Here is a 53,087-nt window from a genome sequence, read left to right as displayed (position 1 = left end):
TTTGAACTTTTGCTTTGCCACGGAACGGTCTGCGTTGTCGGGAAGATACGTGATCTGATCCTTCAACTCAGCAAAAGTTCGATTTATTCAACAAAGCCGGTCAAAGGCTCAACGGCCAAAACCTTTGGAACGATGCGCCATTCGGCTGTACGGGTTACATGGACACGATTAGCCCCGAGATGAGGGGCATAAATCCCGACAACCCTCTCGATATCTTCCTCGTATTCGTTGACCTCATCCGTCACCTTACGGGCGACCCTGACCGCCTGAGCATCACGCGGCATGTTTGCCCCACCCTGCGCGATGATGTACCGCTCAAAGTCCCCCTCATCTGCAGCAGCTCGCGCGGCCTCGACCCTGTCGTCAAACTCGCAGGAAATACTCACCCCACGCGGTAGTTTGCGCAGTTCACGGTAGGCGCCCATCGTCGGGAGACCAATCGGTTTAAACTGAGGGATACGCCATGTTGACGCCCATGCGGTGACGGCTGCGGCCGTATCTTTCAGAGGCTTGCCGGTGTCGTGATCGAGCTGGCCGTCGAGTGCGTAACCGTCGATATTTTTTGCAATGTATTTAGCGATATAACCCGCCGCTCCGCCCTGATTAAGATGGCGTGACTCAAAGCGCTGTTTTGACGCGCCCTTTTCGTGTCCGTCCTCTTTGAGGGCATAACGACGCATAATTTCGTTAATGGCTTTACGCTGACCGGGTTTGCAAAAAAGCATCATGTGCCAGTGTGGCGTGCCGTCGTGGTGCGGTTCGACAACGCGCATCCCGTACACATCTAAATCGTTATCTTTGAAAGCTGTACGCATCAGGCTCCAGATTCGGCATAGATAGCGCTGGCCGTCTTTGGGTGTGAATGCTGTTTCGTTCCAGCCGTGATTGAGCTGCACCGTTTTGCTTTCACCTTTGCCAACCTGACGGGTCGGGTGATACTTCGATGGCGTGGTCAGCGTGATAAACATCCCCACGTCACCAACGCTGGTCGCGTAGCGTTCAATCCCGGCGATAGTATTCATCAGCTCCATACGACGTATTTCAGGGTTCGAAATACTCCCCATGACCTTGCTTATGAGGTCAATACGTTCGCCAGTGATTTTGTTTTCCAGTTCGCAGGATTTCAGGTATTCGAGATTAGCCAGGCGGCGCGCGTGAACATCGCGGATCGCTATTTTGCTTGCGTAAGGTGAACGGTCTTTGTTGACCTCACCTGCTGCGATGAGCAGCGCCTCGCGCCAGCGCATCCGCTGCGCCTTGAGCTGGTTGACCCACCACTCGTCTTTAATCAGTCGTGAAATAGCGGAAAATGCCATGCGGATCGTCATCTGACCCTTATGGTATTTTTTCCAGTACATCGGGGTGATGTTAAATGCGCGAGCAACACCGGCCACTTGCCCGTATAGGTGCGACTGAGCTTCATCGGTGAAAAGGGTCTCTTTCCCGCCGTGAGCATCCGCCCAGGCGTCGCTTAACTCCTCGTATTTGCTCCAGAGCTGAGAGGCAATTCTGGCCGCAAATTTCCTGAGCTCTTTGTCATTCATATCTGGTAAGCGCGCATACTGATCGCGCTCGGACAGAAAACCAATCGAGGCGGATTCATTCATCCCGCACAGCTCATTGACACGCTCAAGACGCGGCAGCAGCTTGCGCTCAAACGTATTTTTAAGGAAATACAGCCCACCCAAAGGGCTCTTTTTACGGCGGATGAAGTTATAACACGAGGTAAACAGCGTTTGCAGGAAAAATGGTAGGCGGTCAATTCGGTTTAAAACACCTTGCACCTGACGGAGTTCGGCACGTGTAAGGGGTCTGTCGCGGCCAATGGCCTCGCGGGATTTATTCCAAGGGTATGTGAAATCAGTCATGCTACCAAAAGCTCCAACTGTTGCGGATGCTTTGGCATTTCAGACCAGCATTAAATTGCAGGAGGCGTGACACTCTCAATAGCGCAGCGACCAATAAGAATGGCGGCTTTAAGTTCACGCTCACTCAGTTTCTGGTTGTAATCCGCCTCCTGAATGAATCGAGTTATCTCAGGGTATTTGCTTGTAAATTTTGGAATATTACAGGCGAGATTTGTGCTATCTGCAGTAGCAAGCGGATAGTTTCCAAGGACACGGCCATCCAGCATACGAAGGCCATGAATTTTAGTTTTAAAGCTATGTTTCAGATAAATTGCATCGAATGCTTCACGCATCCTGCGATGCCAGCGCTCAGTCCTGATGCTGGCATATTCACCAGATGAGCCAAAGCACACCCGAGGCCATTCGTTACAAAGCTCAACCAGTCGGTCTAATGACTCATGAAGATGCCAGACAGGCGCGGCTTTATCCCGGAAACAGCGAGGCATTGAATCGATAAGGGCATCATTGTCAGCTTCTCCACCCTCAACCACATCAGGAATAACAAAGAAAGACACCTTTGGGTGATGATAGTGGGGCAATAACCACCGATAAAACTCCTGCCAATTGATAACAAGACCACGTTTCCACGCGGAAAAAGCCCCATTATCAATAGCAACGGCGCAAGCATATTTAATCGAGGCGGCGAGCTGGTCAGGTCTGGCAAAAGAAACAAAAGCGCCAGCACCATTCACTGCAACACGATGAACGTTAAGCCCGATTTACCGGCCGGACAAGCAACACATGCGCTACGACACTCTTTCGCGACGCACTTTATGATTAACGGGGGCAACATCATCACACTGCAGAGGATCTTAGGTCATACGAAAATTGCGCAGACAATGGTCTATGCGCACTTCGCTCCTCAGTACCTGCAGGACGCAATTTCGCTTAACCCGCTGAAGGGTGCTAATGGTGATAAGAGTGTCCACAATGTGTCCACACCCTAGCCGCTTTTTATGGCTTTTGGCTGCTAGTAGTAAAACGTGAAGCCTTGTCTGGCGCGGCTTTCCAGTTACGCCAGACATTAAAAAGGCTCCCTCAGGAGCCTTTCAAACCATCAATGCAGCGACGCTAACCTCGCCGCAAACCCGACAAACAGCAGCCCTATTAGCCCGTTCCCCAGCTTTGCCAGTTTCTTTTTTGTTTTCAGATAACGTGTGACAAACGCACCGGAGAAGATCAGGAAGCTCATGTACATAAAGCTTATCAACTCCAGCGTCGTCGCAAGGATCAGGAAAGAAGTGCCGGTACTCTTCGCATTCACGTCAATGAACTGAACGAAGAACGATACGTAGAACAGAATCGCTTTGGGGTTGGTCAGGCTTAACACCAGGGAACGTTTCATGATCATACTGGCAGGTTCGGGGCCGCTCTCATGCGCGTTTTTTTGACGGTTTACCACCGACCAGAGCATTTTGCCCCCCAGCCAGAGCAGATAGAAAGCCCCGAGATAGCGCACGATATTAAACAGTACCGGCGTGGTCTGGATTAATGCCGCGACGCCCGCCCAGGCGAGAAACATCAGCACCGCATCGCCAATAAATACGCCCGTAGCGGCGAGATACCCTTTTTTAACACCGTGACCGATCCCGGTTTTTAGCACGAACAGGGTATTCGGTCCCGGCACCAGAACGATAAAAAATGCGCCAACAACATACGTCCAGAAATTCAGTACGCCAAACTCCGCAAACACTTCTCCCTCCTTTTGCTAAACACAACAGGAACAACGCTGCAAATACGCTATCCCCAAAAAATCAGACGCTATAAAATCAGCGGGCACCAGTTACGGTGCCCTCATGGTTCTCAGATATCCTGGACTGCGAACAGCAACGCATTGCGGTGCCGCGTCAATCCACATTTTCTGATGGCGTGAATACGCATATTGCGGCGGGATTGTGCTTCCAGCCAACGAGCCTTGCGACGACTCACCTGTCGCAACATGCGCCAGCGCCCTACTTCTGTTCTACTGCGCTTCATGTCTACAACTCTTAAACTAACTGAGCCGCCATTATAAACCCAACCCGGCAGCAAACCAGCGCTTTTACCTGGCGTTTTTATTTGCCAGATGAATCCTGATGCGTACACTCATAACAATACGCTTTCAAAAGGATTTTTTTACCTATGACAACCTTCTACACCGTGGTGAGTTGGCTGGTCATTCTGGGATACTGGCTGTTAATCGCGGGTGTGACGTTACGCATCCTGATGAAGCGCAGAGCCGTACCCTCTGCCATGGCCTGGCTTCTGATCATTTACATCCTCCCGCTGGTGGGAATTATTGCCTATCTCTCTTTTGGTGAGCTTCATCTGGGTAAACGCCGTGCCGAGCGCGCCCGTGCCATGTGGCCCTCCACCGCGAAGTGGCTGAACGATCTTAAGGCCTGCAAACATATCTTTGCCGAGGAGAACAGCAGCGTCGCCTCCTCACTGTTTAAGCTGTGCGAGCGCCGCCAGGGGATTGGCGGCGTTAAGGGCAATCAACTGCAGCTGCTGACCTCGTCTGATGACGTCATGCAGGCGTTAATCCGCGATATTCAGCTGGCTCGTCATAATATCGAGATGGTTTTTTATATCTGGCAGCCCGGCGGGATGGCTGACCAGGTCGCTGAGTCGCTGATGGCCGCCGCGCGGCGCGGCATTCATTGCCGCCTGATGCTTGACTCCGCGGGTAGCGTGGCATTTTTCCGCAGCCCCTGGGCAGGCATGATGCGTAATGCCGGGATCGAAGTGGTCGAAGCGTTGAAGGTAAATCTCCTTCGCGTGTTTCTGCGCCGGATGGATCTCCGCCAGCATCGCAAAATGATCATGATCGATAACTATATTGCCTACACCGGCAGCATGAACATGGTCGACCCGCGCTTTTTCAAACAGGACTCAGGAGTAGGTCAATGGGTTGATTTGATGGCGCGAATGGAGGGGCCGATTGCCACCTCGATGGGCATCGTTTATTCCTGCGACTGGGAGATTGAAACCGGCAAGCGTATCCTGCCGCCGCCGCCGGACGGCAATATTATGCCGTTTGAGGAGGCCAGCGGTCATACCATTCATACCATTGCTTCCGGGCCAGGCTTCCCGGAGGACTTGATCCATCAGGCGCTGCTGACGGCAACCTACTCGGCGCGTGAATATCTGATCATGACGACGCCCTACTTTGTCCCCAGCGATGACCTCCTGCACGCCATCTGTACAGCCGCGCAGCGCGGTGTCGATGTGAGCATCATTCTGCCGCGCAAAAATGACTCTCTCCTGGTGGGCTGGGCCAGCCGGGCATTCTTTAGCGAACTGCTGGCCGCCGGGGTGAAAATTTACCAGTTTGAAGGCGGATTGCTCCACACCAAGAGCGTGCTCGTCGACGGTGAGCTGAGCCTGGTGGGCACGGTCAACCTGGATATGCGCAGCCTGTGGCTCAACTTTGAAATCACGCTGGTCATTGATGATGCCGGCTTTGGCGGCGATCTCGCGGCGGTGCAGGATGATTATATCTCCCGCTCGCGTCTGCTGGATGCCAGACTGTGGGTAAAACGTCCGCTGTGGCAGAGAATTGCCGAACGACTGTTTTACTTCTTTAGTCCGTTGCTGTAAAACGTGCCCAACGATGTTAAACAGGTAGTCATCATGGAAATGTATCTGAACAATCGCCTGACCGAAGACGAAACGCTCGAGCAGGCCTATGACATTTTTCTCGAACTGGCGGTTGATAACCTCGATCCCGCAGACGTGATCCTTTTTAATCTGCAGTTCGAAGAGCGTGGCGGTGCCGAGCTGTTCGACCCTTCAGAAGACTGGGCTGAGCATGTGGATTTCGACCTGAACCCTGACTTTTTTGCCGAAGTGGTGATTGGGCTGGCAGATGAAGACGGTGGCGAAATTAACGATATTTTCGCCCGCGTCCTGCTGTGTCGAGAGAAAGACCATAAGCTGTGCCATATACTCTGGCGCGAATAATAAAAAAGGCTGCGATTGCAGCCTTTTTTATTTACTCCGGCAACGCACTTCCGCAGCGGTTACAAAACCGCGCGTCATGATCATGTTCACCCTGCTGGCAATGAGGACACTTGCGCTGCTGCTTGCGGCTCTGAAACGCGCTGTTCATGTGTGTGGTAATAAGTCCAGTCGGAATGGCAATCACCGAATAGCCAATCAAAATCAGCACTGACGCCACAATGCGGCCCAGCGGCGTGTGGGGAGTAATATCACCATAACCCACGGTCGTGACGGTCACAATCGCCCAGTAGACGGAGGCATTGAGCGTCGTAAAGCCATATTTGGGACCTTCTATTAAATACATCAGCGCGCCGAAAACAATCATGACGATTGCAATAAACGAGTAGAACAGAATGAGCTGATGCCGTGCGCTGACGATTGCACTCCAGAACACGCGCAATGAGGGCATAAAGCGCAGTAATTTCAGAATACGTAATACGCGAATAACGCGCATCGCTCGCCAGGCAAAGACATAGCTCAGGCTGATTTCCGGCCACAGCCACATGACGTAGAGCGGCAGAATGGTGGCTAAATCAATAAATCCCCAGAAGCTGAAAACATATCGGGCCGGGTTGGGCCAGGCTATTACCCGGAGGAGATATTCAGCGGTAAAAACCAGGGTAATCGCCAGCTCAAGCCAGACAAAGATGTGCCATTCGTCAAACGTCAGGTGATATTGCGTCCCGGCACCCGATTCAATAAAGATGACGACCACGCTGAGAAGCGCAAATAAACCGCAAAGACCTTCGAAGCGACGTCCGGATACCGTTTCAGGATCGAATAAAAAATGATAAAGCCGCCGACGGGCTGACGTTAATAAACGCGACACAGTAACCTCGCAAAAAATAAGGGCTGACATCATGTCAGCCCTTGCGATTATAACGGGTCTACTTTCAGGCAGGAAACCGCATGTCGGAAACTGCCTTCCAGAACTGGACGCGTTTTCGCACATTCCGGCCCGGCCATTGGGCAGCGCGTGCGGAAGACGCAGCCCGACGGTGGGTTAATCGGTGAGGGCAATTCACCTTCCAGCAGCTGGATGGTCTTATTCTTTTCCAGATCCGGATCGGGGATTGGCACAGCGGACATCAGCGCTTTGGTGTAAGGGTGCAGCGGATTGTGGTACACCTCGTCATAGGTACCCAGCTCCACGGCGTGACCCAAATACATCACCAGCACGCGGTCTGAAATGTGTTTCACTACGGCCAGGTCATGCGCGATGAAGATCAGCGACAGCCCCATTTCACGCTGCAGCTTCTGCAGCAGGTTAACCACCTGTGCCTGAATGGACACGTCCAGCGCGGAAACCGGCTCGTCGCAGATAATCAGCTTCGGTTCGAGGATCAGCGCACGGGCGATACCAATACGCTGGCACTGGCCGCCGGAGAATTCGTGCGGGTAGCGGTTGATGAGGTTAGGCAACAGGCCGACTTTCATCATCATCGCCTTAACGCGATCGCGCACTTCCTGACGAGACATCTTCGGATGATAGGTCCGCAGCGGCTCGGCAATAATCTCGCCGATGGTCATACGCGGGTTAAGGGATGCCAGCGGATCCTGGAAAATCATCTGGATATCGCTGCGCACCTCGCGCCACTCGTCGGGTTTCATGCCCAGCAGATCTTTACCCAGCCAGGCCACTTTGCCGTCGGTCGCTTTTACCAGACCGATAATGGCGCGCGCAAAGGTCGATTTACCGCAGCCGGACTCTCCGACCACGCCCAGGGTTTCCCCTTCGTACAGGCGCAGCGTAACGCCATCCACCGCTTTCAGGGTCTTCGACGGCTGCCAGAACCACTGTTTTCCGTCTTTAATGTCGAAATGCACCTTAAGGTCAGCAATTTCGAGCAGCACGTTGCGTTTTTCATCTAATGCGTTCATACCAGCTCCTCCTGCGGCTTAAAGCAGGCGCGCAGACGGCCTGGTGCAAACTCTTCCAGCGGCGGAGCGCTGTTGCAGATTTCCATCGCGTGCGGGCAGCGCGGCTGGAACGGACAGCCTTTCGGCAGGCGCAGCAGGTTTGGCGGGTTGCCAGGAATGGTGAGCAGGGATTCCCCTTCCGCATCAAGACGCGGCACCGCGTTCAGCAGGCCAATGGAGTACGGGTGAGCTGGCTGATAGAAGACATCGCGCGCTTTGCCATATTCCATCGTTCGCCCGGCGTACATCACCAGCACTTTGTCACATATGCCCGCCACCACGCCCAGGTCGTGGGTAATCATGATAATCGCCGTGTTGAACTCACGCTTCAGCTCGTTCAACAGGGTCATGATTTGCGCCTGAACGGTAACGTCCAGCGCGGTAGTGGGTTCATCGGCAATCAGCAGCTTAGGCCGGCAGAGCAGCGCCATCGCAATCATCACGCGCTGACGCATACCGCCAGAGAACTCGTGCGGGAACATGCGCATGCGCTTGCGTGCCTCCGGCATTTTCACCGCATCGAGCATTTTGACCGACTCTTCAAAGGCTTCGGCTTTGCCCAGACCTTTGTGCAGCATCAGGACTTCCATCAGCTGCTCACCAACGCGCATGTACGGGTTCAGAGAAGTCATCGGATCCTGGAAAATCATCGAGATCTGTTCGGCGCGCAGCTTGTTCAGCTCGTGCTCCGGCAGGTTGAGGATTTCACGACCGTTGAATTTCGCGGAGCCCCCAATCACGCCGTTAGCAGCCAGCAGGCCCATTAACGCAAAGGCGGTTTGAGATTTCCCGGAACCGGATTCACCGACGATGCCGAGTGTTTCACCCGCGCGCAGGTTGAAGTTGAGATCGTTCACGGCGGTGACATCCCCGTCAGGGGTCTTAAAGGTGACGCGAAGATCTTTTACGTCCAGCAGAAGGTCGCTCCGCTGCTGCGCCTGTGGCGCGGTTGCCGTTTCAATAATTGTCATGACGGCGCTCCTTAACGGTCTTTAGGGTCGAGGGCATCACGCAGGCCATCGCCGATAAAGTTAAAACAAAACAGGGTAACGACCAGGAAACCCGCCGGATAAAGCAGCAGCCACGGTGACACTTCCATTGAGTTTGCGCCATCGCTGAGCAGCGCGCCCCAGCTGCTCAGCGGCTCTTGTGTACCGAGACCCAGGAAGCTCAGGAAAGATTCAAACAGGATCATGCTTGGCACCAGCAGTGAGGCATAGACCACCACCACGCCCAGCACGTTAGGAACGATATGGCGAACCACGATATTCCCGGTAGAGACACCGCCTACCTGCGCCGCTTCGATAAACTCTTTGCGTTTGAGACTCAGCGTCTGGCCGCGAACAATACGCGCCATATCCAGCCATGACACCATCCCGATGGCCACGAAGATCAGCAGGATATTCTGACCAAAGAAGGTCACCAGCAGGATGACGAAGAACATAAACGGGAAGGAGTTCAGGATTTCAAGCAGACGCATCATCACCGAGTCCACTTTGCCGCCAAGGTAGCCGGACAGAGAGCCATAGAGCGTCCCCACGATCACCGCCACCAGAGCGGCAGCAATACCGACCATAAGAGAGATACGACCACCGATAGCGACACGCACCAGCAGATCGCGTCCTGAGGAGTCCGTGCCAAAATAGTGGCCAGACTCCATATCCGGCGCGCTGGACATCATGCCCCAGTCGGTGTCGAAATAGGTAAATTGCGACAGCATCGGCGCCAGGGTCACAAACAGCGCGATGATCACCAGAACCACCAGACTCGCAACCGCCGCGCGGTTGTGCATAAAGCGACGGCGCGCGTCCTGCCAGAGGCTACGACCTTCCACTTCCAGTTTTTCACTGAAGTTTTCCAGCGCCTCGCTGTTTTTCTTACTCAACATCATGGCGTGCTCCAGTTAGTAACGGATTTTCGGGTCGATGACGGCGTACAGGACATCAACGATAGCGTTAAAGAGAATGGTCAGCGCACCGACGAGAATAGTCAGGCTCAGTACCAGCGAATAGTCGCGGTTAAGCGCGCCGTTAACAAACAGCTGGCCGATGCCCGGCAGGCCGTAAATTGTTTCGATAACCATCGAGCCGGTAATGATCCCGACGAATGCCGGTCCCATGTAGGAGAGCACGGGCAACAGTGCCGGCTTAAGCGCGTGGCGGAAGATAATCCGACGCATCGGCAGCCCTTTAGCACGCGCGGTACGAATGAAGTTCGAGTGCAGCACTTCGATCATTGAACCACGGGTGATACGCGCGATACTGGCGATGTACGCCAGAGATAATGCCACCATCGGCAATATCATGAACTTCAATGCCCCGCCGTTCCAGCCGCCGCCAGGCAGCCACTTCAGCGTAATGGCAAATATCATCACCAGTAATGGCGCAACAACGAAGCTGGGTATGACTACCCCGGTCATCGCCACCCCCATTACGGCATAATCCCATTTGGTATTTTGTCTGAGCGCGGCGATAACGCCTGCGGTGACCCCGAAAACGATCGCCAGAATGAATGCCACAGCACCCAATTTCGCTGAAACCGGGAAGCTGGAGGCCACCAGGTCGTTAACGGAATAGTCTTTATATTTAAATGACGGTCCAAAATCACCGTGGGCCAGCTGCTTCAGGTAATTGAAGTACTGGGTAGAGATAGGATCGTTTAAGTGGTATTTCGCTTCGATATTCGCCATGACTTCTGGCGGCAGCGTACGCTCACCGGTAAATGGACTTCCCGGCGCGAGGCGCATCATGAAGAAGGAAATCGTGATAAGAATAAATAGCGTTGGAATCGCTTCAAGACAGCGACGTAGGATAAATTTCAACATTGCCCGTACCTTCTGGCGTGTGCCTATATAGTGTGACGTTGGTTAGACACCGTGGGGCGAGCACGCCCGCCCCACTCATTGCCATTAATGCTTGATAATATACAAGTTTTTAACGTAGATATTATCCATCGGGTCTTTACCGGTATACCCACCTACCCACGGTTTCACCAGACGGGCGTTAACGTAGTAGTAAACCGGAACGATCGCGGAATCTTTATCCAGCTGCTGCTCGGCTTTAGAGTACAGTTCAGTACGCTGCGCTTCGTCAGTGGCTTTCAGCGTGTCGCCAATCAGCTTGTCGAATGCCGGGCTCTTATAGTGCGCGGTGTTGTTTGAGCTGTCACTCAGCATGGTGTTCAGGAAGGAGGTCGGTTCGTTATAGTCCGCACACCAGCCAGCACGCGCCACGTCAAAGGTACCCTGATGACGGCTGTCGAGGAAGGTCTTCCACTCCTGGTTCTCCAGCTTCACGTTCGCGCCCAGGTTCTTTTTCCAGATCGAGGCGACGGCGATAGCCAGTTTTTTGTGCAGATCGGAGGTGTTGTACAACAGGCTGAAGGTCAGCGGCTTATCTGCGGTGTAGCCCGCTTCGGCCAGCAGTTTCTTCGCTTCTGCGTTACGCTGTTCCTGAGTCTGTTTGAACCAGTCTGGCTCGGTCAGTTTTGCGCCATCGGTGTATGGAGGGGTATAGCTGTACGCCGGCAGATCGCCCTGGTTTTTCACTTTGTTGACGATGATATCGCGATCCAGTGCCAGCTTCAGCGCGGTACGAACACGTACGTCGGTAAACGGTGCTTTCTGGTTGTTGATTTCATAGTAATAGGTGCACAGGTACGGATCGACGTGAACTTCTTTAGGGATCTCTTTCTTCAGTTTCTGGAACAGTTCAATCGGCATGTTGTTATAGGTCATGTCGATTTCTCCGCTGCGGTAGCGGTTAACGTCAGTCACTTCGGACGAAATTGGCAGGTAGGTCACCTGATTAATAACGGTTTTAGCGTTGTCCCAGTATTGCGGGTTACGCTCAAGCACCATACGCTCGTTGACCACCCAGTCTTTCAGCTTATAGGCACCGTTGGTCACGATATTGGCAGGCTGGGTCCATTTCTCACCAAATTTTTCCACGGCAGATTTTGGTACCGGGGAGACGGACGGGTGAACCAGCAGCTTATAGAAGTACGGAACAGGTTCGCTCAACGTCACTTCGAAGGTATTGGCATCGATCGCTTTAACGCCCAGATCGGTGATTGGTTTTTTGCCCGCGATGATGTCATCAATATTGGCGATGTGGCCATATTGCAGGTAGCTCGCATACGGAGAGGCGGTAGTAGGATTCGCCAGACGCTGCCAGCTATAAACGAAATCTTCAGCCGTGACCGGCGTACCGTCGGACCATTTCGCATCCTTACGCAGATGGAAGGTCCAGACTTTGAAATCTTTGTTTTCCCATTTTTCTGCGACACCCGGTGCCGGGTGGCCGTCTACGTCTGTCACCAGCAGGCCTTCGAACAGGTCGCGGTTAACGTTAGACTCAGGAACACCTTCAATTTTGTGCGGGTCAAGAGACTGAACTTCCGCACCGTTGTTACGCACCAGCGTCTGTTTCTCAGCCAGTTGAACACCTGCAGGAACGTCCGCAGCCATTGCAGCGTTGCCCGCGATTAGCGCAGTTAAAATCCCCGCCGCTACCAGATTTTTTTTTGTGATGATGGACATTGTGTTGGTACTCCACTCATTATAATGACTGGCCTTCGCCAGCTGTGTAATCCCCTGTTGGGGCCTGTACAGCGCAGGAGTTTTTTTTGCTGCTGTCAGGTTCTTCTTTTACTGCTTGCTATCACCGACTTTTTTATTACTGACCGCTCGTATGGCCGTCTTGCGTCGATTCTTTACAGGCCTCCCCTGTTTGAGGCCTGGGCTGGATATCTGAGATGAGAACCATATGAAAATAATTCTCATCTGCTTGTTTTATGCTGCAAAATATTAGGCCGGAAAGTATCAAATGGCGTAAACGTGCGCCAATACATTTTGCAAATTTGTTAAGCAATTCTCTTTTACGGTGAGTACCGTATCGTTGAGGGCAGCCTTGCCGGACATTGAACATCACAAGAAAAACATGACATTCAATAGGATAGAGAAAATTTTCTCTACAAGCGCGTCGCTGCGCTATTATCGAGTGATTTTGTACAAAAATTTAACAACTGGTTATTATTTAGCACATTCATCTAGGGGAATGTTGAAATTACTAATATCATTTCGGTTATCTCTCAGCAAGCCCCAGAGTATCATGTGAGTAAAATAACAGAGCGATCGAAGATTTTCTGTGCAGGCGGGTTTTAGGGGGATTAATAACTTGTTGAAATACAAGCAATGAACATTATTAGTAGAATTTATTATGATATGTGAGCATTTCAACTTTAGTTATAGGATTTACTGATAATGACGTAAAAAAACGGAGCTGTTGCTCCGTTCTTTCATACGAAATATCAGTGCAGCAAACCGGGGAAAATGCTTTTAATTCCCGTCACGATAAATTCAATCCCTAACGCCATCAACAGCAGGCCCATGATACGCGTTATGACGTTAATTCCCGTCTGCCCCAACAGGCGTACAAGCCAGGGCGCCATGCGGAACACTCCCCAACAACAGAGCGCAAAAATGGCAATTGCGACGGAAAAACCGATCAGGTGCATCAGGCTATGGTAACGCGTCCCCCAGACAATGGTTGAACTGATGGCACCAGGACCGGCCATGAGCGGTAAGGCCAGTGGCACCACGCCAATACTTTCGCGGATGGCAGTTTCTGACTTCTCCTGCTTGTTCTGCTTATCCTCGCCGAGCTTACCGCTGATCATGGACATAGCGATGGTTACCACCAGGATCCCACCCGCAATACGGAAAGAATCGATTGAAATCCCGAACAGTTGAAGAATCGTGTCTCCGAGAAAAAGGGAGGTCAGCAATATGATAGCTACCGACAGGTTAGCGGTAAGGTTGGTCTTGTTCCTGGCCGCCGCCGTCTGGTAACTCGTCATACTAATGAAGACAGGAATGATCCCCACCGGGTTGACCAGGGCAAACAAACCAATAAAAAATTTAAAATACGTTGGAAAATCAAAGAGCGTTTGGATCACGTTTTGCTCCGCTTATACACATGCCCGGGACTGACAATTTGTCGTGAGAAATCGCGCTGAAGATACCCTTTTTATCAGCATACTTCACTTGAAATCTGTACCAAAACGTTATCATTTCAGGATGTTAAACATATGTATAATCAATGATAGCGTTGCTTCCAATACTTACTTAATTATTTAACACTGGAAAAATCTCAAAGAAATAACCCTGCTGAAAGGTATCAGCTTGGGGGAAAATTGACACAGATCATGATTTCAGTACTCAGAAGTGAGTAATCTTGGTTACACCCCCAGGGAGGTCACATGACAAAAAGGGATGATGCTAAGGTAAGGCTCTTTTAGTAAATTAGTGTGCTGACGCAGAAAGTAACTCTTTGTTTTACTTTGTGTTACGCAAGTCGTATCGGCTCTGTCTATACTGTGTGACGTATCGAGCGCTGGTTTACTAAAAGAGTTTAAACATTATCAGGAGAGCATTATGGCTGTTACTAATATCGCTGAACTGAACGCCCTCGTCGAGCGCGTTAAAAAAGCCCAGCGTGAATATGCCAATTTCACCCAAGAACAGGTTGATAAAATCTTCCGCGCGGCCGCACTGGCTGCTGCAGATGCTCGAATCCCCCTCGCTAAAATGGCCGTTGCCGAATCCGGCATGGGTATCGTGGAAGATAAAGTGATTAAAAACCACTTCGCTTCCGAGTATATCTACAACGCCTATAAAGATGAGAAAACCTGTGGCGTGCTGTCCGAAGACGACACCTTCGGTACCATCACTATCGCTGAACCTATCGGCATTATCTGCGGTATTGTTCCGACCACTAACCCAACGTCTACAGCTATCTTCAAATCACTGATTAGCCTGAAGACCCGTAACGCAATCATCTTCTCTCCACATCCACGTGCGAAAGATGCGACTAACAAAGCTGCGGATATCGTCCTGCAGGCGGCGATCGCAGCTGGTGCACCAAAAGATCTGATTGGCTGGATCGACCAACCTTCCGTTGAGCTCTCCAATGCGCTGATGCATCACCCGGACATTAACCTGATTCTGGCGACCGGTGGTCCTGGCATGGTTAAAGCCGCATACAGCTCCGGTAAACCAGCCATCGGTGTTGGCGCTGGTAACACCCCTGTTGTTATCGACGAAACCGCTGACATCAAACGTGCCGTTGCGTCTGTACTGATGTCTAAAACCTTCGATAACGGCGTTATCTGTGCATCTGAACAGTCTGTTGTTGTCGTAGACTCTGTTTACGACGCCGTTCGTGAACGTTTCGCCAGCCACGGCGGCTACCTGCTGCAGGGCAAAGAGCTGAAAGCAGTTCAGGACATTATCCTGAAAAATGGCGCGCTGAACGCCGCTATCGTGGGTCAGCCAGCGTACAAAATCGCTGAACTCGCAGGCTTTACCGTCCCGGCTACAACCAAAATCCTGATCGGTGAAGTGAAAGTTGTCGACGAGAGCGAGCCGTTTGCACACGAAAAACTGTCTCCTACGCTTGCCATGTACCGTGCGAAAGATTTCGAAGACGCGGTAGAGAAAGCTGAGAAGCTGGTTGCCATGGGCGGTATCGGTCACACGTCTTGCCTGTACACCGACCAGGATAACCAGCCAGAACGCGTCGCTCACTTCGGTCAGATGATGAAAACTGCGCGTATCCTGATCAACACCCCTGCTTCCCAGGGTGGTATCGGTGACCTTTACAACTTCAAACTCGCACCTTCCCTGACTCTGGGTTGTGGTTCCTGGGGTGGTAACTCCATCTCTGAAAACGTTGGTCCAAAACACCTGATCAACAAGAAAACCGTTGCTAAGCGAGCTGAAAACATGTTGTGGCACAAACTTCCGAAATCTATCTACTTCCGCCGTGGCTCCCTGCCAATCGCGCTGGATGAAGTGATTACTGATGGCCACAAACGTGCGCTCATCGTGACTGACCGTTTCCTGTTCAACAACGGCTACGCTGACCAGATTACCTCTGTGCTGAAAGCGGCTGGCGTTGAAACTGAAGTGTTCTTTGAAGTTGAAGCTGACCCTACCCTGAGCGTTGTACGTAAAGGTGCTGAGCTGGCTAATTCCTTCAAACCAGATGTGATTATCGCACTGGGCGGTGGTTCCCCAATGGATGCCGCGAAAATCATGTGGGTCATGTACGAGCACCCTGAAACCCACTTCGAAGAACTGGCGCTGCGCTTTATGGATATCCGTAAACGTATCTACAAGTTCCCGAAAATGGGCGTAAAAGCCAAAATGATCGCGGTAACCACTACTTCCGGTACCGGTTCAGAAGTTACACCATTTGCGGTAGTAACAGACGATGCGACAGGTCAGAAATACCCACTGGCTGACTACGCGCTGACCCCAGACATGGCTATCGTTGATGCAAACCTGGTAATGGAAATGCCTAAGTCACTGTGTGCGTTCGGTGGTCTGGATGCGGTAACTCACGCCCTGGAAGCCTACGTTTCTGTACTGGCATCTGAGTTCTCTGACGGTCAGGCTCTGCAGGCTCTGAAACTGCTGAAAGAAAACCTGCCAGCGTCCTACAATGAAGGGTCTAAAAACCCGGTAGCACGTGAACGCGTTCACAGTGCAGCAACCATCGCAGGTATCGCGTTTGCCAACGCCTTCCTGGGTGTTTGCCACTCAATGGCGCACAAACTGGGCTCACAGTTCCACATTCCTCACGGTCTGGCGAACGCCCTGTTGATCAGCAACGTTATCCGTTATAACGCTAACGACAATCCAACTAAACAGACTGCTTTCAGCCAGTACGACCGTCCACAAGCACGTCGTCGCTATGCTGAAATCGCTGACCACCTTGGCCTGAGCGCACCGGGCGACCGTACTGCTGCGAAGATTGAGAAACTGCTGGCATGGCTGGAAAGCCTGAAAGCTGAGCTGGGTATTCCTAAATCTATCCGTGAAGCAGGCGTTCAGGAAGCTGACTTCCTCGCTCATGTAGATAAGCTGTCTGAAGATGCCTTCGATGACCAGTGTACTGGTGCTAACCCGCGCTACCCACTGATCTCCGAGCTGAAACAGATTCTGCTGGATACCTACTATGGTCGTGAGTTCAAAGAAGGTGATGTTGCCGCTGTGAAAACAGAAGTTCCTGTCATCAAAGCTGACAAGAAAGCGAAGAAAAGCGCTTAATTGACAGCAGCAGATGAAAAACCCGCCTTAATGGCGGGTTTTTTTATGTCTGAATAACAAGACTGACATTATTTTCTGTTGTCGTGCTGAATCGCCGTCAGCGAGCCTACAGACAACGCTTCTTTATAATGCTTACGGCAGACCGAAACATAGCGTTCATTACCGCCTATCACCACCTGCTCACCATCTGCATAAGGTTTACCAGCCTGGTCAAGACGAAGCACCATACTGGCTTTACGACCGCAGAAGCAGATTGTTTTCAATTCAACAAGTTTATCCGACCAGGCGAGTAAGTACTGGCTCCCGGCAAAGAGCTCACCGCGAAAATCCGTGCGCAGACCGTAACAAAGAACGGGGATATCAAGCTCATCGACCACTTCTGACAGGGCATATACCTGTTCACGCGTCAGAAACTGGCTCTCATCGACCAGGACACAGTGAATCGGCTGTGCAGCATGTTCTGCATGAATGTCTTCAAACAGATCGGTTTTCGGGTTAAAAAGCCTCGCAGGCGACGAGAGTCCTATTCTTGAACTCACCTTCCCTGCACCAAAGCGATCGTCAATTTCAGCCGTATAAACAACGGTACGCATCCCGCGCTCCTGGTAATTGTACGAGGATTGCAGCAACGCGGTGGATTTCCCGGCATTCATTGCCGAATAGTAGAAATAAAGTTGTGCCATTTGCCGTAAAACCCTAATCAATGTGTAATATTCCCGATGAGTCATTGTACCATATTTTGTCTGGTCATCAGCGATGTAGCACACAGGGGAAGCGTTTCAGCGAGGAGTTTACAACCTTCTTTTTATGAAAATAGCCCGTTAAAACATGTAGTAAACACCCTCTCCTCGGCCAATATGTTATATGTTCAGCAAAACATAACACTGCTTTTTATAGTGGAATCCCCTTCATTAAAATTCACTATTTATTAACTATTTCAGTCTTAACATCACGGAGGGGAACTAATACAAAAGGCTGATATTTCTCCGCCGCAACTATAATTCCTGCGGGAAATGTCACAAAAAAAAGACACAATCGACCGGGTTAAGCAGCTTCCGGTGATAACAACCGAGACTGCTGGGCGGTGAAATTTAAGTTAGCGTAATTAATAATAGCGCCATTATTTCGTATTTTTTGAATTCCTTACATTCCTGGCTATTGCACAACTGAATTTATGGCTCTATTATTAGGTCAACAAACCACCCCCCATTATAAGTTTGAGATTACTACAATGAGCGAAGCACTTAAAATTCTGAACAACATCCGTACTCTTCGTGCGCAGGCAAGAGAATGCACCCTCGAAACGCTTGAAGAAATGCTGGAAAAATTAGAAGTTGTAGTTAATGAACGTCGCGAAGAAGAAAGCGCTGCAGCGGCTGAAATCGAAGAGCGTACTCGTAAACTGCAGCAATATCGTGAAATGCTGATTGCTGATGGTATCGATCCAAATGAATTGCTGAACAGCATGGCTGCCGCTAAAACCGGTACTAAAGCCAAGCGTGCGGCACGTCCTGCTAAATATAGCTACGTTGACGAGAACGGCGAAACTAAAACCTGGACTGGCCAGGGTCGTACTCCTGCTGTAATCAAGAAAGCGATGGATGAGCAGGGTAAACAGCTGGACGACTTCCTGATCAAGGATTAATCGAGCCATATTCAGAAAAATCCCGCATATTGCGGGATTTTTTTTAACCTAAATTTGTCGCATACATCCTCTTACACTCTGTCATAAAGCATTATTTAGCAATTTTATCGACTGTACTTTCAGACAGGTTTTTGGGAGTGTTATGGGCATAAAAAAACCGGTGGGCAATGCCTCACCGGTTTCGAACATTTACAACCGTGGCTTATTTCTTAATACCTACGCTCTCTTTGAGCCAGGTTTTAAATTCTTCACCAAGGGTATTGTGGCGGATACCATATTCAACAAACGCCTGCATATAACCGAGCTTATTACCGCAGTCATGGCTCTTACCTTTCATATGGTAGGCCTCAACGGTCTCTTTCTCGATCAGCATATCGATGGCATCCGTCAGCTGGATCTCATCACCCGCTCCTGGAGGCGTTTTAGCCAGCAGAGGCCAGATTTCAGCACTCAGGACATAGCGACCTACAACGGCAAGGTTTGAAGGCGCTACGTCGGCTTTAGGCTTCTCTACGACACCAACCATTGGCACACTTTCGCCCGGCTCAAGGTTAACGCCTTTGCAGTCAACCACACCGTATGCCGTTACGTCTTCAACAGGCTCAACCATAATCTGGCTACTGCCGGTTTCGTCGAAACGTTTGATCATTTCAGCCAGGTTATCCTGAGAAAGATCGGATTCGTATTCGTCCAGAATTACGTCAGGCAGAATTACCGCTACAGGCTCATCACCTACAACAGGATGCGCGCACATAACAGCGTGGCCCAGACCTTTAGCCAGGCCCTGACGAACCTGCATAATGGTGACGTGTGGAGGGCAAATAGATTGAACTTCTTCTAAGAGCTGACGCTTAACACGCTTTTCCAGCATGGCTTCAAGTTCAAAGCTTGTATCGAAATGGTTTTCGATAGAGTTTTTAGATGAATGCGTAACCAGCACAATTTCAGTGATGCCGGCTGCGATACATTCATTAACGACATACTGGATTAATGGCTTATCAACCAGAGGCAGCATCTCTTTAGGAATCGCCTTAGTTGCTGGTAACATCCTGGTCCCCAATCCCGCTACCGGGATAACGGCCTTTCTGACTTTCGAATTTAGGGCAGCCATTCAAATTCTCCTGAGCTGTTCAAGTTTTGAACTTTTATGCAATAAATAACGCGTTGAGTATATCAGCCTCGCCCCGCAGTCCGGGTCTGAAAAGAACGCGTTGCCGATCAATTAGGACAAATACGCATGAATCTGGGCAGCGATAGTAGCACTCCCCGTAAAACACAGGTAAAGCAATCTTAAAATTAAGATCCAATTGCTTATTCCGTGGACAACATTAAGCGTAGCCGTCCCCCGGCGCCCCAAATTTGGCACTGCCAGGAGGAACAGCGGTGGCTAATTTGATTAAGATATGCCGTTCCCAATGTCCCAAGCGGCACGCCATTACTCACCTGAATATGATGTTCACCGGTATTCAGTGAAGCGTTGAGACCTGCTGAGACGAGGATCAGATTTTTTAAACCGCTGTGGTAATAGCCGACCAGCAGCGGGAACTGTCCAGGTAAATTGGCCTGACGAAAAAGCTGGTTTACTTGTTTGAGTAAACTGCCTAACTCCGGTAGCCGTTGTCCCTGATGCGATAACTGTTCCTGCAACAAACCATTAAATAGAGCGCGAAGAAGTAACGCGGCTAATACACCGTTATCCCCTGCCCGGGTGACATCCAGAGAATAAAACGCAAGGTCGGTATCAGATAAAGGTGCGATATCCAGCACCAGTCCGGGCTGGTCAGCCGCTACCAGCTGGCGATAATTTACGCGACAGTGTGAAATAGTTTGCTGCACGGGCGGCTGGAGCTCTTGCAATAGTTTCGCCGCAGCAGGCGGATTACTCACCAGGGCATCCCAATCCTGGAAAAGACGCTCCTCTTCCTCTACTCGGGAATTAAACATATTGGGATAAAGGCACGCCAGGACCGTTTCACGCAGCCGGTTCAGATCCTTGACCGGTTTAAGCAGAATATCCTGGACGCCAAGACGTAATGCTTTGGCAATATCCGCCATATTCTCTGTGGCAGAGATCACCAGAATCGGCGTCTGGTTACCTTCGTTACGCAGATGTTCAACCAGCTTCAGTCCATTCATGCGCGGCATCGCTATGTCGCAAATCATCAAATCGGGCGTAATGCCGATCATTTTTTCCAGGGCGTCGATGCCATCTTCAGCCAGTGACGTCAATGCGCCCAGCGAGGATAACCACGAATCCAGTAGCGATCGGAAAACGGGCTCGTCTTCAACAATCAAAATGTGTTTTCCGGCCAATGGCTGCGTCATGGTTCCTCCCCTGGCTGACAGTAACTAAATAGTGGCATGCGATCGGCACTATCGCCTGTCAGATTTTGCTGAAGTAGTCAAAAAAAGGTGCTTAACGTGCGGTCTGCACAAAAGGCAACAATTCGTCTATTTTCTTTTCGACGGCTAACGAGCCCGCTGCGATGGCGGCCTCAGCCCGATGGAAATCAAGAGTAGAGATTTGCGGACAGTACGGCTGAATAAGGATATCCGGAGGGTCGCCTGCCATACGGTTACGTTTAAGGCGATTCTCGAGTACCTGTATTGACGTGGTCATGATTTCTATCGCCGTCGGCGCGGTAACCGAGCGTCGCGCGGCCATACGCCCGATTCTGCCGCGCAGGCGCTCGTGCCAGGCCAGTTTCTCGTCCTCAGCATCTTCGCTCTGCAGATTGACCGGCATGAGGTCCTGTTGCATCAGGTGGGCATCGTGCTGCAGATCGACGGCAATCACGATATCCGCCCCCATTGCACGGGTCAGAGAAATGGGAACCGGGTTAACGACGCCACCATCGACAAGCCAGTAACCGTTGTGTGGGACAGGCGCCATGAGCCCCGGCATACTGCAGGAGGCGCGCACGGCAAGATGGATATCCCCTTCGGTTAGCCAAAGTTCGCGTCCTGTACTGAGGTTCGTCGCGACGGCGCCGAAAGGCATCTGACAATCAGTGAAGTCTTCGAGAGGCATAACCTGGCGGAACTGGTTAAAAACGCGTTCGCCGCGCAACAGTCCACCACGCTGCCAGGAGAGGTCCATCAGACGCAGCACGTCCCAGTAGCTGAAGGAACGCACCCAAGTCTCGAGTTCCGTAAGCTTTCCGCACGCGTAAGCGGATCCGACAAGCGATCCGATTGAACATCCTGCGACAATATCTACGGCAATGCCCATCTTGTTTAAGGCATTAATCACGCCGATGTGTGACCATCCCCGGGCTGCACCTGAGCCCAGCGCCAGTCCAATTTTAACCTTTCTCATTAGCCCTGTTTTACTTCCCCTGGATTCCTGACATAGCGTCAACGCAACAGCTCAGTTAACATAGTGCTACCCGAAGCGTTTTACGCCTTTATTTTTTGTTCCAGGAAGAGAATCGTGTCTCAACTCTGCCCTTGTGGTAGCGCTCTGGAGTATAGCCTATGTTGCCAGCGATATCTGTCTGGCGATCAGGTTGCACCAGACCCGTCACACCTCATGCGTTCACGTTACACTGCTTTTGTGATCAAAGACGCAGACTACCTGATTAAAACCTGGCATCCCTTCTGCCACGCTGCCGAATTCAGAAAGGACATCGAAGCCGGCTTCGCGAACACGCAGTGGCTCGGCCTCACCGTCTATGAATCCTCTCCAGGCAGTCATGTTGATGAAGGTTACGTCAGCTTTGTAGCCCGTTTTAACGAGAATAATAAACCGGGGGCCATTATCGAACGTTCCCGGTTCTTAAAGGAAAGCGGGCAGTGGTATTATATTGACGGAACGCGCCCACAGTTTGGTCGTAACGATCCCTGCCCGTGTGGTTCAGGTAAAAAATTTAAAAAGTGTTGCGGGCAGTAATGCCTGACAACCCAGACTTCGCAAATACAAACAGGATTTCCCGGCGATGCAATCATTACAACGTAAAGTTCTGCGCACCATCTGTCCCGATCAAAAAGGGCTGATCGCACGAATTACCAACATTTGCTATAAACATGAACTGAATATCGTGCAGAACAACGAGTTCGTTGACCACCGTACCGGCCGCTTCTTTATGCGTACCGAACTGGAAGGTATTTTCAACGACACCACTCTGCTGGCCGATCTGGACAGCGCGCTTCCGGAGGGTTCCGTGCGCGAACTGACCCCAGCCGGTCGACGCCGCATCGTGATCCTGGTGACCAAAGAAGCACACTGTCTTGGCGACCTGCTGATGAAAGCAAACTACGGCGGTCTGGACGTCGAAATTGCTGCCGTTATTGGCAACCACGAGACGCTGCGCACGCTGGTCGAACGCTTTGATATTCCGTTCGAGCTGGTCAGCCACGAAGGCCATACGCGTGAAGAACACGACGATTTGATGGCCCAGGCCATTGAAGCGCATAACCCGGACTACGTGGTGCTGGCGAAATACATGCGCGTGTTAACGCCATCTTTCGTGGCGCGTTTCCCGAACAAGATCATCAACATTCACCACTCGTTCCTGCCGGCCTTTATTGGTGCGCGTCCATACCACCAGGCGTACGAGCGTGGCGTTAAGATTATTGGCGCGACAGCCCACTACGTGAATGACAACCTGGACGAAGGTCCCATCATCATGCAGGACGTGATTCATGTGGATCACACTTACACCGCTGAGGACATGATGCGTGCAGGGCGTGACGTTGAGAAGAATGTGTTAAGCCGCGCGCTGTATCAGGTGCTGGCCCAGCGTGTCTTCGTTTACGGCAACAGAACCATCATTCTTTAATCTTTCGGAAAATGAATTGATTAGCTTTGCGCCTTTACGGATAAAAAGCAGGCAAACAGCTTCATTTCCCTAAAGGAATGCTTTACAGGGGCGTCTCATTTGATATGATGCGCCCCGCTTCCAGCAGGAAGCAGGCCAGTAAAAAAGCATTACCCCGTGGTGGGGTTCCCGAGCGGCCAAAGGGAGCAGACTGTAAATCTGCCGTCATCGACTTCGAAGGTTCGAATCCTTCCCCCACCACCATCTCTCAGCACGACCTCAAAATTTGAATTACCCCTGGTGGGGTTCCCGAGCGGCCAAAGGGAGCAGACTGTAAATCTGCCGTCATCGACTTCGAAGGTTCGAATCCTTCCCCCACCACCATCACTTTCAAACGACACTTAACATTCAGCTCGCACCGTGCATCATGTATTTCCGCAAGGGGAAGGATGAGAAGCTTCGACTAAGGTTCGATTCGAGCGCAGCGAGAAAGCGTTGCCGCAGGCAACGACCCGAAGGGCGAGGCGCAACGCGCCGAGTAATCCTTCCCCCACCACCATCACTTCCAGCAACATCCCAAGTCATATTAAAACCAAACACTCAACCGAATCCGCCTCTGCAGGCCGGGTAAGGCGCAGCCGCCCCCCGGCAAAAGATGGTTACATCGGCGGCAAACGACGCATGACCGGTGAACTTTTCACAATCGACGTATTACACTGGGCATGTTCCGCCAGCCCATCCAGCAGCGCATCAAGCTGTTCGATTGACCGCACCACAAGCCTGATGACAAAGCAGTCCTCCCCGGTCACCTTGTCGCTCTCAATACACTCCGGCATCGCCTGAATATACTTATCCACCTTATGCAACAACCCCGGCAAAGGCCGCACGCGCACCAGCGCCTGCAGCGTATACCCCAGCGCCGCCAGGTTCACCCGAGCACCATACCCCTGAATCACACCGCGCTCTTCCAGCCTTTTAAGACGTTCTGCCGTGCTGGGAGACGTCAGACCGATGCGGCCGCTGAGCACCTTCAACGACATGCGCGCATCCTCAACCAGGCAGGCTAAAATTTGTCGGTCTATATCATCAAGAAGGTAATCCATCGCTTTCACCTAATTTTAAAAAGCCATTACTGCATTTCACCTTATCTCATCCCTGTAAAACCCTACAGCGATTTTCGACAATAACGTCATTACTCAGGAGGTGGATGATGCGTGATTTACATAAAGGCGTCTGGCAAATGAGCCTGGCGATGTTAATTTCCGGCTCTATCGGTGCGTTTGTTTTGCTCAGCGGCCTGCCGGTGACGGAAGTGGTGTTCTGGCGCTGTCTTATCGGGGCAATGGCGCTTTTTATTTTTATCCGGGTGAGTCAAAAGCCCTTTAGCCCCCTCACCCGCACCACGCTGATGCTGGCTATTCTCGGCGGCGTAGCGCTCGTGGTGAACTGGCTGCTGCTCTTCGCGGCCTATGAACGGATCTCGATTGGTCTTTCGACCGTGGTCTATAACACCCAGCCGTTTATGCTGGTCCTGATGGGGATGTTTTTAGGCGAGCGCGTCAGCCTGGTGAAATGGGGCTGGTTGTTCCTCGCCTTTGGCGGCGTAGTGATCCTGCTCTCCAGCGAGCTGACCGGCGCGCATGGCAGTGAATGGCTCGCCGGAATCGGCCTGGCAATGGCCGCGGCCTTCTTCTACGCGCTGACGGCAATCATTGCGCGCAAGCTGAAAACAATCGCGCCGCAGCATATTGCCTTTATCCAGGTGCTGACGGGCGTAGTGATGCTTTTGCCGTTTGCCAGCATGCCGTCATTTACCGGTGATTTTCCCTGGCCTACCCTGCTGACGCTGGGCATCGTCCATACCGGCATTATGTACCAGCTGCTCTACAGCGCAATTCAGAAGCTGCCGACGCCCATTACCGGCTCCCTGTCGTTTATCTATCCGGTGGTGGCGATCGTTGTCGATAATCTGGTGTTCGGACACTCGCTGAACCTGACGCAGCTCGCGGGCGGCGCGCTGATCCTTTTTGCTGCAGCGGGCAACAACCTGGGCTGGGGCGAAAAAAAACCCCGCGAGTGCGGGGTTGGTATCAAAACGGCGAATTAGCGACGGGCGCGCACAATCTGGTATTTGCGCGTCAGGTACTCCACCGGCGCGCTCCAGATATGCACCAGACGAGAGAACGGGAACAGCACAAACAGCGTCATTCCCAGCACCAGGTGAACGCGGAAGATAAACGCCACACCGTCCAGGTGCGCGGAGGCTCCGCCGTGGAAGGTCACCACCGACTGCGCCCAGCCGACCAGCTTCATCATTTCGCTCCCGTCCATATGCTGTGCCGAGAACGGAATGGTCAACAGACCCAGCGCGCACTGCACCATCAGCAGGGAGAGGATCAGAATATCTGCGGCGGTCGTGGTCGCACGCACGCGCGGGCTGAACAGGCGACGTTTCAGCAGCAGCAGGCCACCTACTAAGGTCATCACCCCGCAGGCACCGCCGGCGATCATCGCCATCTTCTGCTTCACCTCGATCGGTAGCCACGCTTCATACATCCAGTGCGGCGTCAGCATCCCGAGGAAGTGACCGGCAAAAATGCCCAGAATACCGATGTGGAACAGGTTAGAACCCACATGCATCCCTTTACGATCCAGCATCTGGCTGGAGGCGGCACGCCAGGTGTACTGGCCGTAGTCGTAACGCAGCCAGCTTCCCACCAGGAACACGGTGCCCGCGATATACGGGTAAATGTCAAAGAAGAACATATTCAGGAAGTGCATTAGTGCCGTCCTCCGTTAGAGATATTCAAATATTGCGGGGCAACCGCGCCGGCAAAACGACGCTGATGAGCGGAGATTTCAGACTCGCCGCAGTTCTGGTCAGCAAAGAATTTCACCTGCTCTTCTTCCCAGACCGCATCCAGCGCTTGTGGCGTATCATCGCGGGCTTCATCCGCAATTTTCTCCGCCACTTTTTCACTGTCGACCGAGGCGTTGGCCAGCTTCACCAGCAGATCGAACAGCACCGCATAGCGGCTCTCGCGCTGCTGCAGGCGCGCGCCGAGCAGCGCCAGGATCGGCGCGATATCCTGCAGACCGCCCAGCGCCTCTTCTTTCGGCAGCTGCGCCAGGTACTCCAGATACAGCGGCAGATGATCCGGCAGCTCGCGGCTGTCGAGCTGCAGGCCGTGCTGTTCGTACTGGGCCATCAGGTCCACCATCGCCTGCCCGCGGTCACGGGACTCACCGTGAACGTGTTCAAACAGCAGCAGCGAGGTCGCACGCCCCCGGTCAAACAGCTGGCTGTAGTCCGACTGGGCATCCAGAAGGTCGCGCGCCAGCAGATCGCGGAGGAAAACGCCAAGCCGCTGGGCATCGTCTTTATCCAGATTTTCAGATGACGCGAGTGCATCAAAGAGTTCCTGCTGATGCTGCGCAAGCGCAGCATCCGGGTACTCGAGCAGGCGCGAAACAATGACGAGTTCAATCATTGGTGCGGCTCCGTTTTGCTGGTCACATCCATGGCATCGATGCGGCGGCTGTTGAACAGGTTGAATTTGCTGTCTGACCCGTGGCAGCCGTCGCCAAAGGTAAAGCCACAGCCATTTTTTTCCGGGAAGGCTTCGCGGGCCAGCTCACGGTGGCTGCTCGGCACCACGAAACGGTCTTCGTAGTTGGCAATCGCCAGATAGCGGTACATCTCTTGCGCCTGCGCTTCGGTCAGACCGACCTCTTCCAGCGCGCGGGTATCGATCACGCCGTCTACGGTTTCCGCACGTTTAAAGTGACGCATCGCCAGCATACGCTTCAGCGCGAGCAGGACCGGCTGGGTGTCCCCTGCGGTCAACAGGTTCGCCAGGTACTGAACCGGAATACGCAGGCTTTCAACGTCCGGCAGGATGCCGTTGCTGCCCAGTTCGCCCGCGTCAGCCGCGGACTGAATCGGCGACAGCGGCGGCACGTACCAGACCATCGGCAGGGTGCGGTATTCCGGGTGCAGCGGCAGCGCGAGCTTCCAGTCCATTGCCATTTTGTACACCGGTGACTGCTGCGCCGCGTCAATCACGCTCTGCGGCACGCCGTCCTTCAGCGCCTGCTCAATCACCTTCGGATCGTTCGGATCGAGGAACACGTCCAGCTGACGCTGATACAGATCTTTCTCGTGCTCGGTGCTCGCGGCATTTTCAATCGCGTCCGCGTCATACAGCAGCACGCCGAGGTAGCGAATACGGCCTACGCAGCTTTCTGAGCAGACGGTCGGCATTCCGGCTTCGATACGCGGGTAGCAGAAGATGCACTTCTCAGACTTGCCGCTTTTCCAGTTGAAGTAGATTTTTTTGTACGGGCAGCCGGTGATGCACATGCGCCAGCCGCGGCACTTGTCCTGGTCGATCAGCACGATGCCATCTTCTTCACGCTTGTAGATGGCGCCGCTTGGGCAGGTCGCCACGCACGCCGGGTTGAGGCAGTGCTCGCACAGACGCGGCAGATACATCATGAAGGTGTTTTCGAACTGGCCGTACATCGCCTTCTGCATATTCTCGAAGTTCTGGTCTTTGGCGCGTTTCTCGAACTCGCCGCCCAGAATCTCTTCCCAGTTTGGACCGCTGGTGATCTTGTCCATGCGCTGACCGGTGATCAGCGAGCGAGGACGGGCAATCGGCTGGTGTTTGCTTTCCGGCGCGTTGTGCAGGTTCTGGTAGTCGTAATCAAACGGCTCGTAGTAATCGTCGATGCCCGGCAGGTGCGGGTTGGCGAAGATTTTTCCCAGAAGCCAAGCGCGGTTGCCCATGCGCGGCTGCAGCTTGCCGTTGATTTTACGGATCCAGCCGCCCTTCCACTTCTCCTGGTTTTCCCAGTCGGTCGGGAAGCCGGTGCCCGGCTTGCTTTCTACGTTGTTGAACCAGGCGTACTCCATACCTTCGCGGCTGGTCCAGACGTTTTTACAGGTGACCGAGCAGGTATGGCAGCCGATGCATTTATCCAGATTCAGCACCATGCCGACTTGTGAACGAATTTTCATTTTACGCTCTCCTGTACCTGGTCATTACCTTCGCCGTCTAACCAGTTAATGTTCTTCATCTTACGTACCACCACGAACTCATCGCGGTTCGATCCTACGGTGCCGTAGTAGTTAAAGCCGTAGGCCAGCTGTGCATAACCACCGATCATGTGGGTCGGCTTAGGCGTAATGCGGGTCACGGAGTTGTGGATCCCGCCGCGCTGCTCGGTGATCTCTGAACCGGGCAGGTTAACGATACGTTCCTGCGCGTGGTACATCATGGTCATCCCGGCCGGTACGCGCTGGCTCACCACCGCACGCGCCGTCAGGGCGCCGTTGCTGTTGAACACTTCAATCCAGTCGTTATCTTCAATACCCAGGTCTTTGGCGTCCGTTTCGCTCATCCAGACAATCGGACCACCGCGCGACAGGGTCAGCATCAGCAGGTTGTCGCTGTAGGTGGAGTGGATACCCCACTTCTGGTGCGGCGTCAGGAAGTTCAGCGCCTTCTCAGGGTTACCGTTCGATTTCGCGCCCATCACCGCTTTCACGGAGCGGGTGTCGATTGGCGGACGGTAAACCAGCAGGCTTTCACCGAAGTCGCGCATCCACTGGTGATCCTGATACAGCGACTGACGGCCGGACAGGGTGCGCCACGGGATCAGCTCGTGAACGTTGGTGTAGCCCGCGTTGTAGGACACATGCTCATCTTCCAGGCCTGACCAGGTCGGGCTGGAGATAATCTTGCGCGGCTGGGCCTGAATATCGCGGAAGCGGATTTTCTCTTCCTCTTTATTCGTCGCCAGGTGCGTATGGTCGCGACCGGTGAACTCGCTCAGTGCCGCCCAGGCCTTCACGGCAACGTGGCCGTTGGTTTCCGGTGCCAGGGTCAGGATCATCTCCGCCGCATCAATTGCCGTATTGAGCATTGGCTGGCCTTTCGCCGGGCCGTCCGCTTTGGTGTAGTTGAGCTTGCGCAGCAGGTCCATTTCGCTCTGGGTGTTCCAGGCGATCCCTTTCCCGCCGTTACCGATTTTCTCCATCAGCGGACCGATAGAGGTAAAGCGCTCGTAGGTTGCCGGGTAGTCGCGTTCAACCGGAATAATGTGCGGCGCGGTCACGCCCGGGATCAGGTCGCATTCGCCTTTTTTCCAGTCCTTCACGTCCAGCGGCTGCGCCAGTTCGGCGGCAGAGTCGTGCTGGATTGGCAGCGTCACCACGTCGGTCTCTTTGCCCAGGTGCCCCACGCAGACTTCGGAGAATTTCTTCGCGATGTCTTTGTAGATATCCCAGTCGCTTTTCGATTCCCACGCCGGGTCAACGGCCGCAGACAGCGGATGAATAAACGGATGCATATCCGAGGTATTCATGTCGTCTTTTTCGTACCAGGTCGCGGTTGGCAGCACGATGTCGGAGTACAGGCAGGTGCTGGACAGACGGAAGTCGAGGGTTACCACCAGATCCAGCTTGCCGTCGAGACCGTTGTCTTTCCACTCCACCTCTTCCGGCTTCACGCCGCCCTGCTTGCCGAGATCTTTCCCCTGGATACCGTTTTCAGTACCGAGCAGGTACTTCAGCATGTACTCGTGGCCTTTACCGGACGAGCCCAGCAGGTTGGAGCGCCAGATGAACAGGTTGCGCGGGTGGTTTTTACCATTCTCCGGCTGTTCCGCCGCGAAGCGGATTGAGCCATCCTTCAGCGATTGCACGGTGTAATCCACCGGTGACATACCCGCCTGCTTCGCCGCTTCCGCAATGCGCAGCGGGTTAGTGCCCAGCTGCGGTGCCGACGGCAGCCAGCCCATGCGTTCAGCACGCACGTTGAAGTCAATAAGGTGGCCGCTGTAGCGGGATTTATCCGCCATCGGCGAGAGCAGTTCCTGCGCGGTGACCGTCTCGTAGCGCCACTGGCTGGAGTGGTTATAGAAGTAAGAGGTGCTGTTCATGTGGCGTGCAGGACGCTGCCAGTCGAGGGCAAACGCCAGCGGCTGCCAGCCGGTCTGCGGACGCAGTTTCTCCTGGCCAACGTAGTGCGCCCAGCCGCCGCCGCTCTGACCGACGCAGCCGCAGAAGATCAGCATGTTGATCAGTCCACGGTAGTTCATATCGAGGTGATACCAGTGGTTCAGACCGGCACCGACGATGATCATCGAACGGCCGTGCGTTTTGTCCGCGTTTTCTGCGAACTCGCGTGCGATACGGGTAATGTGCGCGCGAGGAACTCCGGTAATCTGTTCCGCCCAGGCCGGGGTGTAGGCCTTCACGTCGTCATAGCCGGTTGCACAGTTTTCATCGCCCAGACCGCGTTCCAGACCATAGTTCGCCATGGTCAGGTCATAAACGGTGGTGACCAGCGCGGTGGAGCCGTCGGCCAGCTGCAGGCGTTTCACCGGCAGCTTGTGCATCAGTACGTTTTTCAGTTCAACCTTGTTGAAGTGCTCGGAACCTTCGCCGCCGAAGTACGGGAACCCGACCTCGGCGATCTCATCCTGGCTGCCCAGCATGCTGAGGCGCAGCTCAGTCTCTTCGCCGGTGGCGCCGTTACGTTGCTCAAGGTTCCACTTGCCCTTCTCGCCCCAGCGGAAGCCGATAGAGCCGTTTGGCGCCACCAGCTCGCCGTTGCTGTTATAGGCAACGGTTTTCCACTCAGGATTATTTTCCTGACCCAGCGCGTCCACCAGATCGGCAGCACGCAGCGTACGTCCTGCGGCATAGTACCCGTCACGCTCTTCCAGCATGACCAGCATTGGCATGTCGGTGTAGCGGCGGACGTAGTCGGTGAAGTACTGGCTTGGCTTATCAAGATGGAATTCACGCAGCATGACGTGACCCATCGCCATCGCCATCGCGGCATCGGTACCCTGTTTCGGTGCCAGCCACAGATCGCACAGCTTGGCGATTTCCGCGTAGTCAGGGGTGACCGCCACGGTTTTGGTGCCTTTGTAACGGACTTCGGTAAAGAAGTGCGCGTCCGGCGTACGGGTCTGAGGAACGTTTGAACCCCAGGCGATAATGTAGCTGGAGTTATACCAGTCCGCGGATTCCGGCACGTCGGTCTGCTCGCCCCAGGTCTGCGGAGACGCCGGCGGCAGGTCGCAGTACCAGTCGTAGAAGCTCAGGCAGGTCCCGCCGATAAGCGACAGATAGCGAGCCCCGGAGGCGTAAGAGACCATCGACATCGCCGGGATTGGCGAGAAGCCCGCCACGCGGTCAGGACCGTAGGTTTTGACGGTGTAGACGTTGGATGCGGCAATCAGCTCGTTCACTTCTTTCCATGAGGATCGAACGAAACCACCGCGACCGCGAGCCTGCTTGAAGCTTTTTGCTTTGTCCGCGTCTTCGATGATGGATGCCCAGGCATCCACCGGATCGCTGTGCTGCACTTTCGCTTCACGCCACATCTTCATCAGGCGCTTGCGCATCAGAGGGTATTTCAGACGGTTAGCGCTGTAGAGATACCAGGAGTAGCTGGCACCACGCGGGCAGCCGCGCGGTTCATGGTTTGGCATATCCGGGCGGGTGCGCGGGTAGTCGGTCTGCTGCATTTCCCAGGTCACCAGACCATTTTTAACGAAAATCTTCCAGCTGCATGAGCCAGTACAGTTCACGCCGTGGGTCGAACGGACGACTTTGTCATGCTGCCAGCGCTGACGGTAACCGTCTTCCCAGTCCCGGTTGGTATCCAGAACCTGGCCGTGCCCATCGGCAAAAGTTTCACCCTTCTGTTTGAAGTAGCGAAACCGGTCCAAAAATTTGCTCATCGGGTATCTCCTGTATGGAGCCTGTGGCTCTCTAAATCGACATTGCTGATTTGCAGCGAAGGTAACGCCCTGAAAGAGGGGGATAATTGATAACGATCAAGACGAGGATGGACTCTCAGGCGAGGGGTTACACCGAATACCACCAAAGCGGTATCTTCAAAAAATCCATATCAATATGAAAAATAACGTTAATTTTTTTTCATCGTACAAAAAGCCAGTCGAAATTTAACATCTCAGGTATTAAGGGGTAGACCCACCTGCAAAGCGATGGCGATCGCAGTGTCACCGCAGGCGTCCGCCGTAAAAGCCGTAAGTATGTTGTAACTATTATTCAGGCTAAAAAAAACGCGGCCCGAAGGCCGCGTAAACGGATAATCACACTTACTTATTTTTCTTGGTATTTCGGCCATATACCAGCCACGTAATCACAACGCAGGCGATATAGAAGACGAGGAAAACTTTCATGGCACCGGCCGGAGAGCCGGTCAGATCCAGAGAGATACCGAACGCTTTCGGGATAAAGAAGCCGCCAATCGCGCCGATGGCTGAGATAAAGCCCAGCGCCGCAGCCGTATCCGTCGCCGCTTCGCGCATTGCCTGCTCTTCGCTCCCGCCCTGCGCTTTCACGCGATCCATCGTCAGCTTACGGAAGATCACGGAGATCATCTGGAAGGTGGACGCACTCCCCAGCCCCGCCGTCAGGAACAGCACCATAAACACGCCGAAGAAGGCGATGAAGTTACCGCCCTGTCCGTCGGCCGGCAGCGTGAGGAACAGCAGCGCGCAGAAGACCGCCATCACCACGAAGTTAACCAGCGTCACGCGGGTACCGCCCAGGCGGTCAGAGACCATGCCGCCCAGCGAACGTGCAAGGGCACCAATAAACGGCCCGAAGAAGGCAAAGTGCAGGATCTGAATCTCCGGGAACTGCGTTTTCGACAGCATTGCGAAGCCCGCCGAGAAGCCGATAAACGAACCGAAGGTGGCCAGATACAGCAGCGCCATCACCCAGAGGTGTCCACGCTTCAGCACCGGCAGCTGTTCGCTCAGCGACGCCTTCGACGCGGACAGGTCGTTCATAAAGAACCAGGCTGCGAGGGTGAAGACCACCAGGAAAGGTACCCAGATCCAGGCGGCGTTCTGCAGATAGAGGGAAGAACCATCCGCCTGCTCAACGCCACCGCCGCCAAAGGCCGCAAAAATAGAAACAGAGATCGCCAGCGGGGCAATCAGCTGCATCACGCTCACGCCCATATTGCCCAGACCGCCGTTAATACCCAGCGCGCCGCCCTGCTTCGCTTTCGGGAAGAAGAAGCTGATGTTTGCCATGCTGGAGGCGAAGTTCGCACCCGCAAAACCGCACAGCAGGGAGATAATCACGAACACGCTGAACGGCGTAGAGGTATCCTGCACCGCGAAGCCGAGCCAGACGCAGGGGACGATCATGATGCCCGTACTGAATGCCGTCCAGCGACGGCCGCCAAAGACCGGCACCATAAACGCGTAAGGCACACGCAGCAGCGCGCCTGACAGCGACGGCAGCGCGGTCAGCATAAACAGCTGATCGGTCGTAAACGTAAAACCCACTTTCGGCAGGTTTACCGCCACCGCGCTAAACAACATCCATACGCAAAACGCCAATAACAAACACGGCACGGAAATCCAAAGATTCCGGCTTGCTACACGATGGCCGCGCTGTTGCCAGAACGCCGGATCCTCTGGACGCCAGTCTGTAATAACGGCACCATTTTCCCTTTCGGGAGCGGATGAGTGACTCATAGACACCTCTGATTCTCGAATGATGCTGCAAACATTAGGGTTTTAGGGCGGCGGTAAGTTGATATAAATCAAAGGAAAAGTGGGAGGATTTGCGGCGCAAAATAAGGTCTCACCCTTAGTGAGTAGGCTAATTCGGTAAAAAAGACGTGGTTTTTCACGGCACTGACGGTTCCTGGCTACTCCCACCTCCTTCCCCCTACTCCGTTGGCAATTTAGGGGTAATCCTTTATTGGTATGGGTATACTCCAGGGTATGCACCAGAATAGCGCCATTCCTGCAAGCAGGCCACGTCAGGAGCACGCCACCTCTATGTTAAAAAGATGTTTATCTCCGCTGACGCTCGTGAATCAGCTAGCCCTGATTGTTTTGCTGTCCACCGCCATCGGCGTGACCGGCATGGCGATCTCCGGCTGGCTGGTACAGGGAGTACAGGGTAATGCGCATGCCATCAACGAGGCAGGCTCGCTACGCATGCAGAGTTATCGCCTGCTGGCGTCGGTCCCCCTGACGCAGGACGATCGGCCTCTGATTGATGAAATGGAGCGCACGGTCTTCAGCCCCGAGCTGGAAAACGCCGCCATCCGCGCCGGTCAGCAGTCCCAGCTTAACGCCCTTCAGGGTTACTGGCACACCCAGCTGCAGCCCGGGCTGAAACAGGCTCGCAGCACGGAAACCGTTGCGCAGGACGTTGCGGGGTTCGTCTCACGTATTGATGCGCTGGTCTCCGCTTTTGACCAGACGACCGAATTACGCATCGACCGGGTGGTGATGGTGCACCGCGCAATGGCGCTGTTTATGGGGCTGCTGCTGATCTTCACCATCGTCTGGCTCCGCGCGCGGCTGCTGAACCCGTGGAAACAGCTGCTGGCGATGGCCCGCGCGGTGACCGCACGCGATTTTACCCAGCGCACGCACATCAGCGGGCGCAACGAGATGGCCATGCTTGGCCAGGCGCTCAACACCATGTCGGCAGAGCTCTCCGAGAGCTACGCGGTACTGGAACAGCGCGTTCAGGAAAAAACGGCGGGACTGGAGCAGAAAAACGAGATCCTCTCCTTCCTGTGGCAAGCCAACCGCCGTCTGCACATGCAGGTGCCGCTATGCGAGCGCCTCTCTCCGGTGCTGAACGGCCTGCAAAATCTGACCCTGCTGCACGACCTTGAGCTGCGCGTCTACGACGTGGAAGACGAAGATAACCATCAGGAATTTACCTGCCAGTCGGATATGTCGTGCGATGACAAAGGCTGCCATCTTTGCCCTCGTGGCCTGCCGCCGCTGACGTCCGGCGGCACCACCCTGAAGTGGCGCCTGACCGACAGCCACACTCAGTACGGTATTCTGCTGGCAACGCTGCCAGCCGGGCGTCACCTGAGCCACGACCAGCAGCAGCTGGTCGATACGCTGGTCGAACAGCTAACGGCCACGCTGGCGCTCGACCGGCATCAGGAAAAGCAGCAGCAGCTTATCGTCATGGAGGAGCGCGCAACCATCGCCCGCGAGCTTCACGACTCTATCGCCCAGTCGCTCTCCTGTATGAAAATGCAGGTGAGCTGTCTGCAGATGCAGGATGCAGAGATGCCGGAAAGCAATAAGCAGCTGCTTAGCCAGATCCGCAACGAGCTGAACACCTCCTGGGTACAGCTTCGCGAGCTGCTGACCACCTTCCGCCTGCAGCTGACCGAGCCGGGCCTGCGCCCGGCGCTGGAGGCCAGCTGTCACGAATTTAGCGCCCGGCTGGGGTTCCCGGTGAAGCTTGACTACCAGCTGCCGCCGCGGTTTGTCCCCTCCCATCAGGCCATACATTTACTGCAGATCGCCCGTGAAGCGCTGAGCAACGTGCTCAAGCACTCCGGCGCGACGGCGGTAACGGTCACCGTCAGCCAGCACAACAACCAGGTGAAGCTTACGGTTCACGACAACGGCCGCGGCGTGCCGGAAAATGCCGAACGCACAAACCACTATGGTTTAATTATTATGCGAGACCGCGCCCAAAGCCTGCGCGGTGATTGCCAGGTTCGCCGGAGAGAGACGGGCGGCACGGAAGTTGTCGTCACCTTTATTCCCGAGAAACCGCTTACAACTGCTCAAGGAGAAACCCATGACTAATCAGGAACCGGCATCCATCCTGTTGATCGACGACCATCCGATGCTGCGTACTGGCGTAAAACAGCTGGTCAGCATGGCACCCGATATCACCGTGGTTGGCGAAGCCAGCAACGGCGAACAGGGCATTGAGCTTGCCGAATCCCTCGATCCCGATCTGATCCTGCTCGATCTGAATATGCCCGGCATGAACGGTCTGGAGACCCTCGACAAGCTGCGGGAAAAATCGCTTTCCGGGCGCATCGTCGTCTTTAGCGTGTCGAACCATGAAGAGGATGTGGTCACGGCGCTGAAGCGCGGGGCGGATGGTTATCTGCTCAAAGACATGGAGCCGGAAGACTTGCTTAAGGCGCTGCAGCAGGCTGCGGCGGGCGAGATGGTTCTCAGCGAAGCCTTAACGCCGGTGCTGGCCGCCAGCCTGCGCGCCAACCGCGCCACCTCTGACCGCGACGTCAGCCAGCTAACGCCGCGCGAGCGCGACATTCTCAAGCTCATTGCCCAGGGGCTGCCGAATAAAATGATCGCCCGTCGTCTGGACATCACGGAAAGTACGGTCAAAGTGCACGTGAAGCATATGTTGAAGAAAATGAAGCTTAAATCCCGCGTCGAAGCCGCGGTGTGGGTGCATCAGGAACGCATTTTTTAAGGGCTACTCATCCGGCAGCAGCTTCCAGCGCGGATCGTCGTCAGGCAATGCGACCAGCGGCTGCACCACAGCAAGCGCGATCTCATTGGACGAGACGCGCTGGCCTTTCTCATCTTCCACCACCGCCGACAGGTGCCAGCGGTTTGTCGCCCCTTCGCTGTCATCCCAGGCAGGCATAATCACGCTCCAGCCGTCGGTGCTGTTGCTTTTCGCCGGTGACGTCAGGCTCAATGCCTGCGTATCTCCCTGCCAGTGGATCTGACGAATGCCGTGCGTGCTGCGAACCTGGAGCTTCAGCATGACGGTCTCGCCCCCTTTCAGATCCCACGGCGGCGTTGCCAGCCACACGGACAGCGTTTTGCGCTGACGGAACTCCATCACCGGCAGGCTATTGCGCTCCGGCGAGTCGTAGCGGCTTCCGCGCAGGGATCGCGTAGCGGCGACTTCACCGGCGGAAAGCTGTTTCACCAGCGGCACGCCAAAGCGATAGTTGAGCTTCAGCCCGAGGTTATTCTGGCTCTCGCCGCTTTCGCCCTGCTTGTGCGCGGCCGTCAACGTGACCAGCGGAACGGGGGTATAGTTAAGCCCCAGATTCACCGCTACCGGATTGTGGTAGCCGGTTCCGCTGTTGAAGAGATCGACGTTATCGCCAAAGTATTGCTCGAAGCTGACGCTGGTGTTCAGGTGATGGAACCACGGCAGCCAGGCTTTAGCGGTGACGTCATAGCCGCGCGCCATGCGCTGCTCCTGGAGGTCAGAGCGATCGCGCCAGCCGGCAAAGGGCTGATAATAGTTGGCTGACAGGCGCAGATTTTCCCCCCACGCTTCCGCGCCCAGCCCGGCACGCTGCAGGTTTTCATCCAGCAGGTTATCGTAAAAAGTGTTGTAACCCAGCAGCCATTTCCCGGCGACCCAGCGCTGGCCGATTCCAGCGTTACTCACCAGGCCATCCGTCTGCTGGGTCAGGCCAAGCTGGCTCCAGCTTAGATAACGGTTGTTATCATTCCACGGGATAAACCAGCTCCCGCTGCTGCCGTTAAATTTGCCATCGTTATCCACCAGTAAGTTCACGCTGGCGTTCCCCCAGGGCGAAAGCCAGGATTCAATCTGCTGGTTCACTTCGCCGCTTACCGCGTCTCGCACCTGACCAAACGCGAACTGACGCGCCTGCTCGCCCGTTGTCAGGCCATTGTCGGTCATGCTGGCTTCACCAAAGGCTTTCGCCATTTCGGCCAGGTGTTTTTCCCCCTCCCCGGTTGGGGCGGCCATACCGAGGTCGGGCAGATTATCCCCGTCATTATCAAAGGGATTTTGTGCCTGCTGGATAAAGGAATTCGGCGCACCGTGAACGGCTCCGACCGTAAGAAGGGGGAGTAAAAACAGCAAACGAATGCGGGACGATACAGCCATCAACGTCGTCAATAAGAACCTGTGTTTATGAATAAACTCTTATTATGTTAACGCGATAAGTCCTGAAATGCAGTCCTGGCGGACATTTCAGGATTATCCTGAAACAGCCCTTTCAGCTCCGGCACGCAGGAACCACAGTTCGTACCACAGCGCAGCTTCGCCCCCAGCGCGTTGACGGAATCACACCCTCCGACGATCGCCTCCCGTATCGTATTCTCCCCGACGCTGAAACAGCTGCAGATGATGCGTCCCGGATCCGTTTCCTTCCCGACGCTCTGTCCGTTCAGCAAGGCGTGACGTTCTGAGGCCAGCACGGGTGGTGATTGAAAAGCGGCCTCAATCACCGTATGCGCCAGCGCCGGTAACGCGGTGCCCTCCCAGAAGCCCAGCATCAGCTGGCCTTCATGCCAGGCCAGCACGCTGCTGCGTTCGCCGGTTTGGGCAACCTGCAGCTGCCAGCCCCGGACGCCGGCGTATTCCATTACCCACGACAGCAAAGGTTTATCGCACGCCACCGTCAGACGTGAGGCTTTGCGCCACCAGTAAACCGAAGAAGGCATTTCCGGCCATTCTCGGGCATAGAGTTCCCCCTGCCAGGCAGGCTGCCACGGCAGAATTCTGACCGCGGTTTGTTTACTCTCCGGCTGGCCCGAAACCGGATCGCAGCGCCCTTCCACCAGCGCATTCACCTTTCCCTGGCGGGCAAACTCAGCGTTCCAGTGCATCGGGGCAAACGCCTCGCCTTCCCGTATCCCGTCATTGATTCGTACTCTGACGACCATCACGCCGCGCGGCGAACTAATTCGCGCCAGCTGGCCGTCGCACAGGGAAAACCGAACGGCGTCTGCGGGGCAAACCTCAACAAACGGTTCGGCGATATGCTGCATCAGTCTGGCTACGTATCCCGTTCGGGTCATGGTATGCCACTGATCGCGGATGCGCCCCGAGTTAAGAATCAGCGGGTACAACGCGCTGACCGTCGCACCGTGCGACAGAGGATTAACGGGAACAATGTTTCGGCGCGGGAAATCCCCCGTCGGCCACTGATAAGGCTCAAGCTGATCCCACTCCTCACGGGTTAGCGCAGCCAGGTCATGAAGATTCAATGCCCGCGCGCCGTCATTTTCAAAGGCCGTCAGCGCCGCATGTTCGCAAAAAATCTCGTGCGGATGTTGCCAGGCAAAGGCCTCGCCGTAGCCCAGCCGCTTCGCTACCTGCGCGACGATCCACCAGTCCGGCTTCGCCTCGCCCGGCGCAGGCAGAAACGCGCGCTGGCGTGAAATGCGCCGCTCGGAATTGGTCACCGTCCCGTCCTTTTCTCCCCAGCCCAAAGCCGGAAAACGGATATGGGCGAACCGGCTGGTGTCGGTATCGTTCATCACCTCTGAGACCATCACCAGCGGGCAGCCCGCCAGCGCCTGACACACCGCGTGGCTGTCCGGCAGCGACACGGCAGGGTTGGTGCCCATGATCCACACCGCCTTCACATCGCCGCGGGCAATGGCGTCAAACAACTCCACCGCCATCAGGCCCGGCGTCTGCGCCAGCCGTTCCGTTCCCCAGAAACGCGCCACCCGCGAAAGATCGTCCGGCTCAAAGTTCATGTGTGCCGCCAGCTGGTTCGCCAGTCCGCCCACCTCCCTTCCTCCCATCGCGTTTGGCTGTCCGGTCAGCGAAAACGGGCCGCAGCCCGGACGGTTGAACTTCCCGCTGGCAAGATGAACGTTAATAATAGCGTTACACTTGTCGCTGCCGCTGGCGGACTGGTTGATACCCATGGTGTAGAGCGTAATTGCGCGAGGCGCGGTGATAAACCAGCCGTAAAAGGTACCAATGTCTTCTGACGGAAGATCGCAAAACGCCGCCACGCGGGCAATCGGCCACGCCTCGGTCCCCTGAATCAGATTGAGCAATCCTACAAACAGACCGGCGTCGCTGCCGGGGGCGAGCGCCAGATGCAGGTCAGCAATATCACAGGTGGCGGTTCTGCGCGGATCGATTACCACCACCTTCATCTGCGGGTTGTTGCGCTTCGTCTGCACCAGCCGCTGATAGAGCACCGGATGCGTCCAGGCCGCGTTTGAACCCACCAGCACCACCAGCTCGCTGTTTTCGACGTCCTCGTAGCTGCACGGCACCACGTCTTCGCCGAAGGCGCGCTTGTAGCCCACCACCGCCGAAGACATGCAGAGCCGGGAGTTGGTATCGATGTTTGCCGCACCGATAAACCCTTTCATCAGCTTGTTGGCGGCGTAGTAGTCCTCGGTAAGCAATTGTCCGGAGGCGTAAAACGCCACCGCCTGCGGTCCCCATGTATCGATAATCTCCCGCAGACGCTCCCCTGCCGCGTCCAGCGCCTGCGCCCAGTCCACCTCAAGTCCGTCAACAACGGGGCGCAGCAATCGCCCCTGTAACCCCGTCGTTTCCGCCAGGGCCGATCCTTTCACGCACAGGCGCCCCAGGTTCGCAGGATGGGTTTCATCTCCCCGAACGCTGACCGCTTCACCTTCCACGCTGGCAACTACGCCGCAGCCGACCCCGCAGTAGGGGCACGTTGTCCGGGTTTCCGTCATGAAGCCTCCGCACGCATTACCAGGGCGTCGCTGCCAACCCATACCTTGCCGTTTTCAATTTTCACCGGCCAGGCGCGCACCGCGGGTTCGCCGTTCTCTACCTGACAGCCGTCGCGCAGGCGAATGCGCTGCTTATACAGCGGTGAAATCACCACCGGCTCGCCCGCCGCATCGCCAAGAATGCCGCGTGAAAGCACGTTCGCATTACCGCCCGGTTCCCGATCGTCGAGGGCGTAAACGGTTTTGCCAAAACGGAAGAGCGCAATCGGCTTACGTCCAAGCCGCGCGCCGATGCCCGCCTGCTCGGGGATATCGTCGATGCCGCAAATTTCCTGCCAGCGCTTGCTTTCATCCGGCGTGGTGTCGTTCACCGTCGTGCGGAACAGCGCCAGCCGGTTGGGATCGTTAAGCGTTGTTTGCCATTCGCACTGATAGGTTTCCACCACCCGGGCCATCTCCTGCTCCAGCTCGTGGGCGATACCCAGGCTGTCGTTGAGGATCACCTCCCGCAGGTAGTCGAGACCGCCTTCCAGGTTATCCATCCAGGTGCTGGTGCGCTGCAGGCGATCCGCCGTGCGGATGTAGAACATCAGGAAGCGGTCGACGGTGCGGATTAACGTTTCGTCATCCAGATCGCTGGCGAAGAGATCCGCATGGCGCGGCTTCATCCCGCCGTTGCCGCAGAGATAGAGGTTCCAGCCTTTATCGGTGGCAATCACCCCAACGTCTTTGCTCTGCGCCTCCGCGCACTCGCGGGTGCAGCCGGAGACCGCCATTTTGATTTTGTGCGGCGCGCGCAGGCCCTTGTAGCGGTGCTCAAGCCTGACCGCGAGGCCGGTGGAGTCCTGCACCCCGTAGCGGCACCAGGTTGAACCGACGCAGGATTTCACCGTGCGCAGGGATTTCCCGTAAGCGTGCCCGGTTTCAAACCCGGCCTCCACCAGCGCCTGCCAGATCGCCGGCAGCTGTTCCAGAGTGGCGCCGAAAAGGTCGATACGCTGTCCGCCGGTAATTTTGCTGTACAGGCTGTAGCGTTTCGCAATCTGCCCGATGGCGATCAGCCCGTCCGCGGTCACTTCCCCCGCCGGCATGCGCGGCACGATGGAGTAGGTACCGTCCTTCTGGATATTGGCGAAGTAGCGGTCATTGGTGTCCTGCAGCGGCAGGTGTGCCGGTTTCAGCAGATACTCGTTCCAGCACGAGGCAAGCACTGACCCCACCAGCGGCTTACAAATTTCGCATCCGTGTCCCTGTCCGTAGCGGCTGATAAGCTGGTCAAAGGTGCGAATATGGTTGACGCGCACGAGGTGGTAAATCTCCTGGCGCGAGTACGGGAAGTGCTCGCAGATGTCCTTTTTCACCTCCACGCCCTGCTCAGCCAGCTGGAACTCCATCACCTGCTTCACCAGCGCGCTACATCCCCCGCAGCCGGTCGCCGCTTTGGTGCACTGCTTAACGGCGCCGATATCCGTCGCGCCCGAGCTCACCGCCCGGCAGATATCGCCCTTGCTGACGTTATGACACGAACAGATTTGCGCGCTTTCCGGCAGCGCCGCCACGCCGAGCGCTTTCGGCGCGCTGCCTGACGACGCGGGTAAAATCAGCGTTTCCGGCTCTTTTGGCAGGGCTATCCCGTTAAGCATCATCTGCACCAGCGTGGCGTATTCGCTGGCGTCACCCACCAGCACGCCGCCGAGCAGCGTTTTTCCGTCGTGGCTGACCACGATTTTCTTGTAGATTTGCTGCGGACCGTGCGTCCACTGATAGCTCAGCGCCCCCGGCGTGCGCCCGTGAGCGTCGCCGAACGAGGCGACGTCCACGCCGAGCAGCTTGAGCTTAGTGCTCATATCCGCGCCGGCGAAGGTTTTATCCTCACCCGCCAGCGCGGCGGCGGCCACCCGCGCCATCTGATAGCCGGGCGCGACCAGACCGAAGATTTTCCCTTCCCACAGCGCGCATTCGCCGATGGCCAGCACGTCCGGATCGGAGGTCTGGCAACCGTCGTCAATGCAGATCCCGCCGCGTTCGCCGATAGCCAGCCCGCTGCTGCGCGCCAGCGCGTCCTGGGGACGAATGCCGGCAGAAAAGACCACCATGTCCGTTTCCAGCTGTTCGCCATCGGCAAAGCGCAGCACCAGCCCGCCGTCCGCCGTGGCGATCTCCGTTGTCGCTTTACTGGTGTGAACGCCGACGCCCAGCGCCTCAATTTTCTTGCGCAGCATCATCGCGCCGTCGTTGTCGAGCTGGACCGCCATCAGGTTAGGCGCAAATTCCACCACGTGGGTTTCCAGCCCGAGCTGCTTCAGGGCATTCGCCGCCTCCAGCCCGAGCAGGCCGCCGCCAATCACCACGCCGCGGCGCGAGCCCGCCGCATGCGCCGCAATGTTGTCCAGGTCGTCAAGGGTGCGGTAGACAAAACAGCCCGGCAAATCGTTGCCCGGCACGGGCGGCACGAACGGGTATGAGCCGGTCGCCAGCACCAGCTTGTCCCAGTGGGTTTCGTGCCCGCTGGCGGTGCGTACAACGCGCGCGTCGCGATCGATAGCGACGACCTGCTGCGACAGGCGCAGCTCAATGCCGTTGTCGGCAAAGAAATTCCCCTCCACCAGCGAGAGCGACGCCGCGCTGCGGCCGCCAAAATATTCCGACAGATGCACGCGGTCGTAGGCGGCATAGCGCTCCTCGCCAAAGACAACGATCTGATACTGCTGATGCAGATTGCGGTTAACGCAGTCTTCGAGAAAATGATGGCCGACCATACCGTGCCCAACCACCACCAGAGTAGGTTTTGTCATAGCATTGTGTCCTGCAACCTGCGGTTGCGTAGTAAAACGATCGAACAGCCAGTCCGCGTGGGCGGGCGCAGCCGTTGCCAGTAAATCGGTAAATGTTGCCGCGCTGCGGCAGTCGCCCATCAGCAGTACGCCAGCCAGCGCCCCCTGATTGATCAGTAAACGGCGATAGTGACGGGTCAGCGGATCCCATGCGCTCCAGACCACGTCGCCCTCCCGCTCTGCCGCGCGACCGAGACTGAACAGCTCCACGCCGGTCACCTTGAGGCGTACGCCGTTGTCAGTCAGGACAAACGGCGCGGTGACGTCCCCCGCCAGCCGCGCGGCAAGGATATCCGCCTGCGCCAGACAGGGGGCGACCAGGCCAAACGTCTGGCCGTCAATTTCGCAGCACTCGCCAATGGCGTAGACGTCCGGCTCGGAGGTTTGCATCTGGTGATCCACCACGATGCCGCGCGCGCAGCGTATGCCGCTGGCCTGCGCCAGCGCGACGCTGGGCTGCACGCCCGTCGCCAGCACCACGCGCGCGGCGGCGATACTGCGTCCGTTTAGCAGCGTCACGCTATTTCCGTTCACCGCTGCGATGCCAGAGACGAGCTCACAGCGCACGCCCCGCGCCGCCAGCGCCTCTTCCAGCAGCATTCCCGCCTGCCGATCCAGCTGCTGCTCCATCAGCCACGGACCGCGATGAACAAGCGTGACCTCGTCACCTGAACGCGCCAGCGCTGCCGCCGCCTCAACCCCGAGCACGCCGCCGCCCAACACCACCGCCGGACCGACGATCGCCTGAATGGCCCGGGTATCTGCCAGGGTACGGAACGTGAACACATGCGGCGCATCGCAGCCGGGGATTGGCGGAATAAAGGGCGTTGATCCGGTGGCAAACACCAGCGCATCCCAGTCCAGCGTGCGGGCGGCGGTTTGCACTTCCCGCGTGTCCACGTTTACGGCGATCGCCTTTTCGCCCCGCAGCACCGTCACGCCGCGCGCCTGGTACCAGTCGTCATCCTGAAGACAGATGTCTGCAGCCTGCTTTTCACCGCCCAGCACCGGCGAAAGCTGGATGCGGTTATAGGCATGTTCCGGCTCGTCACCGATGACGGTGATAGCGAAACGACCGGCAGCACGCCCGGTGAGCGAGGCAATCAGCCGCGTGGCCGCCATGCCATTTCCGATAATGACCAGTCGCATCAAAGCCCCCTCGCTACGCCGCTTTTGGCTGCTTTTCATAGAGGAAATGAAGGATCTGCTGGCGCATGTGGTGATAGCGGCTGTCGTCCGCCAGCTGCACCCGGTTGCGCGGGCGCGGCAGATCGACGCGCAGGATCTCCCCGACGGTCGCCGCCGGGCCGTTGGTCATCATCAGCACGCGATCGGAGAGCAGCACCGCCTCGTCCACGTCGTGGGTAATGAGCACGATGGTGGTGTTCAGCGCCTGCTGGATCTGCATTACCGAGTCCTGCAGATGAGCACGCGTCAGCGCATCGAGCGCGCCGAAGGGTTCATCCATCAGCAGCACTTTCGGCTTCATCGCCAGCGCGCGGGCAATCCCGACGCGCTGCTTCATGCCGCCGGAGATCTCCCCCGGGCGCTTGTGCAGGGCGTGCCCCATCTGCACGCGGTCGAGATTGTGTTCAATCCACTCCCTGCGCTCCGCCTTGCTCATGCTGTGGCGAAACACGTGATCTACCGCCAGGGCCACGTTGTCGAAGCAGGTGAGCCACGGCAGCAGCGAGTGGTTCTGGAACACCACCGCGCGCTCCGGCCCCGGCCCGGCGATTTCGCGGTTGTCACAAATCAGCCCGCCTTCCGTCGGCAGGGTAATACCGGCGATGAGGTTCAGCAGCGTCGATTTGCCGCAGCCAGAGTGCCCAATCAGGCTCACGGTTTCGCCCTCGTGGATATCAAAAGAGACGTTCTGCAGCGCCAGAAACTCGCCGCTGGCGGTGGAAAAACGCTGGCTCACGGCCTGGACCTGAATTAATGGTTTCATGTTCGCTCCTTATTTTTCCTGCCAGCTAAAGCGCCGGGCGATCAGCATCAGCCCCTGCTCCAGCAGCAGCCCGACCACGCCAATGATGACGATGGCGATGAGAATGTTTTCGACGTTGAGGTTGTTCCACTCGTTCCAGATCCAGAAGCCGATCCCCAGCCCTCCGGTCAGCATCTCGGCGGCGACAATCACCAGCCAGGCGATGCCGATGGAGAGGCGCACCCCGGTCAGCACCGCGGGCAGCACCGCCGGGAAGAGAATGCGGCGCAGGATGGTCCACTCGGAAAGCTGCAGCACCCGGGCAACGTTGAGGTAGTCCTGCGGAATGCGGCGCACGCCTTCGGCGGTGTTGATCACCATCGGCCAGATAGAGCAGATAAAAATGGTCCAGCTCGACGCGGGCTCCGCTTTCTGGAACAGCAGCAGGCCGATGGGCAGCCAGGCCAGCGGGCTAACCGGGCGTAACAGCGCGATCAGCGGGCCGAACATGCGCGAAAAAAAGGTGAAGCGGCCAATCAGGAAGCCGAGCGGGATCCCGGCGAACGCGGCCAGGCCAAAGCCCACCGCCACGCGCTGTAATGAGGCGAGCACGTTCCAGCCGATGCCCATATCGTTAGGCCCATCGCGATAAAACGGATCGGCAAACAGAGTAATGGCGGAATCGAGCGTGCTGAGCGGCGTCGGGAAACCTTTGCTGTTAATCGCCGCCAGCTGCCACAGCACGACCAGCAGTCCCAGACCGAGTAACGCCGGAATGATGCGTTGAATGATCGCGTTAATCCGACGCGCAAACGTCGGCGTACGGCGGCGAACCTGCACCGGAGGGAGGACAATCACCTCCCCACTCTCTGGCGTATCTGGTGATTTCGTCTTTTGCAGATGCTGCATAATCAGGCCCCTTTACGATGAATGGCGAAACGGCTGGCGTATCCTTCCGGGTCGGTACCGTTCCAGACGGTGCCGTCCATCAATGTGCTGCTGCGTAATGGTGAAGTCGGTGTGGTGATGCCCCCCACCGCCGTGGCGGCATCCTGCCAGACAGCAGTCTGGTTAATGCGCTGTGCAATACCCGCGTAGTCCGGCGCGGTTTTGAGCAAGCCCCAGCGGCGGAACTGGGTTAAGAACCACATACCGTCGGAGAGATATGGGTAGCTGACGGCCCCCTCGTTGAAGAAACGGATCGGGTGCGCGTCCTGCCAGCGCTGGCCCAGGCCGTTGTCGTACTCGCCGAGCATTCGCCCGGTGAGAAACTGTTCCTTACAGTTGAGCCACGCCCGGCGGGAGAGGATCCGCGCGGTCTCGCGCTTGTTTTCCGGGGAGGCTTCGATCCAGCGTGCGGCCTCCAGCACCGCGCTGACCAGCGCCCGCGCGGTGTGCGGGTTTTTCTCCACCCAGTCGCGACGCGTGCCGAGGATTTTTTCCGGATGGTCGGCCCAGACAGACTGTGACGTCGCGGCGGTAAAGCCGATGCGGTCGTTAATCGCCCGCGCGTTCCACGGCTCGCCGACGCAAAAGCCGACCATGTTGCCAATGCGCATGTTCATCACCATCTGCGGCGGCGGCACCACCACCGTGCGCACGTCGTCAAAGGGGTTAATGCCCGCGCTGGCCAGCCAGTAGTAGAGCCACATGGCGTGCGTCCCGGTCGGGAAGGTGTGCGCGAAGGTGTAGGTGCCGGGCGCCTGCTGACCAATTAGCTTTTTCAGCCCGTCAAGGTCTCGAACGCCCTTCTCCGCCAGATCGCTGGAAAGCGTAATCGCCTGGCCGTTCTGATTAAGCGTCATCAGGTTTGCCATCTGCTGCGGCTTGCCGGCAATGCCCAGCTCCAGGCCGTACAGCAGGCCGTAGAGAATGTGCGCGGCATCAAGCTCGCCCGCCACCAGCTTGTCGCGCACCGCCGCCCAGCTCGCCTCTTTGGTGGGCACGATGGTAATGCCGTATTTTTTATCAAAGCCTTTCAGCGCCGCGATAACCACGGGCGCGCAGTCTGTCAGCGGGATAAACCCGATGCGCACTGTTTCCTGCTCCGGTTTATCCGAGCCTGCCGCCCATGCGGCCTGCATGATACCCGGTAACAGCATTGCGCCACTCGCCAGCATGCTGGCCTGCAAAAAACGCCGTCTCGACAAATCCGCCATGACCACTCCTGAATAAAAACCAAAAAAAAGCCCCCACGATGCCGAAGCACCAGTGGACGCCTTTATCCCGAAGACGAATGCACCGCCGTTGGCGCATCGTCAAAAATGGTTAATCTGATAATGCAAAGCGAATGCCAGGTTTTAACACGCGCTTTTCGCGGTGTATCCCGCTTTACCCTCAGGTTTACGCACCTCAATCAGGCACAAAATGCCCGCTAACCGTGCAGCTACTCCTTTGGTATTACCTGCCACAAATTCTTCACCATGAGCAGCGCGCGGGCGATATCCACCATCCTTTGGTTCTTATCCATCGCCATTTTGCGCAGCGCCGTCCAGGCCTGTTCCTCACTCATATTCTGGTGGGTCATCAAAACGCTTTTCGCTTTATCTATGACTTTGCGCTCTTCAAGCGTATCGCGCAGCGACGCAAGCTGGCGCGAGAGCTGTTCTATCTCGCGCGCCTGCTGGCGCACCAGGGTGAGCAACGGTTTTTCCGGGTACTGTATCAGCGGATCGTCCTGCTCATCGGCGGGAGGCACGTACTCATCGTTACGGTAAATACGCTCGTCCACCGCCGTCATCAGATCGGCGATGAGCATCTCCTCCAGCGCGCGCAGATGCTCAAGGCGCGCGGTTTGCAGCGCAAACCAGGCCAGTGCGGTATGGCCGTTATCGGCGGCGGGCTGGCGGGTGCAGGCCACCCTTCGTAGCTGTTCCGTTTCACGATCGGGCTGGCAGTTTAAGGCAAAGGTGGCCTGTACCTCAGCGTGGCTGTGCGAGAGAAAGATTTCAAAGCAGGCCTGCTGCCCATCGATGCGGTCAACCAGCCTCTGGCGAGTCACATCATCGAAAAAACCCTGCGTGAAGCCAATCGCCCCCAGCGCCCGCTCCTGTCCCGCCAGCTCTTTCCCCTGCATCAGGCTATACAGGGCGACAAAACGCCCGGCTATTTGCGGATCGTCAATGCTGTCATTAAGCTGCGGTACGATACTGAGCAGATGGCGAAGCATGCGGGAGTAGTGTTCCATCGCCTGGGGTGCCGTTACCGTTTGCTGAATCACACCGTCGCGCAGCGCGGGAAGCATATCCAGGCTCAGGAGCGCGCCGCCGATGCGTTCACAGACGGCACTTCCCGGAATCGGCGACTGTGTTTCAAGAATGCCGTAAAGGGCTGCGAGGTTTTCATCCACCAGCGCCCGGCTGGCTTTGCATTCGGGGGCGTAAAGCTTACCCTGTGAGCAGAGCCAGACGTTGGACGCCCCACGCTCGCACTGTAACATGTGCACCAGTTGGCTAATGCCGTGCACAAGCTCGCCAAGCTGTGACAGCTTGCTGAGCTGCTCCCGGCGCATCATCTTTGCGCGCTCGAGCCATTCGGCAGCGCCTGGCGAAATGCCAGCCATTAATGTCATGCTTTCTCTCCGGAACAGCGAAACTCGGGAATGCTAAGCAATATTCGTGCCTTTATAAGAACAGGAGTCAACATGCAAAAGATTTTGATCGTCGCCAACGGTGCGGCCTACGGCAGCGAATCCCTTTTTAACAGCCTGCGCTTGGCGATTGCGCTGCGTGAAAAAGAGAGTGACCTCGCGTTACGACTCTTTTTAATGTCGGACGCGGTCACCGCGGGCCTGAAGGGACAAAAACCAGCCGAGGGCTATAACATTCAGCAGATGCTGGAGATCCTGACCGCGCAAAACGTACCGGTGAAGCTTTGCAAGACCTGCACCGATGGCCGCGGTATTACCGGTCTGCCGCTGATTGATGGCGTAGAGATTGGTACGCTGGTTGAGCTGGCCGAGTGGACGCTGTCCGCGGATAAAGTATTAACTTTTTAATAATAAACCCGTAAAAATATTATTTTCTTATGGACGCGGTTTCAGCATCAAGTTTACCTGCGGGGTTGCCGATAGGCATGGAAACAACACAGCAGGTATTTCACTTATGTTCAGATCGATTCGTGCACGCATCATCGCGACGACGGCAGGCTGTCTGGTCGTCGCACTTCTCCTTAATACCGTTATTAACTTCCAGGTCACGCGCCAGGATAACCAGCAGTCCCAGCGCGATATTCTGACCAGCACCAGCGCCAGCCATAACATGGCGATTGCCGACTGGGTAAAAAGCAAGATGGCGGTGATCGCCTCCGCGCAAACCGTTGCGTTGAGTGAAGACCCGGTTCCGGTGTTTAAACAGCTTGCGCAGGCGGGTGGCTTCACCAACGTTTATGTTGGCTACGCCAGCAAAACGGCGAAATTCTCTGAACCGGCGGGTGTCCCGGCGGACTATGACCCGACTATCCGCCCGTGGTATCAGCAGGTGGTCAGCACGGACGGTCCGGTTGTCACCGCGCCCTACGTTGACGCGGGGACCGGCAAACTGGTGGTAACCTTCGCCGTGCCGGTAAAAGAGAATGGTACGCTGAAAGCGGTGGTGGCGGGCGATGTGGCGATGGACAGCGTGGTGGCTAACGTGCGCGGGATCCATCCAACCCCAGCCAGCAGCGGGTTGCTTCTGAACAGTGACGGCAGCGTGATTGCCGCTAACGATCCGGCGCTCACGCTTAAACCATTCGCTGAGACGATCAAAGGCATTGATTTTGCTGCGCTGAAAAGCGGTAACCTCGTCGACGGAACGCTGAACGGCGCTGAAAAAACCTTCGTGGCGACAGCCGTGCCGGGCACAAACTGGCTGTTAGTCGTCGCGCTCGACAACGGTGATGCCACCTCCGGCATGCGTTCCCTGCTTAAAGCCTCGGCGATTTCGCTGGTGATCCTGGCACTGCTGAGCGCGGCCATTGTGCATTTCCTGATTGCCCGCCTGCTCAAGCGTTTGTCAGACATTCGCGACGCGATGCACAACATTGCTAACGGGACTAACGATCTGTCCCAGCGCCTGCCGGACAACGGCGAGGACGAGGTTGCGCAGATTGCGCAGGCCTTTAACGCCTTCAGCGATAAGCTGTCGGTGGTGATGGTGCAGCTCCGTGATGCCAGCGAATCGGTTAAAAACGCTGCGCAGGAGATTGCCGCCGGTAACCAGGATCTTTCCGGACGTACCGAGCAGGCCGCATCCAGCCTGCGCGAGACGGCCAGCGCCGTGGAGCAGATCACCGCCTCCGTGACCCAGTCGAACGAATCGGCGGCAGAAGCGAATGACCAGGCGAGCAAAGCCTCAGCGGCCGCTGCGCGCGGCGGCGAGGTGGTATCCCAGGCGATCAGCACTATGCAGTCCATCGAAGTCGCGTCGGCTAAAATTGGCGATATCACCAGCGTGATTGACGGCATCGCGTTCCAGACCAACATTCTGGCGCTGAACGCCTCCGTCGAGGCGGCGCGTGCGGGTGAGCAGGGACGCGGGTTTGCCGTGGTGGCAGGCGAAGTGCGTAACCTGGCGAGCCGCAGCGCCCAGGCGGCGAAAGAGATCAAATCGCTGATCGATTCCACCACCGACAGCGTGGCCACCGGCTCCCGCTACGTGCACCTGGCCGGGGAAAGCATGGACGAGATCCGCTCCAGCATCGGCAGCGTCTCCGGCATTATGCGCGAAATTTCCATCGCCACCAGCGAGCAGATGAAAGGGATTCATGAGATCAACCACGCGGTGACCCATCTCGACAGAATGGTTCAGCAGAACGCCGAGCTGGTCGTGGAATCCGCCGCCGCTGCGGGTGCCCTGCAGAGCCAGGCGGGCGACCTTGCTGAAACAGCCGGTCATTTCCGCATTTAATTTTCTCGCGGCGCGCGTTTAGCGGGTAAAACGCGCGCCAGCTGAAATTTTGAGGGATTTTGTCATTTTTGTTTAATCGTTATGCCATTTTTTGATCAAAATCAGCATCCCACCCCCTCCCCTTTGGTGTTATGCCATGAGTGAATTGTGAACAACATCACGCTCGGATATGGCTGCAGGGAGAGCGTTGTTTAAGACTACGGGGTAAAAAATGGCACTGGTAAAAACAAGTTTGAAACTGTTTGGCGGGGATACGGTGGTGGTGCGTTGCTCAGAACGCTGTCGTATTCATCTGATGAGTTCGAAAGCACAAAAACAGTCCCAGGCGGATATTCTCACCGTACAGGATGATAAGGCCTGGCTTACAGTGCCCTACACCGGCACATGGGATGTGCTGATTGACAGCCACAGTCAGTCTCTGGAGCATTCCATCAGCTACGTGGCAGCATAATATTAAACGCCCGGCAAGCCGGGCGTAATATCAGGCAAAACCCGGTCGCAGCGTGCCGTTGAGCGGGTTCCCTTCCAGCAGCGCCTTCACCTTCACCACCAGTTCATTCAGACAATCGTCCTGCATGCCGAGGCGGGTCAACTCCTGATCGAGGGAGAAGAGATACTGCGCGTTGGTACCCAGCGGTCCGCTGGCGGCGGCAATTAACGGAGCAATCACCTGCGTGCGGGTATCCGCTTCATACAGCGGATGGCGGGGGTCCATGATAAACACCAGCGCATTGACGGTGCGTCCGTCGTCCAGTTCCAGCTTGCACCAGCTTGGCATGTAGCAGCCGGTGATCATCTCGCGCTTCCAGAGCAGCGTAAGCTCCTCTTCCAGCGTGGCATCCGGCAGGCGATACGCCACGCCAGTGGTGCGCCCGCCCTCTTTCAGTGCAAGCATGCGCCCGGGCTGGCACGCGCTGCCGCGTCCGGCCGTCAGACGCAGGCAAAATGCGCGGTGCCAGCCAGGCAGCGTTCCCGTTGCCGATTCGACAAATTCGAGCGCCGGGTTCCACATCAGGGAGCCGTAGCCAAAAATCCATACCGGGCCATCATCCGGGCGGCAGGCAAGCGTGGCAGCGAGCGACGCCGCACGTTGTTCAGCTGACCAGAGAAGCGATTCCTCAATAGCACCAAATGCCGTCTTACAATCTGCCTTCATTAAGAAATCACGCGTTAACACTTTCCACCTCCGCCACTGCATGCTTCCTTGCGACATCTGTAATTCGCCTTCCCGGCCTTAGGTGCTGGTCATTTTACCAGCAGTTGAATAACGATAAGCAATTAGCGGACCAGTTGCAATACAGCGGCAATTCAACCGCCTGAAAAGTCAAAATGAAGGCAGCGAATTATTTCACGGCTATTTCTTTTTATGCCATTTATCGTCGTCTCCTTTTTCATATTCATGTTTTACGGCGGCCCAGGCGACTTTGTGGGCCGTCTCTTCACGGCTGGCATCATCCCGGCGATCTTCCTTGTCTTTGTATTGATCCCAGGCGCTGTTAAACGCCTCTTTATAGATATCCTGCGCGTGAGCGGGCAGCACGTTTTGCACGTTATCGGGTAATTCGCGTTTCGTTTTATATGGCATCACTCACCTCTCTTTTGCTTAAAGAGATAAGTGTGGACGACGATATGCCAGCGTGCCACCCGGCCTTAATTTATGGATTAACATTACATGTAATTATTTGTTATTTAATAAATATTATGTGGGTAATGACTCCAACTTATTGATAGTGTTTTATGTTCAGATAATGCCCGATGACTTTGTCATGCAGCTCCACCGATTTTGAGAACGACAGCGACTTCCGTCCCAGCCGTGCCAGGTGCTGCCTC

43 protein-coding genes, 2 tRNA genes, 1 other RNA gene and 1 pseudogene are annotated in these 53,087 nt (G+C 55.7%); 16 read left to right on the top strand and 31 right to left on the bottom strand.

What is annotated here, in order from left to right; all coding sequences use genetic code 11:
* Nucleotides 1-83: 83 nt before the first annotated feature.
* The gene (locus tag ACWYRJ_RS09925; RefSeq protein ID WP_455507806.1) at nt 84-1,868 is read right to left on the bottom strand and encodes a replication endonuclease; all 1,785 of its coding nucleotides are present in this window, start codon (nt 1,866-1,868) and stop codon (nt 84-86) included.
* A 50-nt stretch (nt 1,869-1,918) separates the two neighbouring features.
* Nucleotides 1,919-2,626, bottom strand: a complete 708-nt coding sequence (locus tag ACWYRJ_RS09920) for a hypothetical protein (RefSeq protein WP_455507807.1) — start codon at nt 2,624-2,626, stop codon at nt 1,919-1,921.
* Here ACWYRJ_RS09920 and ACWYRJ_RS09915 point away from each other — a divergent pair.
* Nucleotides 2,615-2,854 (top strand): annotated as a pseudogene (locus ACWYRJ_RS09915) (tyrosine-type recombinase/integrase); the annotation flags it as partial. The gene ACWYRJ_RS09920 and the pseudogene ACWYRJ_RS09915 sit on opposite strands and share 12 nt — an antisense overlap.
* Before the next feature lie 110 nt (nt 2,855-2,964).
* Here ACWYRJ_RS09915 and leuE read toward each other — a convergent pair.
* Nucleotides 2,965-3,600 (bottom strand): leucine efflux protein LeuE, encoded by a 636-nt coding sequence (leuE, locus tag ACWYRJ_RS09910; RefSeq protein ID WP_045404924.1) that lies wholly within the window; start codon nt 3,598-3,600, stop codon nt 2,965-2,967.
* Nucleotides 3,601-3,710: 110 nt separating this feature from the next.
* Complete coding sequence (locus tag ACWYRJ_RS09905; protein ID WP_086379783.1) at nt 3,711-3,884, bottom strand: YciY family protein; 174 nt, start codon at nt 3,882-3,884, stop codon at nt 3,711-3,713.
* Between the two features lie 144 nt (nt 3,885-4,028).
* Here ACWYRJ_RS09905 and cls point away from each other — a divergent pair, with 144 nt between their 5' ends.
* Nucleotides 4,029-5,489, top strand: coding sequence for a cardiolipin synthase (gene cls, locus ACWYRJ_RS09900; protein ID WP_008502791.1), 1,461 nt, complete (start codon nt 4,029-4,031; stop codon nt 5,487-5,489).
* A gap of 33 nt (nt 5,490-5,522) precedes the next feature.
* The gene (locus ACWYRJ_RS09895) at nt 5,523-5,852 is read left to right on the top strand and encodes an HI1450 family dsDNA-mimic protein (RefSeq protein WP_049138288.1); all 330 of its coding nucleotides are present in this window, start codon (nt 5,523-5,525) and stop codon (nt 5,850-5,852) included.
* Nucleotides 5,853-5,883: 31 nt separating this feature from the next.
* On the opposite strand, the gene ACWYRJ_RS09890 is transcribed toward ACWYRJ_RS09895, so the two are convergent.
* The 7 genes from ACWYRJ_RS09890 to ACWYRJ_RS09860 form a co-directional block, all read right to left on the bottom strand.
* Nucleotides 5,884-6,753: an ion transporter gene (locus ACWYRJ_RS09890; RefSeq protein ID WP_455507805.1), complete on the bottom strand. Its 870-nt coding sequence runs from the start codon at nt 6,751-6,753 to the stop codon at nt 5,884-5,886.
* A 14-nt stretch (nt 6,754-6,767) separates the two neighbouring features.
* Entirely contained in the window at nt 6,768-7,772 is a 1,005-nt protein-coding gene (oppF, locus tag ACWYRJ_RS09885) for a murein tripeptide/oligopeptide ABC transporter ATP-binding protein OppF (RefSeq protein WP_045404928.1), read from the bottom strand.
* On the bottom strand, nt 7,769-8,782 hold the full coding sequence (gene oppD, locus ACWYRJ_RS09880; RefSeq protein ID WP_045404931.1) for an ABC transporter ATP-binding protein: 1,014 nt from the start codon (nt 8,780-8,782) through the stop codon (nt 7,769-7,771). The genes oppF and oppD overlap by 4 nt, the downstream gene beginning before the upstream one ends.
* A gap of 11 nt (nt 8,783-8,793) precedes the next feature.
* Nucleotides 8,794-9,702 (bottom strand): oligopeptide ABC transporter permease OppC, encoded by a 909-nt coding sequence (gene oppC, locus ACWYRJ_RS09875; protein ID WP_008502787.1) that lies wholly within the window; start codon nt 9,700-9,702, stop codon nt 8,794-8,796.
* 12 nt (nt 9,703-9,714) lie between these two features.
* Nucleotides 9,715-10,635: an oligopeptide ABC transporter permease OppB gene (gene oppB, locus ACWYRJ_RS09870; RefSeq protein WP_455507804.1), complete on the bottom strand. Its 921-nt coding sequence runs from the start codon at nt 10,633-10,635 to the stop codon at nt 9,715-9,717.
* Between the two features lie 84 nt (nt 10,636-10,719).
* Nucleotides 10,720-12,351 (bottom strand): oligopeptide ABC transporter substrate-binding protein OppA, encoded by a 1,632-nt coding sequence (gene oppA, locus ACWYRJ_RS09865; protein ID WP_111965934.1) that lies wholly within the window; start codon nt 12,349-12,351, stop codon nt 10,720-10,722.
* Nucleotides 12,352-13,121: 770 nt separating this feature from the next.
* Nucleotides 13,122-13,769, bottom strand: coding sequence for a YchE family NAAT transporter (locus tag ACWYRJ_RS09860; RefSeq protein ID WP_008502784.1), 648 nt, complete (start codon nt 13,767-13,769; stop codon nt 13,122-13,124).
* A gap of 478 nt (nt 13,770-14,247) precedes the next feature.
* Between ACWYRJ_RS09860 and adhE the strand changes: the two genes are divergently transcribed.
* On the top strand, nt 14,248-16,926 hold the full coding sequence (gene adhE / locus ACWYRJ_RS09855) for a bifunctional acetaldehyde-CoA/alcohol dehydrogenase (protein ID WP_059446810.1): 2,679 nt from the start codon (nt 14,248-14,250) through the stop codon (nt 16,924-16,926).
* Nucleotides 16,927-16,994: 68 nt separating this feature from the next.
* Here the strand turns inward: adhE and tdk are convergent, their stop codons facing one another.
* Entirely contained in the window at nt 16,995-17,609 is a 615-nt protein-coding gene (gene tdk, locus ACWYRJ_RS09850; protein WP_111965933.1) for a thymidine kinase, read from the bottom strand.
* Between the two features lie 548 nt (nt 17,610-18,157).
* On the opposite strand from tdk, the gene hns reads away from it, so the two are divergent.
* Nucleotides 18,158-18,571: a histone-like nucleoid-structuring protein H-NS gene (hns, locus tag ACWYRJ_RS09845; protein ID WP_008502781.1), complete on the top strand. Its 414-nt coding sequence runs from the start codon at nt 18,158-18,160 to the stop codon at nt 18,569-18,571.
* 202 nt (nt 18,572-18,773) lie between these two features.
* Here the strand turns inward: hns and galU are convergent, their stop codons facing one another.
* The 3 genes from galU to rssA all read right to left on the bottom strand — a co-directional run bounded on the left by galU (nt 18,774) and on the right by rssA (nt 21,890).
* Nucleotides 18,774-19,682, bottom strand: coding sequence for a UTP--glucose-1-phosphate uridylyltransferase GalU (galU, locus tag ACWYRJ_RS09840; protein WP_008502780.1), 909 nt, complete (start codon nt 19,680-19,682; stop codon nt 18,774-18,776).
* A gap of 200 nt (nt 19,683-19,882) precedes the next feature.
* Nucleotides 19,883-20,896: a two-component system response regulator RssB gene (gene rssB, locus ACWYRJ_RS09835; RefSeq protein ID WP_223579115.1), complete on the bottom strand. Its 1,014-nt coding sequence runs from the start codon at nt 20,894-20,896 to the stop codon at nt 19,883-19,885.
* A 91-nt stretch (nt 20,897-20,987) separates the two neighbouring features.
* A complete protein-coding gene (gene rssA / locus ACWYRJ_RS09830) occupies nt 20,988-21,890 on the bottom strand; it encodes a patatin-like phospholipase RssA (protein WP_149367100.1) in 903 nt (300 codons plus the stop codon).
* Nucleotides 21,891-22,004: 114 nt separating this feature from the next.
* Here rssA and ACWYRJ_RS09825 point away from each other — a divergent pair, with 114 nt between their 5' ends.
* From ACWYRJ_RS09825 to ACWYRJ_RS09805, 5 genes are all read left to right on the top strand, one after another.
* On the top strand, nt 22,005-22,463 hold the full coding sequence (locus ACWYRJ_RS09825; protein ID WP_149367101.1) for a YchJ family protein: 459 nt from the start codon (nt 22,005-22,007) through the stop codon (nt 22,461-22,463).
* Between the two features lie 46 nt (nt 22,464-22,509).
* Entirely contained in the window at nt 22,510-23,352 is an 843-nt protein-coding gene (gene purU / locus ACWYRJ_RS09820) for a formyltetrahydrofolate deformylase (RefSeq protein ID WP_023312104.1), read from the top strand.
* A gap of 158 nt (nt 23,353-23,510) precedes the next feature.
* A tRNA-Tyr gene (locus ACWYRJ_RS09815) sits at nt 23,511-23,595 on the top strand.
* A gap of 35 nt (nt 23,596-23,630) precedes the next feature.
* Nucleotides 23,631-23,715: transfer RNA gene (locus tag ACWYRJ_RS09810), tRNA-Tyr, on the top strand.
* A gap of 44 nt (nt 23,716-23,759) precedes the next feature.
* Nucleotides 23,760-23,890: non-coding RNA, RtT sRNA (locus ACWYRJ_RS09805), on the top strand.
* A gap of 100 nt (nt 23,891-23,990) precedes the next feature.
* Here ACWYRJ_RS09805 and ACWYRJ_RS09800 read toward each other — a convergent pair.
* Complete coding sequence (locus tag ACWYRJ_RS09800) at nt 23,991-24,434, bottom strand: Lrp/AsnC family transcriptional regulator (protein WP_223579118.1); 444 nt, start codon at nt 24,432-24,434, stop codon at nt 23,991-23,993.
* 107 nt (nt 24,435-24,541) lie between these two features.
* Between ACWYRJ_RS09800 and ACWYRJ_RS09795 the strand changes: the two genes are divergently transcribed.
* On the top strand, nt 24,542-25,438 hold the full coding sequence (locus ACWYRJ_RS09795; RefSeq protein WP_143345728.1) for a DMT family transporter: 897 nt from the start codon (nt 24,542-24,544) through the stop codon (nt 25,436-25,438).
* Here the strand turns inward: ACWYRJ_RS09795 and narI are convergent.
* The 5 genes from narI to ACWYRJ_RS09770 all read right to left on the bottom strand — a co-directional run bounded on the left by narI (nt 25,435) and on the right by ACWYRJ_RS09770 (nt 33,873).
* Nucleotides 25,435-26,112, bottom strand: coding sequence for a respiratory nitrate reductase subunit gamma (gene narI / locus ACWYRJ_RS09790; protein WP_023312107.1), 678 nt, complete (start codon nt 26,110-26,112; stop codon nt 25,435-25,437). The two genes, ACWYRJ_RS09795 and narI, sit on opposite strands and share 4 nt — an antisense overlap.
* The gene (narJ, locus tag ACWYRJ_RS09785; protein WP_045404951.1) at nt 26,112-26,822 is read right to left on the bottom strand and encodes a nitrate reductase molybdenum cofactor assembly chaperone; all 711 of its coding nucleotides are present in this window, start codon (nt 26,820-26,822) and stop codon (nt 26,112-26,114) included. The genes narI and narJ overlap by 1 nt, the downstream gene beginning before the upstream one ends.
* Nucleotides 26,819-28,354, bottom strand: a complete 1,536-nt coding sequence (gene narH, locus ACWYRJ_RS09780) for a nitrate reductase subunit beta (protein WP_111965928.1) — start codon at nt 28,352-28,354, stop codon at nt 26,819-26,821. Before narH ends, narJ begins: the two co-directional genes overlap by 4 nt.
* On the bottom strand, nt 28,351-32,094 hold the full coding sequence (locus tag ACWYRJ_RS09775; RefSeq protein ID WP_455507803.1) for a nitrate reductase subunit alpha: 3,744 nt from the start codon (nt 32,092-32,094) through the stop codon (nt 28,351-28,353). Before ACWYRJ_RS09775 ends, narH begins: the two co-directional genes overlap by 4 nt.
* 381 nt (nt 32,095-32,475) lie before the next feature.
* The gene (locus ACWYRJ_RS09770; RefSeq protein WP_048989619.1) at nt 32,476-33,873 is read right to left on the bottom strand and encodes a NarK family nitrate/nitrite MFS transporter; all 1,398 of its coding nucleotides are present in this window, start codon (nt 33,871-33,873) and stop codon (nt 32,476-32,478) included.
* A gap of 309 nt (nt 33,874-34,182) precedes the next feature.
* Between ACWYRJ_RS09770 and narX the strand changes: the two genes are divergently transcribed.
* Together narX and narL are read left to right on the top strand one after the other, a co-directional pair.
* Nucleotides 34,183-35,979, top strand: coding sequence for a nitrate/nitrite two-component system sensor histidine kinase NarX (gene narX, locus ACWYRJ_RS09765; RefSeq protein WP_111965926.1), 1,797 nt, complete (start codon nt 34,183-34,185; stop codon nt 35,977-35,979).
* Complete coding sequence (gene narL / locus ACWYRJ_RS09760) at nt 35,972-36,622, top strand: two-component system response regulator NarL (protein ID WP_008499531.1); 651 nt, start codon at nt 35,972-35,974, stop codon at nt 36,620-36,622. Before narX ends, narL begins: the two co-directional genes overlap by 8 nt.
* A gap of 3 nt (nt 36,623-36,625) precedes the next feature.
* On the opposite strand, the gene ACWYRJ_RS09755 is transcribed toward narL, so the two are convergent.
* The 7 genes from ACWYRJ_RS09755 to nasR form a co-directional block, all read right to left on the bottom strand.
* On the bottom strand, nt 36,626-38,032 hold the full coding sequence (locus tag ACWYRJ_RS09755; RefSeq protein ID WP_455507802.1) for a YchO/YchP family invasin: 1,407 nt from the start codon (nt 38,030-38,032) through the stop codon (nt 36,626-36,628).
* 47 nt (nt 38,033-38,079) lie between these two features.
* A complete protein-coding gene (locus ACWYRJ_RS09750) occupies nt 38,080-40,605 on the bottom strand; it encodes a nitrate reductase (RefSeq protein WP_455507801.1) in 2,526 nt (841 codons plus the stop codon).
* The gene (nirB, locus tag ACWYRJ_RS09745) at nt 40,602-44,588 is read right to left on the bottom strand and encodes a nitrite reductase large subunit NirB (protein WP_455507800.1); all 3,987 of its coding nucleotides are present in this window, start codon (nt 44,586-44,588) and stop codon (nt 40,602-40,604) included. Before nirB ends, ACWYRJ_RS09750 begins: the two co-directional genes overlap by 4 nt.
* A gap of 13 nt (nt 44,589-44,601) precedes the next feature.
* The gene (locus ACWYRJ_RS09740; protein WP_033145769.1) at nt 44,602-45,390 is read right to left on the bottom strand and encodes an ABC transporter ATP-binding protein; all 789 of its coding nucleotides are present in this window, start codon (nt 45,388-45,390) and stop codon (nt 44,602-44,604) included.
* A 9-nt stretch (nt 45,391-45,399) separates the two neighbouring features.
* Entirely contained in the window at nt 45,400-46,278 is an 879-nt protein-coding gene (gene ntrB, locus ACWYRJ_RS09735; protein ID WP_271368184.1) for a nitrate ABC transporter permease, read from the bottom strand.
* 2 nt (nt 46,279-46,280) lie between these two features.
* Nucleotides 46,281-47,528 carry a CmpA/NrtA family ABC transporter substrate-binding protein gene (locus ACWYRJ_RS09730; RefSeq protein WP_223579138.1) on the bottom strand — a complete coding sequence of 416 codons (1,248 nt, stop codon included), beginning with the start codon at nt 47,526-47,528 and terminating at the stop codon, nt 46,281-46,283.
* Between the two features lie 227 nt (nt 47,529-47,755).
* Nucleotides 47,756-48,940: a nitrate regulatory protein NasR gene (gene nasR / locus ACWYRJ_RS09725; protein ID WP_455507799.1), complete on the bottom strand. Its 1,185-nt coding sequence runs from the start codon at nt 48,938-48,940 to the stop codon at nt 47,756-47,758.
* A 72-nt stretch (nt 48,941-49,012) separates the two neighbouring features.
* On the opposite strand from nasR, the gene ACWYRJ_RS09720 reads away from it, so the two are divergent.
* The 3 genes from ACWYRJ_RS09720 (at nt 49,013) to ACWYRJ_RS09710 (ending at nt 51,708) form a co-directional block, all read left to right on the top strand.
* The gene (locus tag ACWYRJ_RS09720) at nt 49,013-49,366 is read left to right on the top strand and encodes a DsrE/DsrF/TusD sulfur relay family protein (RefSeq protein ID WP_111965919.1); all 354 of its coding nucleotides are present in this window, start codon (nt 49,013-49,015) and stop codon (nt 49,364-49,366) included.
* Between the two features lie 106 nt (nt 49,367-49,472).
* On the top strand, nt 49,473-51,257 hold the full coding sequence (locus ACWYRJ_RS09715; protein WP_111965918.1) for a methyl-accepting chemotaxis protein: 1,785 nt from the start codon (nt 49,473-49,475) through the stop codon (nt 51,255-51,257).
* Between the two features lie 211 nt (nt 51,258-51,468).
* Nucleotides 51,469-51,708, top strand: a complete 240-nt coding sequence (locus ACWYRJ_RS09710) for a DUF1883 domain-containing protein (protein WP_111965917.1) — start codon at nt 51,469-51,471, stop codon at nt 51,706-51,708.
* Nucleotides 51,709-51,738: 30 nt separating this feature from the next.
* Here the strand turns inward: ACWYRJ_RS09710 and ACWYRJ_RS09705 are convergent, their stop codons facing one another.
* The 3 genes from ACWYRJ_RS09705 to ACWYRJ_RS09695 all read right to left on the bottom strand — a co-directional run.
* Nucleotides 51,739-52,434 (bottom strand): gamma-glutamylcyclotransferase, encoded by a 696-nt coding sequence (locus tag ACWYRJ_RS09705; protein ID WP_061097960.1) that lies wholly within the window; start codon nt 52,432-52,434, stop codon nt 51,739-51,741.
* Between the two features lie 177 nt (nt 52,435-52,611).
* Nucleotides 52,612-52,842: a putative cation transport regulator ChaB gene (chaB, locus tag ACWYRJ_RS09700; RefSeq protein ID WP_045908986.1), complete on the bottom strand. Its 231-nt coding sequence runs from the start codon at nt 52,840-52,842 to the stop codon at nt 52,612-52,614.
* A 136-nt stretch (nt 52,843-52,978) separates the two neighbouring features.
* On the bottom strand, nt 52,979-53,087 hold a 109-nt coding region (locus tag ACWYRJ_RS09695), incomplete at its 5' end, for an IS1 family transposase (RefSeq protein WP_019725171.1).

This window comes from Enterobacter sp., assembly GCF_977039595.1.
This window is presented reverse-complemented; position numbering and strand designations above follow the sequence as displayed.

What these genes read in the sequence shown, in the direction of transcription:
- ACWYRJ_RS09925 (WP_455507806.1), bottom strand. Translation starts at nt 1,868, where the DNA reads ATGACTGATTTCACATACCCTTGGAATAAATCCCGCGAGGCCATTGGC.
- ACWYRJ_RS09905 (WP_086379783.1), bottom strand. Translation starts at nt 3,884, where the DNA reads ATGAAGCGCAGTAGAACAGAAGTAGGGCGCTGGCGCATGTTGCGACAG.
- cls (WP_008502791.1), top strand. Translation starts at nt 4,029, where the DNA reads ATGACAACCTTCTACACCGTGGTGAGTTGGCTGGTCATTCTGGGATAC.
- ACWYRJ_RS09895 (WP_049138288.1), top strand. Translation starts at nt 5,523, where the DNA reads ATGGAAATGTATCTGAACAATCGCCTGACCGAAGACGAAACGCTCGAG.
- ACWYRJ_RS09890 (WP_455507805.1), bottom strand. Translation starts at nt 6,753, where the DNA reads ATGATGTCAGCCCTTATTTTTTGCGAGGTTACTGTGTCGCGTTTATTA.
- oppF (WP_045404928.1), bottom strand. Translation starts at nt 7,772, where the DNA reads ATGAACGCATTAGATGAAAAACGCAACGTGCTGCTCGAAATTGCTGAC.
- oppD (WP_045404931.1), bottom strand. Translation starts at nt 8,782, where the DNA reads ATGACAATTATTGAAACGGCAACCGCGCCACAGGCGCAGCAGCGGAGC.
- oppC (WP_008502787.1), bottom strand. Translation starts at nt 9,702, where the DNA reads ATGATGTTGAGTAAGAAAAACAGCGAGGCGCTGGAAAACTTCAGTGAA.
- oppB (WP_455507804.1), bottom strand. Translation starts at nt 10,635, where the DNA reads ATGTTGAAATTTATCCTACGTCGCTGTCTTGAAGCGATTCCAACGCTA.
- oppA (WP_111965934.1), bottom strand. Translation starts at nt 12,351, where the DNA reads ATGTCCATCATCACAAAAAAAAATCTGGTAGCGGCGGGGATTTTAACT.
- adhE (WP_059446810.1), top strand. Translation starts at nt 14,248, where the DNA reads ATGGCTGTTACTAATATCGCTGAACTGAACGCCCTCGTCGAGCGCGTT.
- tdk (WP_111965933.1), bottom strand. Translation starts at nt 17,609, where the DNA reads ATGGCACAACTTTATTTCTACTATTCGGCAATGAATGCCGGGAAATCC.
- hns (WP_008502781.1), top strand. Translation starts at nt 18,158, where the DNA reads ATGAGCGAAGCACTTAAAATTCTGAACAACATCCGTACTCTTCGTGCG.
- galU (WP_008502780.1), bottom strand. Translation starts at nt 19,682, where the DNA reads ATGGCTGCCCTAAATTCGAAAGTCAGAAAGGCCGTTATCCCGGTAGCG.
- rssB (WP_223579115.1), bottom strand. Translation starts at nt 20,896, where the DNA reads ATGACGCAGCCATTGGCCGGAAAACACATTTTGATTGTTGAAGACGAG.
- rssA (WP_149367100.1), bottom strand. Translation starts at nt 21,890, where the DNA reads ATGAGAAAGGTTAAAATTGGACTGGCGCTGGGCTCAGGTGCAGCCCGG.
- purU (WP_023312104.1), top strand. Translation starts at nt 22,510, where the DNA reads ATGCAATCATTACAACGTAAAGTTCTGCGCACCATCTGTCCCGATCAA.
- ACWYRJ_RS09800 (WP_223579118.1), bottom strand. Translation starts at nt 24,434, where the DNA reads ATGGATTACCTTCTTGATGATATAGACCGACAAATTTTAGCCTGCCTG.
- ACWYRJ_RS09795 (WP_143345728.1), top strand. Translation starts at nt 24,542, where the DNA reads ATGCGTGATTTACATAAAGGCGTCTGGCAAATGAGCCTGGCGATGTTA.
- narI (WP_023312107.1), bottom strand. Translation starts at nt 26,112, where the DNA reads ATGCACTTCCTGAATATGTTCTTCTTTGACATTTACCCGTATATCGCG.
- narJ (WP_045404951.1), bottom strand. Translation starts at nt 26,822, where the DNA reads ATGATTGAACTCGTCATTGTTTCGCGCCTGCTCGAGTACCCGGATGCT.
- narH (WP_111965928.1), bottom strand. Translation starts at nt 28,354, where the DNA reads ATGAAAATTCGTTCACAAGTCGGCATGGTGCTGAATCTGGATAAATGC.
- ACWYRJ_RS09775 (WP_455507803.1), bottom strand. Translation starts at nt 32,094, where the DNA reads ATGAGCAAATTTTTGGACCGGTTTCGCTACTTCAAACAGAAGGGTGAA.
- ACWYRJ_RS09770 (WP_048989619.1), bottom strand. Translation starts at nt 33,873, where the DNA reads ATGAGTCACTCATCCGCTCCCGAAAGGGAAAATGGTGCCGTTATTACA.
- narX (WP_111965926.1), top strand. Translation starts at nt 34,183, where the DNA reads ATGTTAAAAAGATGTTTATCTCCGCTGACGCTCGTGAATCAGCTAGCC.
- narL (WP_008499531.1), top strand. Translation starts at nt 35,972, where the DNA reads ATGACTAATCAGGAACCGGCATCCATCCTGTTGATCGACGACCATCCG.
- ACWYRJ_RS09755 (WP_455507802.1), bottom strand. Translation starts at nt 38,032, where the DNA reads ATGGCTGTATCGTCCCGCATTCGTTTGCTGTTTTTACTCCCCCTTCTT.
- ACWYRJ_RS09750 (WP_455507801.1), bottom strand. Translation starts at nt 40,605, where the DNA reads ATGACGGAAACCCGGACAACGTGCCCCTACTGCGGGGTCGGCTGCGGC.
- nirB (WP_455507800.1), bottom strand. Translation starts at nt 44,588, where the DNA reads ATGCGACTGGTCATTATCGGAAATGGCATGGCGGCCACGCGGCTGATT.
- ACWYRJ_RS09740 (WP_033145769.1), bottom strand. Translation starts at nt 45,390, where the DNA reads ATGAAACCATTAATTCAGGTCCAGGCCGTGAGCCAGCGTTTTTCCACC.
- ntrB (WP_271368184.1), bottom strand. Translation starts at nt 46,278, where the DNA reads ATGCAGCATCTGCAAAAGACGAAATCACCAGATACGCCAGAGAGTGGG.
- ACWYRJ_RS09730 (WP_223579138.1), bottom strand. Translation starts at nt 47,528, where the DNA reads ATGGCGGATTTGTCGAGACGGCGTTTTTTGCAGGCCAGCATGCTGGCG.
- nasR (WP_455507799.1), bottom strand. Translation starts at nt 48,940, where the DNA reads ATGACATTAATGGCTGGCATTTCGCCAGGCGCTGCCGAATGGCTCGAG.
- ACWYRJ_RS09720 (WP_111965919.1), top strand. Translation starts at nt 49,013, where the DNA reads ATGCAAAAGATTTTGATCGTCGCCAACGGTGCGGCCTACGGCAGCGAA.
- ACWYRJ_RS09715 (WP_111965918.1), top strand. Translation starts at nt 49,473, where the DNA reads ATGTTCAGATCGATTCGTGCACGCATCATCGCGACGACGGCAGGCTGT.
- ACWYRJ_RS09710 (WP_111965917.1), top strand. Translation starts at nt 51,469, where the DNA reads ATGGCACTGGTAAAAACAAGTTTGAAACTGTTTGGCGGGGATACGGTG.
- chaB (WP_045908986.1), bottom strand. Translation starts at nt 52,842, where the DNA reads ATGCCATATAAAACGAAACGCGAATTACCCGATAACGTGCAAAACGTG.